This window comes from Pseudomonas helleri (assembly GCF_009600315.1).
GTDB lineage: Bacteria > Pseudomonadota > Gammaproteobacteria > Pseudomonadales > Pseudomonadaceae > Aquipseudomonas > Aquipseudomonas helleri_A.
Window position 1 is genome coordinate 56,586 of the sequence record NZ_WIWC01000001.1, and the last position, 56,017, is coordinate 112,602.

Annotated in this window: 56 protein-coding genes and 1 tRNA gene (2 of these 57 only partly in view); 37 read left to right on the forward strand and 20 right to left on the reverse strand. The window is 56.9% G+C overall.

All coding sequences use genetic code 11. The features are described 5' to 3' along the window. From dapA to GHN86_RS00280, 5 genes are all read left to right on the forward strand, one after another. Positions 1–211 carry the final stretch of a 4-hydroxy-tetrahydrodipicolinate synthase gene (gene dapA, locus GHN86_RS00260; RefSeq protein ID WP_153377084.1) on the forward strand. The gene continues 668 nt to the left of window position 1, outside the view, so only the last 211 of its 879 coding nucleotides appear in the window; its start codon lies beyond the left edge, outside the window; its stop codon occupies positions 209–211. Positions 212–228: 17 nt separating this feature from the next. Continuing rightward, positions 229–1,344, forward strand: a complete 1,116-nt coding sequence (bamC, locus tag GHN86_RS00265) for an outer membrane protein assembly factor BamC (protein ID WP_153377085.1) — start codon at positions 229–231, stop codon at positions 1,342–1,344. A 6-nt stretch (positions 1,345–1,350) separates the two neighbouring features. Next, positions 1,351–2,109 carry an MBL fold metallo-hydrolase gene (locus GHN86_RS00270; protein ID WP_153377086.1) on the forward strand — a complete coding sequence of 253 codons (759 nt, stop codon included), beginning with the start codon at positions 1,351–1,353 and terminating at the stop codon, positions 2,107–2,109. Positions 2,110–2,137: 28 nt separating this feature from the next. Beyond that, positions 2,138–2,851, forward strand: coding sequence for a phosphoribosylaminoimidazolesuccinocarboxamide synthase (purC, locus tag GHN86_RS00275; protein ID WP_122781968.1), 714 nt, complete (start codon positions 2,138–2,140; stop codon positions 2,849–2,851). Between the two features lie 92 nt (positions 2,852–2,943). Then, positions 2,944–3,033, forward strand: a tRNA-Ser gene (locus GHN86_RS00280). 278 nt (positions 3,034–3,311) lie between these two features. Here the strand turns inward: GHN86_RS00280 and GHN86_RS00285 are convergent. Beyond that, entirely contained in the window at positions 3,312–3,968 is a 657-nt protein-coding gene (locus tag GHN86_RS00285) for a recombinase family protein (RefSeq protein WP_153385927.1), read from the reverse strand. Positions 3,969–4,488: 520 nt separating this feature from the next. On the opposite strand from GHN86_RS00285, the gene GHN86_RS00290 reads away from it, so the two are divergent. Beyond that, entirely contained in the window at positions 4,489–5,007 is a 519-nt protein-coding gene (locus tag GHN86_RS00290) for a DUF3757 domain-containing protein (RefSeq protein WP_153385928.1), read from the forward strand. 208 nt (positions 5,008–5,215) lie between these two features. On the opposite strand, the gene GHN86_RS00295 is transcribed toward GHN86_RS00290, so the two are convergent. From GHN86_RS00295 to GHN86_RS00310, 4 genes are all read right to left on the reverse strand, one after another. After that, positions 5,216–5,698, reverse strand: coding sequence for a hypothetical protein (locus GHN86_RS00295; RefSeq protein ID WP_153385929.1), 483 nt, complete (start codon positions 5,696–5,698; stop codon positions 5,216–5,218). 181 nt (positions 5,699–5,879) lie between these two features. Continuing rightward, a complete protein-coding gene (locus GHN86_RS00300) occupies positions 5,880–6,047 on the reverse strand; it encodes a hypothetical protein (protein WP_153385930.1) in 168 nt (55 codons plus the stop codon). Positions 6,048–6,171: 124 nt separating this feature from the next. After that, positions 6,172–6,411 (reverse strand): hypothetical protein, encoded by a 240-nt coding sequence (locus GHN86_RS00305; RefSeq protein WP_153385932.1) that lies wholly within the window; start codon positions 6,409–6,411, stop codon positions 6,172–6,174. Next, positions 6,408–6,656: a hypothetical protein gene (locus GHN86_RS00310; protein ID WP_153385934.1), complete on the reverse strand. Its 249-nt coding sequence runs from the start codon at positions 6,654–6,656 to the stop codon at positions 6,408–6,410. Before GHN86_RS00310 ends, GHN86_RS00305 begins: the two co-directional genes overlap by 4 nt. A gap of 410 nt (positions 6,657–7,066) precedes the next feature. Here GHN86_RS00310 and GHN86_RS00315 point away from each other — a divergent pair, with 410 nt between their 5' ends. Continuing rightward, the gene (locus tag GHN86_RS00315) at positions 7,067–7,207 is read left to right on the forward strand and encodes a hypothetical protein (protein WP_153385936.1); all 141 of its coding nucleotides are present in this window, start codon (positions 7,067–7,069) and stop codon (positions 7,205–7,207) included. Positions 7,208–7,822: 615 nt separating this feature from the next. Here GHN86_RS00315 and GHN86_RS00320 read toward each other — a convergent pair. Continuing rightward, on the reverse strand, positions 7,823–9,346 hold the full coding sequence (locus GHN86_RS00320; RefSeq protein ID WP_153385938.1) for a tyrosine-type recombinase/integrase: 1,524 nt from the start codon (positions 9,344–9,346) through the stop codon (positions 7,823–7,825). 574 nt (positions 9,347–9,920) lie between these two features. On the opposite strand from GHN86_RS00320, the gene GHN86_RS00325 reads away from it, so the two are divergent. Further along, positions 9,921–10,733, forward strand: coding sequence for an alpha/beta fold hydrolase (locus GHN86_RS00325; protein ID WP_153385940.1), 813 nt, complete (start codon positions 9,921–9,923; stop codon positions 10,731–10,733). Between the two features lie 144 nt (positions 10,734–10,877). Here GHN86_RS00325 and GHN86_RS00330 read toward each other — a convergent pair whose 3' ends face one another. Beyond that, a complete protein-coding gene (locus GHN86_RS00330; RefSeq protein ID WP_153377163.1) occupies positions 10,878–11,600 on the reverse strand; it encodes a pirin family protein in 723 nt (240 codons plus the stop codon). 152 nt (positions 11,601–11,752) lie between these two features. Between GHN86_RS00330 and GHN86_RS00335 the strand changes: the two genes are divergently transcribed. Both GHN86_RS00335 and GHN86_RS00340 read left to right on the forward strand, forming a co-directional pair. Beyond that, the gene (locus GHN86_RS00335; protein ID WP_153377164.1) at positions 11,753–12,703 is read left to right on the forward strand and encodes a GlxA family transcriptional regulator; all 951 of its coding nucleotides are present in this window, start codon (positions 11,753–11,755) and stop codon (positions 12,701–12,703) included. 152 nt (positions 12,704–12,855) lie between these two features. Then, entirely contained in the window at positions 12,856–14,232 is a 1,377-nt protein-coding gene (locus GHN86_RS00340; protein ID WP_153377165.1) for an ATP-binding protein, read from the forward strand. Here the strand turns inward: GHN86_RS00340 and GHN86_RS00345 are convergent. Beyond that, positions 14,162–16,948: an ATP-binding protein gene (locus tag GHN86_RS00345; RefSeq protein WP_228384854.1), complete on the reverse strand. Its 2,787-nt coding sequence runs from the start codon at positions 16,946–16,948 to the stop codon at positions 14,162–14,164. The genes GHN86_RS00340 and GHN86_RS00345 overlap by 71 nt on opposite strands. A 121-nt stretch (positions 16,949–17,069) precedes the next feature. Between GHN86_RS00345 and GHN86_RS00350 the strand changes: the two genes are divergently transcribed. The 4 genes from GHN86_RS00350 to ycaC all read left to right on the forward strand — a co-directional run bounded on the left by GHN86_RS00350 (position 17,070) and on the right by ycaC (position 21,180). Continuing rightward, positions 17,070–17,894 (forward strand): alpha/beta fold hydrolase, encoded by an 825-nt coding sequence (locus tag GHN86_RS00350; RefSeq protein WP_153377167.1) that lies wholly within the window; start codon positions 17,070–17,072, stop codon positions 17,892–17,894. A gap of 199 nt (positions 17,895–18,093) precedes the next feature. Next, a complete protein-coding gene (locus GHN86_RS00355) occupies positions 18,094–18,681 on the forward strand; it encodes an antibiotic biosynthesis monooxygenase (RefSeq protein WP_153377168.1) in 588 nt (195 codons plus the stop codon). Then, on the forward strand, positions 18,678–20,516 hold the full coding sequence (locus tag GHN86_RS00360) for an amidohydrolase (protein WP_153377169.1): 1,839 nt from the start codon (positions 18,678–18,680) through the stop codon (positions 20,514–20,516). The genes GHN86_RS00355 and GHN86_RS00360 overlap by 4 nt, the downstream gene beginning before the upstream one ends. 37 nt (positions 20,517–20,553) lie before the next feature. Beyond that, a complete protein-coding gene (gene ycaC / locus GHN86_RS00365) occupies positions 20,554–21,180 on the forward strand; it encodes an isochorismate family cysteine hydrolase YcaC (protein WP_153377170.1) in 627 nt (208 codons plus the stop codon). Positions 21,181–21,224: 44 nt separating this feature from the next. Here ycaC and GHN86_RS00370 read toward each other — a convergent pair whose 3' ends face one another. Next, the gene (locus GHN86_RS00370; RefSeq protein WP_153377171.1) at positions 21,225–22,655 is read right to left on the reverse strand and encodes a mechanosensitive ion channel family protein; all 1,431 of its coding nucleotides are present in this window, start codon (positions 22,653–22,655) and stop codon (positions 21,225–21,227) included. A 106-nt stretch (positions 22,656–22,761) separates the two neighbouring features. Between GHN86_RS00370 and GHN86_RS00375 the strand changes: the two genes are divergently transcribed. From GHN86_RS00375 to GHN86_RS00385, 3 genes are all read left to right on the forward strand, one after another. Continuing rightward, entirely contained in the window at positions 22,762–23,646 is an 885-nt protein-coding gene (locus GHN86_RS00375; RefSeq protein WP_153377172.1) for a LysR family transcriptional regulator, read from the forward strand. A 241-nt stretch (positions 23,647–23,887) separates the two neighbouring features. Beyond that, the gene (locus tag GHN86_RS00380) at positions 23,888–25,264 is read left to right on the forward strand and encodes a pyridoxal-phosphate dependent enzyme (RefSeq protein ID WP_153385944.1); all 1,377 of its coding nucleotides are present in this window, start codon (positions 23,888–23,890) and stop codon (positions 25,262–25,264) included. After that, positions 25,261–26,439, forward strand: a complete 1,179-nt coding sequence (locus GHN86_RS00385; RefSeq protein WP_153377174.1) for a trans-sulfuration enzyme family protein — start codon at positions 25,261–25,263, stop codon at positions 26,437–26,439. Before GHN86_RS00380 ends, GHN86_RS00385 begins: the two co-directional genes overlap by 4 nt. Before the next feature lie 52 nt (positions 26,440–26,491). Here GHN86_RS00385 and map read toward each other — a convergent pair whose 3' ends face one another. From map to GHN86_RS00400, 3 genes are all read right to left on the reverse strand, one after another. Beyond that, complete coding sequence (map, locus tag GHN86_RS00390; protein WP_153377175.1) at positions 26,492–27,283, reverse strand: type I methionyl aminopeptidase; 792 nt, start codon at positions 27,281–27,283, stop codon at positions 26,492–26,494. Next, positions 27,280–27,522 carry a ParD-like family protein gene (locus GHN86_RS00395; RefSeq protein WP_153377176.1) on the reverse strand — a complete coding sequence of 81 codons (243 nt, stop codon included), beginning with the start codon at positions 27,520–27,522 and terminating at the stop codon, positions 27,280–27,282. Before GHN86_RS00395 ends, map begins: the two co-directional genes overlap by 4 nt. Before the next feature lie 65 nt (positions 27,523–27,587). Then, entirely contained in the window at positions 27,588–28,508 is a 921-nt protein-coding gene (locus tag GHN86_RS00400; RefSeq protein WP_153377177.1) for a LysR family transcriptional regulator, read from the reverse strand. Positions 28,509–28,716: 208 nt separating this feature from the next. Between GHN86_RS00400 and GHN86_RS00405 the strand changes: the two genes are divergently transcribed. Genes GHN86_RS00405 through GHN86_RS00415 form a run of 3 tightly spaced genes read left to right on the forward strand, consistent with a single transcriptional unit; the run spans position 28,717 to position 32,039 of the window. Further along, on the forward strand, positions 28,717–29,643 hold the full coding sequence (locus GHN86_RS00405; RefSeq protein ID WP_153377178.1) for a VOC family protein: 927 nt from the start codon (positions 28,717–28,719) through the stop codon (positions 29,641–29,643). 30 nt (positions 29,644–29,673) lie between these two features. Continuing rightward, on the forward strand, positions 29,674–31,128 hold the full coding sequence (locus GHN86_RS00410; RefSeq protein ID WP_153377179.1) for an aldehyde dehydrogenase family protein: 1,455 nt from the start codon (positions 29,674–29,676) through the stop codon (positions 31,126–31,128). Between the two features lie 41 nt (positions 31,129–31,169). Next, positions 31,170–32,039, forward strand: a complete 870-nt coding sequence (locus GHN86_RS00415; RefSeq protein WP_153377180.1) for an alpha/beta hydrolase — start codon at positions 31,170–31,172, stop codon at positions 32,037–32,039. 60 nt (positions 32,040–32,099) lie between these two features. Here GHN86_RS00415 and GHN86_RS00420 read toward each other — a convergent pair whose 3' ends face one another. Genes GHN86_RS00420 through GHN86_RS00440 form a run of 5 tightly spaced genes read right to left on the reverse strand, consistent with a single transcriptional unit; the run spans position 32,100 to position 36,303 of the window. Beyond that, entirely contained in the window at positions 32,100–32,951 is an 852-nt protein-coding gene (locus tag GHN86_RS00420; RefSeq protein WP_153377181.1) for a fumarylacetoacetate hydrolase family protein, read from the reverse strand. Between the two features lie 42 nt (positions 32,952–32,993). Continuing rightward, positions 32,994–33,413 carry a nuclear transport factor 2 family protein gene (locus tag GHN86_RS00425; RefSeq protein WP_194286162.1) on the reverse strand — a complete coding sequence of 140 codons (420 nt, stop codon included), beginning with the start codon at positions 33,411–33,413 and terminating at the stop codon, positions 32,994–32,996. Then, positions 33,397–34,179: an SDR family oxidoreductase gene (locus tag GHN86_RS00430; RefSeq protein ID WP_153377183.1), complete on the reverse strand. Its 783-nt coding sequence runs from the start codon at positions 34,177–34,179 to the stop codon at positions 33,397–33,399. The genes GHN86_RS00425 and GHN86_RS00430 overlap by 17 nt, the downstream gene beginning before the upstream one ends. A 32-nt stretch (positions 34,180–34,211) precedes the next feature. Beyond that, on the reverse strand, positions 34,212–35,555 hold the full coding sequence (locus GHN86_RS00435; protein WP_153377184.1) for a DUF3500 domain-containing protein: 1,344 nt from the start codon (positions 35,553–35,555) through the stop codon (positions 34,212–34,214). A 13-nt stretch (positions 35,556–35,568) separates the two neighbouring features. Continuing rightward, a complete protein-coding gene (locus GHN86_RS00440; protein ID WP_194286163.1) occupies positions 35,569–36,303 on the reverse strand; it encodes a dienelactone hydrolase family protein in 735 nt (244 codons plus the stop codon). Between the two features lie 153 nt (positions 36,304–36,456). On the opposite strand from GHN86_RS00440, the gene GHN86_RS00445 reads away from it, so the two are divergent. Beyond that, the gene (locus tag GHN86_RS00445) at positions 36,457–36,738 is read left to right on the forward strand and encodes a hypothetical protein (protein WP_153385946.1); all 282 of its coding nucleotides are present in this window, start codon (positions 36,457–36,459) and stop codon (positions 36,736–36,738) included. 66 nt (positions 36,739–36,804) lie between these two features. Here the strand turns inward: GHN86_RS00445 and poxB are convergent, their stop codons facing one another. Further along, complete coding sequence (poxB, locus tag GHN86_RS00450) at positions 36,805–38,526, reverse strand: ubiquinone-dependent pyruvate dehydrogenase (RefSeq protein WP_153377195.1); 1,722 nt, start codon at positions 38,524–38,526, stop codon at positions 36,805–36,807. Between the two features lie 270 nt (positions 38,527–38,796). On the opposite strand from poxB, the gene GHN86_RS00455 reads away from it, so the two are divergent. The 5 genes from GHN86_RS00455 (at position 38,797) to GHN86_RS00475 (ending at position 42,844) form a co-directional block, all read left to right on the forward strand. Then, entirely contained in the window at positions 38,797–39,282 is a 486-nt protein-coding gene (locus GHN86_RS00455; RefSeq protein WP_153377196.1) for an Hcp family type VI secretion system effector, read from the forward strand. Continuing rightward, entirely contained in the window at positions 39,279–39,998 is a 720-nt protein-coding gene (locus GHN86_RS00460; RefSeq protein WP_153377197.1) for a DUF4225 domain-containing protein, read from the forward strand. The genes GHN86_RS00455 and GHN86_RS00460 overlap by 4 nt, the downstream gene beginning before the upstream one ends. Continuing rightward, positions 39,995–40,297, forward strand: a complete 303-nt coding sequence (locus GHN86_RS00465) for a hypothetical protein (RefSeq protein WP_153385948.1) — start codon at positions 39,995–39,997, stop codon at positions 40,295–40,297. The genes GHN86_RS00460 and GHN86_RS00465 overlap by 4 nt, the downstream gene beginning before the upstream one ends. Positions 40,298–40,711: 414 nt before the next feature. Continuing rightward, positions 40,712–42,091 (forward strand): glutamine synthetase family protein, encoded by a 1,380-nt coding sequence (locus tag GHN86_RS00470; protein ID WP_153377198.1) that lies wholly within the window; start codon positions 40,712–40,714, stop codon positions 42,089–42,091. 105 nt (positions 42,092–42,196) lie between these two features. Next, positions 42,197–42,844: a class I SAM-dependent methyltransferase gene (locus tag GHN86_RS00475; RefSeq protein WP_153377199.1), complete on the forward strand. Its 648-nt coding sequence runs from the start codon at positions 42,197–42,199 to the stop codon at positions 42,842–42,844. Here GHN86_RS00475 and ampC read toward each other — a convergent pair. After that, positions 42,841–44,004 (reverse strand): class C beta-lactamase, encoded by a 1,164-nt coding sequence (gene ampC / locus GHN86_RS00480; RefSeq protein WP_153377200.1) that lies wholly within the window; start codon positions 44,002–44,004, stop codon positions 42,841–42,843. The genes GHN86_RS00475 and ampC overlap by 4 nt on opposite strands. A gap of 280 nt (positions 44,005–44,284) precedes the next feature. On the opposite strand from ampC, the gene rnd reads away from it, so the two are divergent. The 3 genes from rnd to GHN86_RS00495 all read left to right on the forward strand — a co-directional run bounded on the left by rnd (position 44,285) and on the right by GHN86_RS00495 (position 46,766). After that, positions 44,285–45,418, forward strand: coding sequence for a ribonuclease D (rnd, locus tag GHN86_RS00485; RefSeq protein WP_323369116.1), 1,134 nt, complete (start codon positions 44,285–44,287; stop codon positions 45,416–45,418). Next, positions 45,415–45,708 (forward strand): YcgL domain-containing protein, encoded by a 294-nt coding sequence (locus tag GHN86_RS00490; protein ID WP_122784453.1) that lies wholly within the window; start codon positions 45,415–45,417, stop codon positions 45,706–45,708. The genes rnd and GHN86_RS00490 overlap by 4 nt, the downstream gene beginning before the upstream one ends. 125 nt (positions 45,709–45,833) lie before the next feature. Then, a complete protein-coding gene (locus GHN86_RS00495; RefSeq protein ID WP_153385950.1) occupies positions 45,834–46,766 on the forward strand; it encodes a D-2-hydroxyacid dehydrogenase in 933 nt (310 codons plus the stop codon). 132 nt (positions 46,767–46,898) lie between these two features. Here GHN86_RS00495 and GHN86_RS00500 read toward each other — a convergent pair whose 3' ends face one another. After that, a complete protein-coding gene (locus GHN86_RS00500; RefSeq protein WP_153377203.1) occupies positions 46,899–47,492 on the reverse strand; it encodes a nitroreductase family protein in 594 nt (197 codons plus the stop codon). Positions 47,493–47,648: 156 nt separating this feature from the next. On the opposite strand from GHN86_RS00500, the gene GHN86_RS00505 reads away from it, so the two are divergent. The 8 genes from GHN86_RS00505 to GHN86_RS00540 form a co-directional block, all read left to right on the forward strand. Then, complete coding sequence (locus GHN86_RS00505) at positions 47,649–48,098, forward strand: YcgN family cysteine cluster protein (RefSeq protein ID WP_122784456.1); 450 nt, start codon at positions 47,649–47,651, stop codon at positions 48,096–48,098. 29 nt (positions 48,099–48,127) lie between these two features. Continuing rightward, entirely contained in the window at positions 48,128–49,360 is a 1,233-nt protein-coding gene (locus GHN86_RS00510) for a hypothetical protein (RefSeq protein ID WP_153377204.1), read from the forward strand. Positions 49,361–49,466: 106 nt separating this feature from the next. Continuing rightward, positions 49,467–50,471 (forward strand): RHS repeat-associated core domain-containing protein, encoded by a 1,005-nt coding sequence (locus tag GHN86_RS00515; RefSeq protein WP_153377205.1) that lies wholly within the window; start codon positions 49,467–49,469, stop codon positions 50,469–50,471. Between the two features lie 121 nt (positions 50,472–50,592). Continuing rightward, complete coding sequence (gene kdpF / locus GHN86_RS00520) at positions 50,593–50,682, forward strand: K(+)-transporting ATPase subunit F (protein WP_146383808.1); 90 nt, start codon at positions 50,593–50,595, stop codon at positions 50,680–50,682. An 8-nt stretch (positions 50,683–50,690) separates the two neighbouring features. Next, complete coding sequence (kdpA, locus tag GHN86_RS00525) at positions 50,691–52,385, forward strand: potassium-transporting ATPase subunit KdpA (RefSeq protein ID WP_153377206.1); 1,695 nt, start codon at positions 50,691–50,693, stop codon at positions 52,383–52,385. A 10-nt stretch (positions 52,386–52,395) separates the two neighbouring features. Then, a complete protein-coding gene (gene kdpB / locus GHN86_RS00530; protein WP_397462680.1) occupies positions 52,396–54,468 on the forward strand; it encodes a potassium-transporting ATPase subunit KdpB in 2,073 nt (690 codons plus the stop codon). 17 nt (positions 54,469–54,485) lie between these two features. After that, complete coding sequence (kdpC, locus tag GHN86_RS00535; RefSeq protein WP_153377207.1) at positions 54,486–55,043, forward strand: potassium-transporting ATPase subunit KdpC; 558 nt, start codon at positions 54,486–54,488, stop codon at positions 55,041–55,043. 207 nt (positions 55,044–55,250) lie between these two features. Continuing rightward, positions 55,251–56,017 carry the beginning of a sensor histidine kinase gene (locus GHN86_RS00540; protein WP_153377208.1) on the forward strand. Its footprint extends 1,900 nt past the window's final position, so only the first 767 of its 2,667 coding nucleotides appear in the window; its start codon is at positions 55,251–55,253; its stop codon lies off the right edge, out of view.

Sequence of the window (56,017 nt, forward strand, 5' to 3'; positions counted from 1 at the left end):
GGGTGATGCTGTCACGGCTCGCGCGATTCACGAAAAGCTGATGCCGCTCAATAAAACCCTGTTTATCGAATCCAACCCTATCCCCGTGAAATGGGCGCTGCACGAGATGGGCCTGATGCCGGACGGTATCCGTCTGCCGCTCACCTGGCTCAGCGAACCCTGCCACGAACCGCTGCGTCAGGCTCTGCGCCAGTCCGGTGTTTTGGTTTAATTGAGGAAGCACTACGCATGAAGCGATTGGCCGGACTTTCCGCACTAGCCGTGATTATTTCAAGCACCAGCGGCTGCGGTTGGCTGTGGGGTCCAGAAGGTTACTTCCGTGACCGTGGCAGCGATTACCTTGAAGCGCAACAAACCGCGCCGATGAAATTGCCGCCGGGTGTTCAGACAGACAAACGCCTGGTGCCGCTGTTGCCGATCCCGAGCAACGTGCCCGATGACAACATCAAGGGCGAGTTCCAGGTACCGCGTCCGCAGCCATTGGGCGCCATTGCCAGTGCCAGTGACTACACCCTGCAAAAAAGCGGTGACAACCGTTGGGTGATGGCGCAACACGTGCCGTCAGAAGTCTGGCCGGTGGCCATGCAGTTCTTCCAGGACAACGGTTTCCGTATCGACGAGCAGCGTCCGCAGACCGGTGAGTTCACCACGAGCTGGCAACGTGCCGACGAGCTGTCGCAGCCAATGGCTCGGCACATCGCCAGCAGCGGTCTGTCGGCAGACAGCGAAACCCGCGTGCGGGTTCGTATCGAGCCGGGCGTTCAGCGCAACACCAGCGAAATCTACATCGTCAGCGCCAATCGCCCAGCGGGTAGCACGGCCAATGTTGATTTTGGTCAGCGGTCGGTGAATACCGGTCTGGATGCGGCCCTGGTCGACGAAATGCTGATCAGCATGAGCCGTAACGCCGAGAAGGGCGGTTCGGTTTCGCTGGTAGCTGCACGTGATTTCGACACCCCGGCTCGCGTCAGCCTGAGCGAAGACGGTAACGGCAACCTGGTATTGAGCCTGAACGAAGACCTCGATCGCGCTTGGTCAAGTGTGGGCCGTGCGTTGGAACAGGGCGAGTGGCGTGTAGAAGACATCAACCGCACCTTGGGCCTCTACTACATCAACCTGGCCGAAAAAGCCGAGAAGAAGGATGACAAGCCTGGCTTTATCTCCGGCCTCTTCGGCAGCAAACCGGACAAGGAAGAAGTGGAAGCTCGCGCCCAGCGTTATCAGGTTCGTCTGAGCAAGGTGGGCGATACCGTGCAGGTCACTGTCGAGGAAAACATCAACACCGTTGCTTCGCCAGAAGTGGCCCGCAAAGTGTTAAGCGTTATCCAAGACAACCTGGGCTGATCCTCTATGCGTTTTGCCGTTCTCGGCAGTGGTAGCCAAGGGAATGGCACGCTGATAGCCAGCGATAGCACGTATGTACTGGTCGATTGCGGTTTCTCTTTACGAGAAACCGAGCGCCGTCTGGTTCGGTTGGGCGTCAGCCCGCACCAACTCAGCGCGATTCTGGTGACCCACGAACATGCCGATCATGTGCATGGCGTGGGTTTACTGTCTCGGCGTTACAATTTGCCGGTGTACATGAGCCGTGGCACACAGCGCGGGATGCGCAAACCGATTGAGCCAGCCGCCTACGTGGCGGGTGGCGAAACCTTGCAGATTGGCGCGCTGGAAATCAGCGTCACACGGGTTGCCCATGATGCTCAGGAGCCTACGCAATATGTGTTCAGTGATGGTCAGCGGCGTTTTGGCTTGTTGACCGATCTGGGTTCGTACTGCGCTGGCGTACTGGCCAGTTACAGCAATCTGGACGCGTTGATGATCGAATCCAACCACTGTCGCGATCTGCTTGCCCGTGGCCATTACCCCGCTTTTCTCAAACAGCGGGTCGGTGGTCAGGAAGGACATTTGAACAACCACCAGGCTGCAAATCTGGTGGCCGAGTTGGGCTGGCAAGACCTGCAACATCTGGTGTTGGCCCACCTGAGCAGCAAAAACAACCTGCCGCAGCTGGCCCGGCAATGTTTCGTTGACACCCTTGGGTGCGACCCGGACTGGCTGCAACTGGCCGATCAAGATTCAGGGCTCGACTGGCGCACAATCGCCTAGCCCACCTACTTAGCATGCGGAGCCCATCATGGAAAAACGTGAAGAACTCTATCGCGGTAAAGCGAAATCGGTATACACCACCGACGACGCAAACCGCTTGATCCTGTTGTTTCGTAACGACACTTCGGCGTTCGACGGCAAGCGCATCGAACAGCTCGACCGCAAAGGTATGGTGAACAACAAGTTCAACGCCTTCATCATGCAGAAACTCGAAGAAGCCGGCGTGCCGACTCAATTCGACAAACTGCTGGGCGACAACGAATGCCTGGTTAAAAAACTCGACATGATCCCTGTCGAGTGCGTAGTGCGTAACTACGCGGCCGGTAGCCTGGTCAAGCGCCTGGGTGTGGAAGAGGGCATGAAGCTCAACCCTTACACCTTTGAGTTGTTCCTGAAAGACGACGCCAAGGGCGACCCGTTCATCAACGAATCCCATGTTGTGGCTTTTGGTTGGGGCACGGCTGAGCAACTGGTTCGTATGAAAGAGCTGTCCCTGAAGGTCAACGACGTATTGAACAAACTGTTCGACGACGCGGGCCTGTTGCTGGTGGACTTCAAGCTGGAGTTCGGCGTATTCCACGATGGCAGCATCGTGTTGGGCGACGAATTCAGCCCGGACGGTTGCCGTCTGTGGGACAAAGCCACTGGCAAGAAAATGGACAAAGACCGTTTCCGTCAGGGTTTGGGCGACGTTATCGAAGCCTACGAAGAAGTTGCCCAACGCCTGGGCGTCCCGCTTTAAGCAGCAAAGGCGCGCAAGCAACTGATAGCACGCGGTTTTTTTGAAATAAGGCTTTGCCAGATTCGAAAACCGCTGTTATTATTCGCGCCGTTGGAGAGATGCCAGAGTGGCCGAATGGGACGGATTCGAAATCCGTTGTACTGGCGACAGTACCTAGGGTTCGAATCCCTATCTCTCCGCCATTATTTGAAAAGCCCCGCAGATTAACGTCTGCGGGGCTTTTTTGTTTCCGGCATTTGACCACTCAGTTTGACCACTCTAACCATCCATTTTTTCCAGCTAGACACTTCCAATCAACCTTGCCAATCAGGTGACGGTAAATCCGATTCGACAGGTAACATGCTCAACGTCTGCGGAGGATTAGAGGTATTGGGGTGTTGCATGATACACAAATCCCTATACAAGCCTCTGAGGGGCTGCTAGAGCAGCGTTATGTATCAGCCCTAGGCTCACCCCTTGCTTATATGCTTTCGCTGCTGTAATGGCGGTGCAGAGCTTTAGCCTCTTCTCTTTTGATCCTGTACACAGTGGCGACACCACAGTCTGCAAGCTTGGCAATGTTGTCAGCAGACATACTGGGATGGGAGGCTATCAAGGTTCTCACATTTGCCCATAGTTCTTCGTTCTTGCCCTTGCCTGAGGGTTTCCAGTCAGGGTCAGCGGCTTTCTTGTTAGCCAGACCTTGGTTGATACGCTCTACACGCTTCTCTTGGTCTAGGCGGGCCATTGTTGCCATTAGGTCAATAAGCATATTGTTGATTACGTCCATAATCTGACCTGTCATGCCTGTTGTCTCTACCAGCATGTGAGAGGTGGGAAGGTCAGCAACAACCAGACGCAACCCCTTGGCCTTGATCGTAGACTTAAGCGTGTCCCAGTCGGTTGTGGAGAGGCGACTCAGGCGGTCAACTGACTCAACCAATAACACGTCACCTTCTTTGGCAGAATCGAGCAATGCGATCAGCTCAGGGCGGTTGAGCTTGGTTCCTGAGATGTTCTCCGCATACACACCAGCAATGGTCAGCCCCTTCTCAGTAGCGAATGACTCCAAGGCTACCTTGGCACGATTGGCGTCCTGATCTTTGGTGGAGGCTCTGAGGTACAAATGGGCATTCATTGCTGGTTTCCTTTTTAGCTATTGATTTGATAGATCTATGATAATTCATCCATATAGCTATCTGCAATAGATATTTGATAGTAATAATGGACTATCTATTGCACTACCATTTAGGTCTAGTGCTTTGATAGCGATTACGGGCTGTTGCGCATGGTGCAGGAATTAAATGGGGATGGACTACCGGGCAGGACGCTCATTTGCTGGCGCTGGAATTCAGGGAGGGCTATTGGCTGATTGCCAATGTTGTAACTGGCGTATATGGGGAAGGGTGCTGTAGTGGGGATGGTGGGGGAACAAGAGCGAAGCGATTGTTCTTTTCGTTCTTATTAAAAGATTGATCTTATTATTGTACCTCTGAGGTACACAGTCGTGAGGGACTCTGAGGTACACAGTCAGAAATCGTCCAGTGCTGTGACCAGCAATTACGGGCTGTTGCGCATGGCGCAGGATTTAAATGGGGATTGTGTTGGGCTAGCGCGCTAGCGAGGTGGTAGCATTGTGCCTTTATTTGGAGGCGCGCATGTGGGACTGTGGATTGAAGGGCCTGAAAGTCAGCATTAAATGCCTGATGGTTACAGGGGTGGTGATTCTAGCTCCCAAAATGGTGCTTGCGGATCAGATAGATTCTTGCCCGCCAGCTTCGTCCATCATTATGGACCAAGACTTTCACCATGCCCCTGCAAGTCGGGAGGCAGCTCGCTGGGAAAGCCAGGATCCGGGAAGCAGATCTTTGTTATTGCAATTTGCTGGAGGTGTATTCAGACCTCTCAAAGAATCAAGCGCGCAGAGAGAGTTAGTAGGATATTTGGAGGGCTGCACATACAAGAGTGTTTATGATGGCAAAGGCACCGATGATGTCATCTTGATGTATAAAGTGGCACAAGACAGCCCAATAAAGGTCATGCTAAAGGATTCAATTTATTGGCATAACGCCCATAATGCGCTCGGCAGGCAGAGACTCATATGTACAAATATGGGGTTTCAAGCTTGTGCTTTTACCGTGCTGGGTGCAGAGGATAACAAGCTCACGAATTTCTAGAGACAGCCCTGACAATCTCAGCGTATGACTGAAAGAGTGTAACAACCCCTACCTCTGGATTTAGCGTTGGGCTTGCGTAACATCGCCACCACGACACCCAATGTTTATCGAGGTTTGACCACGCTCTGCGTTGAAATCTGAGAAGTTATCAAAGGGATAGCGCGTGCTTTTCAACCTGCTGCCGCACCTGTTACTGAGTTACATTGCATCAGTCTGGAATCACCAAAGGTGCATAACAACCCTCAACTTCAGCCTTCACTTTAGCCAATAACTTAGCTTGAGCATCTGCTTCAGCTTTATCTTTCTTTAATTGTTCTTTCTGGAGCAGTTGCTTTGTTAGTTGGTCTTTGTAAGAGTCATGCTCGGCTTGCAACTCCTGCACATATTTATCTTTAACTTCTAAATCGACTTTAGCTAAGTCGTCTTCTTGGAGGCGCTCAGGCTTCCTCATTAGAATACTATAATTCATTGGCTCGTTAGAACCCGGATAATCTGTTAGTGTATAGCCTAATGCACCATGATCAATTATACGCTGATAGAATTCTTTAGGGTGACTCCCTCTAACCGTGATGCATGACTTGGATGTTTGCTGATATGCATTTCGATATTGGCCTTGCCTCTTACTTAATTCAGCTTGGTCAAACTTTGACGGACTGCCTTTGATCACGATCTTATCTGTTTTAGTTGTCATATAATGATTCTCTCTTGATTTATTGGTTGTATGGTTGCTTGTAACAGTGCTTGCAAGCTCCTGGGGGGCTCTGCGGGAGCTTCTGCATTGAAATTGATATGCTGGGGTGGGTTAGGCTGTATCGCAGCTCTGAGAGCCTTGTAGATGGATACTGCTTTGTTGAGCGGATTTGTCAGATAACTTAATTGTCATTACATTGCTCCCTCTCTTTTAGTTTGGTTATAGCTAGATCAACGATTAATTTGCAGTATTCAAACTCTGTCATTCTGGCCTTTGTGTGCTTAGTAGCGGCAACAGCGGGTTGTTTATTGTGCTCACGAGCGTATGCCATCCTTTCTTTGAAAGTCATTATTTGTACTCCATTTTTGGTTGTTGGAAATGTAGGCCGAGCATTGCGCGAAATGCCATATTGGAAGGCTCTAAACCGGGCCTCTCAGAGCGATGGAAATGGCGCCTTGTAGGGTAGCCTCACTTCACTGTTTTTTGTCCGTTTCGACCAATGAATCAAGGAATGCGTGTGAGATTGTCGCAAGCTCGCCCACATCTACCAACAAGCCTTTCTTACGGGCCTTGCTCAATAATCTATAGTACTTATTGAGGGTCATTTCACCGACCTTAATGAATAAAGTCTTGGCTGTATCTGTTGGTTGAGCTGGTGCTGTTACCACTCCCGTTATTAGATTTGATTGTTTATCAACAACAACAAAATTCATTGCGCGCAACCAGACGCACTTGCCACTTTATTGATAATGAATTGATTGATCAGCAATCCCGACATATCAGCTTCATATTTAATCTTTAGGAATTCGCACTTAGGTACAGTCAGTTTGATTGATACCGCTCGATCTTGCTCTATTCTCCATTTAGCTGCTCTATGCGCCGGTGAACAGAATCGAGCATCGCGGCGTTTGTGTGTAAGTGATGCGCCACAGTACAGGCACAGTTTTTCGTTGCTCATAGCAATTCACCTCCTTGGAAGGTTAATGGTTTGGGGGATATGTACGTGTTTTATTTAAGACAAAATTAAAGCACCAGCAGCCGGGGAGCATGTGGTGCATTAAGTTTGGAGTGTCTTGAAAAAGAAGGTTGTTGTTCAGCAGCGAGAGTGTGAGCAACAACATGACCGCATGAGAATTGGGTCATAACTAATTCAGACCGCTCAGCACCAACTAGAAGGTCAGGAATGCGAGGGTCTAAAAAGAGTTCTTCTTTATATGTACCATTGTATATTAATTGATGGTAATTGTCAATAGGTCGAGCATATTTAATAGAACTAATCAATGATAAATCCGCCATCTTTTACTTGGGGCGTAGGATTCGTCTCATTGAAGGGGATGACCGTTAAAGAGTCATACTTAGGAGTAAAGTATGACCGTTAAAGAGTCATATATATGGGACAAAAAGCGTCATTATAGAGATAGATTGATTAATCTAGACAAAATCAATGAGATAGAACAGCAAGAGCAAGAGCAAGATCAAGATCAAGATCAGGAGCTGCCGGACACATGAATCAGGATGATTGAACACTGTATGTATGCTGTGCCGAGTGCACAGGAGAAGGTATGCTCTTGATCTTACGATCACAGCCCCACCACAAGGCTTTACGCCTTGCCACTCCACCAATCAATCTGCCATGCAGGCAGAAAGGCTTGTAAGCTTTTGATCTTGATTGTTAGTGTGTGTGGCATACCATGTGGTAACCACATGAATAGAGATCAAGATCTAAAGCAAGGCTTTGTCTGTGGTGACAAATGATTGGGTACAGCGTAAGGCGAAAGCCTTGTGGTGGGGCTGTGACCGTAAGGTCAAGGGCATAGTCTTACATGCTTTAGCATGTAATATACACCTATACGCATTCCATGATTAACGTCACACATTAGGCCAGGAATGCGAATTGCAAGCAATAAAAAAGCCCTCGGTTAAGAGGGCTTGATTGTCATATACAGATTGTGTTTATTGCTAACGCAATAGCGAAGCATATAAGAACCATTGGGAGCATAGGTAAGGGCGGATAAGAGCATTATACACATGTTTTTGCGGTTCTGTCAATAGTCTTAGATGGTTTTATAGAAATAAGTCATAATAAAATCAGGCCCGATGGTGATTGTTTTTGCTTGGGCGCTTTCACTGAAAGCTGTAAGAAAGCAGATTTATAGCATCTTGTTTCTGCTTGGGGCTGGCGCCTTCATCGTAAACATCGAATGTCACCAAGCCAGTTTCATGGCCCACGATGTTGGCAACGGTGGGGCCGGGTACTCCGGCACGAAGGAGGAGGGTGATTACCATTGCCCGAACGCTGTGGAATACATGACGACTGCCAAAGCCTTGTGCTGTTTTCAGCCTACTAAATGCCTTGCTGTGTGGGTCAGACCTAATCCCGTACTTGTTACCTGACGAGCTTGGAAGCAGAAAGCCGTCAGTGCTCTTGTCTATGAGTCGATCAACAACTTCTGCCAGTGACGGGTGGATGGGGATCTCTCGGATGCCAGCTACCGTCTTACTGTCAGTGATCTTGAAGGTTCTGATGCCTTCCACAGTGACTATCGAATCCTTGCGAAGCTGGGCAATTTCCTCAATGCGGCAGCCTGTGTAAGAGCCAAGCATTATTAGGTCGCACAGTGTGCCGTTCCCGCTCAATTTGGCGGCGGCGTAAAGGCTTTCAATCTCTTCTGCTGTGAATGCCTTTCGAGCTGACTCAGCTTTATCTTTAGCACGTACCTTCGGGAGTTCTTGCCCTGTGAAGGGGCTGTCTTTCTCTGAGTAGTCGCTCCGCCAGTGGGAATCGTGTTTGATTGCCCACTTCCAGAACGTGGAGCCTGCCAACAAGTATTGAGCCTTCGTCTTGCTGGATAGACTCATTGTGTCGAGCCAAGCAGCCACAGTTGCACGTGTCAGAGGTGAGCCTTGATCCCGTAGGTAATCAGACAGTTTTTTGAGCTTGCTTTCCTGTTGGTCGATGGTCTTGTCTGCCACCTCTGACTTCACTCTGTACGAGCGAAAGGCTTTTAGGCGAGGGGCAGTGATTGGCGACACTGGTTTGTATGAGGTTGGTGTATACATGATTTCAGTTGCTTCGATAGCCTCGGTCGGTGTGAGGCTAAAGAGTCGCTTTGTAACCTGTGACATTACGTCCCTTGTGATTTCCGCAGTTGCTTGGACTTCATCGAGCAGCGTCAGAGGTTTTTGGGACAGGAGGGTGCTCAAGCGCTCTACTAGGCCTTCAGCACCTGCGTCCTCTAAAGACTGGGCGTCCCTAATGATTTCGGCTCTGTCTCTTTCGAATTGTTCAAGACGAACTGCGGTCTCCTCTGGTGTCTCCTCGGGTGCTTTCACTTTACCCTTGGGTTGGCTCTTAACAGCCTCCAGAAGCCTGTCATCAATCTGACTATCAATCTCCAGACTTGCCTTTGCCAAGTTCGCTCGCCATTGTTCACGAGCTTCCATTCCCTGTTCTCGTGCTGCGCGAATGTCAGCTTTCCACTGAGCGAGGATAGGAAGTCGCTTGTCCATAGCCTCGGCCTTGTTGCTGGTGCCAGTAGTCTTGATCAGCTTTGCCTTTCCATCAAATGCCTTACGAACATCGGCAGGCACCGCCATGCGGACATACCAAGTGCTTTGTCCTGACTTTTGTACAAGGTGGGTGGCCATGCTGTAAATCTCTGATTTGACCACTCAGTTTGACCACTCTTGGCCTTAAAGGTCAATGTATTCAGTGTTTGTTGGCCCATATGGCTGTTTTCTGAGAGTCCCTATCTCTCCGCCATTATTTGAAAAGCCCCGCAGATTAACGTCTGCGGGGCTTTTTTGTTTCCGGGATTTGACCACTCCCATTCCATCTTCGACAAATATTCAGGTGTAAAAGTGGAACTGTCCGGCCAAGTACCGTCCTTGCAAATAATTGGATTCCTTCATAGGCAAGGGTGAGATTATCGCCCCTATCTGTCTTACAACAATAATTATGAGGAGTTTCAGGTTCGCGGTTATCTCAACCAAGGCAGGCGAGTTTTCAGGCCTGTAGGTGGCTACTGCGTTTCATCTCGATACGGCCCCGCGCTCACTCGAAAAATTCGTCTACATATCCCCCTCTTCTGGCCAGGGCGTTAAGCGACCTGTTCAAATGCAACGCTCTTAAGTACTGACACACATTACAACGATCAAAAATTGACTGGCGATCTATCACGACACAGTCTATCGGCTCCATTTTTTGCACAGAAGACAGGCTATGCCTTTCGTAATAGTTGATGGACAACCCCTTCACTACATAGATCAAGGTTCCGGTCCGACCGTACTGCTGGCCGGCAGCTATCTGTGGGACCAGGCCATGTGGGCACCGCAGATTAGCGCGCTCTCGCAACAGTATCGAGTGCTTGCCTTGGACCTCTGGGGCCATGGCCAATCCGGAAAACTTCCCGACAGCACCACGTCGTTGGATGATGTGGCGCGTCAGGCTCTAACACTGCTTGATCATCTGGGTATCGATCAGGTGACTCTGGTCGGGTTGTCGGTAGGTGGCATGTGGGGCGTGCGTTTGGCACTGTTGGCACCGCAGAGGCTCAACGGCCTGGTGCTGATGGATACCTACGTCGGCGTTGAACCCGAGCCGACTCGCCAATACTATTTCTCATTGTTAAAACAGATCGAAGACTCCGGTGAGGTCGCAGCGCATCTGCTGGACATCGTGGTGCCGATTTTCTTCCGTCCGGGCATCGATCCGCAGTCGGCGCTGTATCAGGATTTTCGCGCGTCATTGGCGGCGTTACCTGCTGGACGTCTGCGTGAAAGCATCGTCCCGATGGGACGAATGACATTCGGACGGGATGACCAGTTGGCACGCCTGGGCGAATTGAATTCTGAAACCACGCTGGTGATGTGTGGCGATCAGGACAAGCCACGGCCGCCGTCGGAAGCTCAGGAAATGGCCAAGTTGATCGGATGCCCTTGTGTGATAGTGCCGGAGGCGGGGCATATCTCCAATCTGGAGAATCCGGGGTTTGTGACGCAGACGTTACTGAAGTTTTTGGCAGAGAGAAATTAGTCTGTCTAGCAGGCGCATAGGCTGGAAATATCTATAGCCTTGGGGAAGTGGCCCCATCCTTCCTAAACATAAAAAAACCCCTGAAAGGATGTACCCTTCAGGGGTTTTTGTGTATCGCCGCTGTATGCCAATCGACACATACCTTCACGGCATTTGCGGCAGTTCTTGTGGCCGCAAGTCGAACACCAGCACTTCGGCGTTAACGCCATTGCTCAGCGTCAGCACCTGTTCTTCACGTACCCGAACCCCGTCGCCTTCTTGCAGCGGCACGCCGTTGAGCTCGACGCTGCCGCTGGCTACATGCACATAAGCGTAACGATTGGCCGCGAGTTCCAGGGTGGCGCTTTCATTACCATCGATCAGGGCCGCATACACACGGGCATCCTGGCGCACGCGCAGCGAACCGTTGTCGCCCTCAGGCGAGATGATCAGTTGCAGACGTCCGCGTTTCTTTTCGGCGCTGAAGTGCTCCTGTTGATAGCGCGGTTCGGCGCCGCTGACGTCAGGCACGATCCAGATTTGCAAAAAGTGCACAGGCTGAGTAGTCGAGTGGTTATATTCGCTGTGCGCCACGCCACTGCCTGCGCTCATCAACTGCACGTCACCCGGACGGATCACCGAGCCGGTGCCCAGTGTGTCCTTGTGTTCCAGAGCGCCTTCAAGGACGTAGGAAAATATTTCCATGTCGCGGTGCGGGTGTTGACCAAAACCTTTGCCTGCGGCTACACGGTCATCGTTGATCACCAGCAGGTCGGAAAATCCTTGTTCGTTCGAGTTGCGATAGTTGGCAAACGAGAACGTGTGGAAAGACTTCAACCAACCGTGATCGGCTGCGCCGCGATCCGAAGCTTTACGAAGAGTCAGCATGATGAAATCTCCTATGGGGACGTTGATTCGTCCGAGTAAGGAGAAGGTTAATGGTTATTCATGCGTGCAATAAGTAGGTGAAAATTGTAAGACTGTCGTTTTCAGGTTGACAATCAGTGGCGACGAATTTTTGGATAAAGGCGATCTACCCGATGAAAACCGTGGCAATGGTGTTGTTCCCCAATTTTCTTCTGCTCGATATGGCGGGCCCTATGGAAGTGTTTTCCATTGCCAATCGTTATTTACATCCCGATAAGCACTATGAACTGACCACCATTGGCACCGAACCTGGGCTGCTGCGTGCTTCCTGCGGCATCAACGTACAGGCGGATCTGCACATGGATCAGGCGGTCGAGTCCTATGATTTGTTACTGGTACCGGGCGGGCCGTGTGCCTATAACGAAAAACCGCCTTTGTTGCTGCACTGGCTCAGAGGCGCAGTCACTCGGGCCGGTCAGTACGGTTCGATTTGCACCGGGGCTTTTGTGTTGGGCTTTGCCGGTTTACTCGACGGCTTTCGTGTCACCACTCATTGGCATTACACCGAGCGGCTGATCAAGGCTTTTCCGGCAGCCAGTGTGGAGATCGATCAGATTTTCGTGCAGGACCGTCAATTGATTACATCAGGCGGCGTCACGGCCGGCATTGACCTCGCGCTGTCGGTGGTCAGTAACGACCACGGTAAAAAAGTCGCTCAGGATGTCGCCAAGGTGTTGCTGGTAGTGATGAAACGCCAGGGCGGACAGGCGCAGTTCAGTCCATTGATGGCGGCAATTGGGCCACATGAAACGACAATCACCCGGGTTCAGCAGCAGGTACTGGAGCAGCTCGATCAGACGTTCACTGTCGAATCGCTGGCACGGATGGCCAGTATGAGCCCGCGTCATTTCGCCAGAGTGTTCGCACAAGAGGTCGGCATGACCCCAATGGCGTTTATCCAGAGCGTGCGTATCGATTACGCCCGACAGTTGCTGGAGACCAGTGATTTGCCTTTAAAAACAGTGGCTTTTAAAAGCGGTTTCGGCAGCGTACGGCATATGCGGTTTCTGTTGAATGAACGGCTTGGTCTGACTCCGGCCCAATACCGGGAGCAGTTCAGCTAGCGCGATATGTCCGTAAGGCGCACCGAGATGGCAGTTTTACTCCCATCGTGGCCGTTGTGCTGTTGCAGATGCCTGCCAAGATAGATGAGAACTATTTGCAATGGAGGTGCGGGTCGCTGCGGCTGTTATTCAGTGACTCGCCAGCGACAAGAATGGGCAGTCTTTCGAACATTAACAGCGATGGGGTGCTGCTCTTTGGCTCGTACACCTTCCACGTCCGGCAGCGACTGATCCTTGACGGTGATCGGCCACTCAATTTGGGCGGGCGCGCACTGGACATCTTGCAGTTGCTGGTCGAGCGGGCAGGCGAGGTGGTCAGCAAGGATGAGTTGATCGCTCGGGTGTGGCCTGGCACGGTGGTCGAGGCGATCAACCTTCGAGTGCATATTGCGGCCTTGCGTCGGGCTTTGGGCGAAGGGCGCGCCGAACTGCGTTACATCACCCACGTTCCTCGACAGGGCTACCGTTTTATCGCGCCCGTAAAGGGCCTGGCAACCTTGGGCGAGCCGGTGCTCAAGCCGTTACAAAACCTGCCTGGACGGCTCACAACCCTTGTTGGTCGGGATTCTTACGTCGCCAGTCTGGTCAGGCATATGCTCGGTAAACGCCTTATCACTCTGGTGGGCCCGGGCGGCGTCGGCAAGTCCACGGTGGCCTTACGCACCGCCGAGTTGCTGATGCAGCACTACCAAGACGGCGTTTGGCACGTTGATGCAGGCGCTACCGAGGATCCTGTCGAGGCGTTCGAGCAGATGCCCCTCAGGCTGGAACACGCGCAGTGCCATGCCTTGCTGGTGCTGGATAACGCGGAACATCGGCTGCAACGTTGCTGCGAGCTGGTCGAACATGTGCTGCGGGTCGCCCCCCGCGTGTCAATTCTGATCACCAGCCGTGAACCTTTGCAGGTCGCAGGGGAAACTGTGTTGGCTGTGCCGACGCTGACTGTACCGCCGAGCGAAAATTCGCTTACGGTTGACCAAGCTGTTGGCTATTCAGCCGTGCAACTGTTCGTCATGCGTGCGCGAGCCCGTCAGCAAGACTGGGTCCTGCGCGAGCAAGACCTCGACGCCGTGGGTGAACTCTGCCGAAGGCTGGATGGCCTGCCCCTGGCCATTGAACTGGCCGCATGCCACATCGATACGCTGGGGTTGATCGGCTTGCTCGCACAACCGGAGCACGGTTTACAGGGGCTGGCTCAAGGGCGACGAACGGCCGTTGAGCGGCATCAAAGCCTCAAGGCCACGCTGGACTGGAGCTATCAACACCTCAGCCCGATGGAGAAATTGGTTTTGCAGCGTTTGTCGGTATTCAGGCAGCCTTTCACATTGGCCGCACTGACCCGAGTGGCTGTTTGCTCAAGCGTGTTGCCGACGCTGTTGGCCACAACCGTGGAACGCTTGGTGCTCAAGTCGTTTTTGACGATGGAGCAGGGCGACCGCGCGCCCCGTTACTGTTTGTTCAATACGAGCCGGGCTTACGCCCGTGCGATGCGTGAAGCACCTGACGAGCCCAGACCAGGTCCGGCGTAGCCAACCCTTCTGTGAAACGGTTATAAATCGGCGCCAACAGCGTATGGGCTTGCGCGTTACGGCCTTGCTGCTGCCAGAGCTGAGCCAGAGATGTAGCAGTGCGTAGCTCCCAGGCCAGCGCGCTCTGAGTTCGCGCCACCGTCAAGGCATTGAGCAAGAGTGCTTGGGCCGCATTGGCGTTGCGCGCTGGATCGTCGACCAGCAGCGCTTGGGCTTTAGCCCGCAGAATTTCCGCAGTGCACCAGCCAGCCGCCCCCGTTTTGGCGTTGAGCAACAGTTGATCGTCGACCTTGCTGGCGTCCAGCGTGAGCACAATGTCCTTGATCAATCCTGTGCCCGGTTGTGCGGGTGCTGGGGCTGCTGAACTGTCGATCACCTGCGCGTAATGCCGCGCCCAGGTGTAAAACAGCAGCACCGAATGTTTCTGCGCCTGCTCCAGCAGCAACCGCAAGAGCTTTCGCGCTGTCAAAGTGTCGCCATTGTAGTGGGCGATCAGGCAACTGCCGAGCGCCAGGGTGTAGCAGATCGAGTTGCCATGGTTGATCTGCAGCGCAATATCCAGCGCCTGACGAGCTGTGCGCCAGGCTTGTTCGGGTTGACCTTGCAACCACAGGATGCGCGCCAGAATCGTCAAAGCCGCCACACTCTGGTCGTACTGCACCCCAAAGCCGTGGGTAAAACGGTTGCGGTGCCCGCTGTGGGCCATCCGCTGGATCACCCCTTCGGCATTCACCCGCGCCAGCCCCTGATCTCCGCTAAAGTGCAGTGCCAAGCCGCGCAAGCGATCCGTGCTGAGGGCCAGCACAGCGTCATTGTTTAGTCCCAGAAGGTCGAACTCCCGGCTTTGCTCCAAGGCCCTTTGATAATTGCCACAACTGAGATTGACCGCCATATGCCCCGACACGGCACGCAGCTGCCCGGACACATGGTTGCACTGTTGGCCCAGGATCAGGGCGCTGACAAAGGCGTCAATGGTTTCTGCCGTGCCGCCTTGGGTGTGATAACACGCGCTGCCCAAGGCCAGTTTGAGGGTCATTTCCAGTTCAGGTTGTGGCTGCGGCGCGACGTTCAGCAGCAAGAGGGCTTTGCGCACATAGTGGCCGTGCTCCTTGAGCAGCGACAGTTCCTGCCACAATGGTGCGGAGTGTGCGGCCAAACGGATGGCCAGCGCCTGGGGGCCATCACCGTTCAAGCCCCAGTCCAGCACCCCACGCACATCATCCAGGCCGCGAGCGTAACGCTCGATCCAGCGGCTTGTGGTCACTAATTCCCAGTCATGCCCGGCATATTGCATCAGCTCAAGACAACGCTCGGCATGGCGCATACGGGTGGCAGTCAACTCCTCGCACTCGTCGAGTTTTTCCAGCGCATAGCTGCGGGTCGTGTCCAGCAGACGGTAGAACACATCTTCGTCACCGATTTCGACATTGAGCAGCGATTTGGCCACCAATTGCGTGATGGCCCCCAGCACTTCGCCCCCGATCACCGCCGCGGCTGATTTAACCGTGAAGCCACTGCGAAACACGCTCAGTCGACGCAGACAGGTTTGTTCGAAGGCGGTGAGCAGGTCGAAGCTCCAGTCGAGGGTCGCACGCAGGGTTTGATGCCGGTGCAGGGGGCTGTGCGAACTTTGGGCCAGTAAGCTGAAGCTGCTTTGCAACTGACTGAGTAAACCCGCCAACCCCAATTGAGCGACGTGCCCGGCGGCCAGTTCAATGGCCAGCGGAATGCCGTCCAGTCGCTGACATATGTCGATGGCCAGCGGCAGCTGAGCGTCGTTGAGTTCAAAGCTGTCCTGACAGGTCATGGCTCGCTCAATAAACAGCTGCAACGCCGAAAAACTCAGGGCATGCGCACGGTTGAAGGCCGCGCTGGGCGGCGGGCAGTCCAGTGAACCCAGACGCTGCACGAATTCACCCTCGGCCCGCAGGCTTTCGCGGCTGGTGGCCAGAATATGTACCTGCGGCGCACCGCGCAGAATGTCTTCGCAGAGCACAGCGATGGCATCCACCACGTGTTCGCAGTTATCGATCACCAGCAGCATCTGCCGGTCACTCAAAAATGCCACCAGTTCCTTTATGGGGTCGCCGTCGTGCAGCGACAGTTCGAGCAGCGTCGCCAGATGCGCGGTGATCAACTGTGGGTCAGTGAGCGCCGCCAAGTCCAGAAAACCAATACCGTCGCGATAGCGTCCGATCAGGTGCTCCGCCACGCGCAAGGCCACGGTGGTTTTGCCGATACCGCCGGGCCCGACCAACGAGATAAAGCGCTGGCGCGGCAATGCTTGTACCAAGCGCTCGACCAGCGGCTGACGCCCGAGCATACGGGTATGACGCACGGGTAAGTTATGGGCTTCGGCCACAACGTGAGCGTCAACGCCCTCGATGGCTTCGAGCGAGTACGGGGCGACAAAGCTGTAGCCGCGCTGGGCCACGGTAATGATGAAGCGCTGGCCGTTCTGACCGTCGCCCAGCGCCTTGCGCAACGCAGCCATGTGCACGCGCAGGTTGATGTCCTCGACTACACTTTTGGGCCACACCCCGGCAATCAGGGTCTGCTTGCTGACCACTTGACCGGCGTGCGCCAACAGGATCAACAAAATGTCCAGCGCCGGGCGGCCAAGGCGCACGGGTTGTTCGGTGTCCATCACCCGACGTTGTTCGGGGTAGACCCGGTAGGGGCCGAAGTGAATGGCCTGAGCCGCGGGAAAAGTCAAAGGAGCACTCCGGCAAAAATTAACAACGTTTAACTCGTTCAGTACCCGTCTACGCCTGACACTCTGAAACCTCAAGCCAAGCAGAAGGCATCGGCCTTCCCAGCACAAGGATGAACAGCTCATGAGCACTTTCACCACCCGCGACGGCACCGAAATTTACTACAAAGACTGGGGTTCTGGTCAGCCCATCGTTTTCAGCCACGGTTGGCCGCTGAATGCGGATAGCTGGGAATCGCAGATGCTGCTCCTGGCGTCCAAAGGCTATCGGGTGATTGCCCACGACCGCCGTGGGCATGGCCGCTCCAGTCAGCCGTGGACGGGCAACGACATGGACACCTACGCCGAAGATCTGGGGGAGTTGATCGCGCTGCTGGATTTGCAGCGCGTGGTGCTGATCGGCTTCTCTACGGGGGGCGGTGAAGTGGCGCGCTATATCGGTCGTCATGGCACGGCCAGGGTGGCCAAGGCGGGGCTGATTTCGTCAGTCCCGCCTTTGATGTTGAAGACTGAAGCCAACCCCAAAGGCTTGCCGATTGAAGTGTTTGACGGTATTCGCCAAGCCTCGCTGGCTGACCGTTCGCAGTTGTACCTCGATTTGGCCAGCGGCCCGTTCTTTGGCTTCAACAAGCCGGGTGCCAAAGCTTCGCAGGGCATGATCGACTGGTTCTGGATGCAGGGCATGACCAGCGGTCACAAAAACGCCTACGACTGCATCAAGGCGTTTTCCGAAACCGACTTCACCGAAGACCTGAAGAAATTCGACATTCCGACGCTGGTGGTTCATGGCGACGCGGATCAGGTGGTGCCCATCGAAGCGGCCGGGATTGCTTCAGCGGCGCTGATCAAGGGTTCGACGCTAAAGATTTACCCCGGCGCGCCCCACGGTTTGACCGACACACACAAGGACCAACTGAACGCCGACCTGCTGGAGTTTCTCAAGGCTTGAGTCACAGTTTTCGCTAAAACGGTGTAGTCGCTGACGAGGTACGAGGCTGCGATCGGCGACGAAGTCGTCGTAGAACGGGTTAACGCGGCGCCATAGATTGACCGCGTTCAAAGGTTTTGCGAGCGCTTCGCACTCGATCGCAGCCTTCGTTCCTCGACAGCGGCTACAGAGCGTGCTCAGAGTGATGGAGCCTTGCGCAATGCCTGAATCCAACGTGATGGAGGTCGTGACTCTGGTGATCAAACATCGGGTCAAGGCCGGTTTTGAAGTGCCTTACTCAACCTGGTTGCGCAACATCGTGCGCATCGCCGGGCAATGGGAAGGTCACTTGGGCGTAGACGTGATACCCGGTAAACATGCCGGTCTTGATACCTACACCTGCATCCTGCGGTTTTGTTCCACCGATGCCATGCAGCGCTGGCTCGATTCGCCCCAGCGCCGTGAGTTGGTCAATGAAGCCATCCCCATGCTGGCGGACGGCGACCAGACCGAAGTCAATCCAGCTAACGAGTTCTGGTTTTCGCCGCCAAACGAAACCCGTTCACCGCCGCCTCGCTGGAAGCAAGCGGCGCTGACATTACTGGTGATCTTCCCGCACACCTTGCTGGTGCCGCTGATCTGGAAGCCGTTACTGGGCGTTAGCCCGGTGCTGTCCAACTACGTGGTCGCCACTTTTGTAATCACGCTGACCATCGTGTTGTCGGTGGTTTATCTGTTTATGCCGATGGCGACGCGAGTGTTCGCGTCCTGGCTGACGTCATCCACTGAGCCCAAGGAAACGCGATGAGTGCCGATCTGATTTTGTTCAATGGTCAATTTCACACCGTTGACCGCGAAAACCCGCGTGCCAGTGCTGTGGCCATCAGCGATGGCCGTTTTGTTGCGGTGGGCACCGATGCGCAGGCCATGGCCTTTCGAGGCGCAGGCACACAACTCATTGACCTCAAGGGCGGCTGCGTCATTCCCGGCCTCAATGACTCGCACCTGCACCTGATTCGTGGCGGCTTGAACTACAACCTTGAACTGCGCTGGGAGGGCGTGCCGTCTCTGGCCGATGCGCTTCGCCTGTTAAAAGAGCAGGCGGATCGCACCCCGACCCCGCAATGGGTGCGCGTGGTGGGCGGCTGGAATGAATTCCAGTTCGCCGAAAAACGCATGCCGACCCTCGAAGAACTCAATCTGGCGGCGCCGGATACCCCGGTGTTTGTGTTGCACCTGTACGACCGTGCGTTGCTCAACCGGGCCGCGCTGCGGGTGGCGGGTTATACCCGCGACACGCCGAACCCGCCGGGCGGCGAGATCGTGCGCGACGCCAATGGCAACCCGACCGGCATGCTGGTGGCGCGGCCCAACGCGATGATTCTGTATTCAACGCTGGCCAAGGGGCCGAAGCTGCCGCTGGAGTATCAGGTCAACTCGACCCGCCAATTTATGCGCGAACTCAATCGTCTCGGTCTCACCAGTGCGATTGATGCGGGGGGCGGCTTTCAGAACTACCCCGATGATTATCAGGTCATCGAACAGTTGGCCAAGGATCAACAGCTGACGATTCGTATCGCCTACAACCTGTTCACGCAAAAGCCCAAAGAAGAGTTGAGCGACTTCAAGCATTGGACGAGCAGCGTGACCCTGCATCAGGGCGATGACTTCTTGCGGCACAACGGTGCCGGGGAAATGCTGGTGTTCTCGGCGGCAGACTTTGAAGACTTCCTCGAACCGCGTCCGGATTTGCCCCAGAGCATGGAGGACGAGCTGGAGCCGGTGGTGCGCCATTTGGTCGAGCAGCGCTGGCCGTTCCGTTTGCACGCCACCTACAACGAATCCATCAGCCGAATGCTCGACGTGTTCGAGAAGGTCAATCGCGATATTCCCTTCAATGGCCTGCCGTGGTTCTTCGATCACGCCGAAACCATTACCCCGCAAAACATCGAGCGGGTGAGGGCGCTGGGCGGCGGGATTGCCATTCAAGACCGTATGGCGTTTCAGGGTGAATATTTCGTCGAGCGTTACGGCGCCAAAGCCGCTGAAGCGACGCCGCCGATCAAGCGCATGCTGGCCGAAGGCGTGCCGGTGGGCGCGGGCACCGATGCGACGCGGGTGTCCAGCTATAACCCGTGGACCTCGCTGTACTGGATGGTCAGCGGACGCACCGTAGGCGGTCTGGAACTGCACGCCGAGGGCCTTTCCCGGCTCACTGCACTTGAACTGTTTACCCACGGCAGCGCCTGGTTTTCCTCCGAACAGGGCAAGAAAGGTCAGATCAAAGTCGGTCAATTGGCCGATCTGGCCGCCCTGAGTGCGGACTTTTTCAGCGTCGACGAAGAAGCCATCAAGTGGATTGAATCCGTCCTCACTGTGGTCGGCGGCAAGGTGGTGTACGCCGCCGGCGACTTCGAAACCTTCGGCCCGCCCAGCGTGCCGGTGCTGCCCGACTGGTCGCCGGTGGTCAAGGTCCCCGGGCATTGGCGGCCCACTTCAGCGTTGCAAGCGCAGGTGCATCACTGCAGCGGACCGTGCGGCGTGCATGCCCACCGTCACGAAACAGCCCGTTTATCCAACGCCCCGGTCAGCGACTTCGCCGGTTTTTGGGGTGCCTTTGGCTGCTCCTGTTTTGCCTTTTGATCCTTACCCGAAACACTCAATCTTCAAGGAGTTTTAGATGAGCACTGTTCCTTACAAGCGCCTGAACAAAGATGACGCCGTGGTGTTGCTGGTCGATCATCAGACCGGTTTGATTTCGCTGGTGCAGGATTTTTCGCCCAACGAATTCAAAAACAACGTGCTGGCGTTAGCCGACGTGGCCAAGTTTTTCAACCTGCCAACCATTCTGACCACCAGCTTTGAAAGCGGCCCCAACGGCCCGATGGTGCCCGAATTGAAGGAGCTGTTCCCGGACGCGCCGTACATTCCGCGCCCCGGCCAAATTAACGCGTGGGACAACGAAGATTTCGTTAAAGCGATCAAGGCGACCGGCCGCAAGCAATTGATCATCGCCGGTGTCGTGACCGACGTGTGCGTGGCGTTCCCGACGCTGTCGGCGCTGGCGGAAGGGTTTGACGTGTTTGTCGTGACGGACGCTTCGGGCACCTTCAACCAGACCGTGCAACAAGCGTCCTGGGCGCGCATGACCGCGGCGGGTGCGCAATTGATGAACTGGTTTTCGGTGGCGTGCGAGCTGCAAGGTGACTGGCGCAATGACATGGAAGGTTTGGCCAACTTGCTGTCCCAGCGTATTCCCAACTACCGCAACCTGATTAATAGCTACACCGTGCTGACCGCTAAATAAATCGTTCGTTGTCGCTGTCGCACACTGTCGGCAGTGACAACGGGCTATTGGCGTGTCTGCAACCAACTTAAAAAACCGCCTTTTTTGATCGGTGCCGGGGCGGCCATCAAGGCCGAGCGGCTGCTTTGCTCGCGCACCGCCTTCAACGTATTCAACGCCCGTCCTACTTCTGACCGCTGGGCCATGCACTCTCGGGTCAGGGATTTGTCGATCCGGTAGATGATGCTTGAGGTCAGGGTGGTGAACGTCGCCTGTGACGGCGAGTCTGCCAGCACGCTCTCTTCGCCCATGATTTCCCCTGGTCCCATGCGGCCTGCTTCGACCGGCCCGGTTGCACCTGTCACGCTGACGCTGATTACGCCGGTGGCGATGATCATCAGGCTTTCCGGCACGTCGTTCAGGGCCAGCACCACCTGGCCTGCGGCGTAGGGCTGGGCAATCATCGACTGGGCGATGCGGTCGCGTTCCTCTTCACTCAGAGAGCGGAAAACTTTCACTTCATCGAGCAAGGCGCGGGCGCGTCCGGCAGGTTCGATCACGGCGTCGAGCTGGCGTGAAATTCCCGCAGCTTCCAGATGACGGTGCGCCAGGTCGAAGAGTTGATTGCGCACTGAACCCTTGTCGCCCAGCTCGCTGATAAACCCGCTGATCACGTATTCGGACAGGCTTTCACCGGCTTCCTTGAGCAGCACTTTGGGCGCAGGCGTGGGCAGCAACCGGCTGCTGCCTTGTAGCGTACGCTCCAACGCATCCAGTACGCGGCGTGGACGAATGTGGTTGGGCACTTGCAGGCTGATCGAGACCCCGTGCAGGTTGACGGGGCGGCTCAGGTTGACAATCTTGGCCTTGGCCGCCACCGAGTTGGGCACCACGGCGGTGCTGCCGGTGCTGGTCAGCAGGTGAGTAGCGCGCCAGTCGATGTCCAGCACCTTGCCCTCAACGCCGTCAATCAAGACCCAGTCGTCAACTTGATAGGGTTTGGTGGTGTTGAGCACGATGCCGGAAAACACGTCGCTCAGGGTGCTCTGCAAGGCCAGACCGATGACGATGGCCACCACGCCCGAGGTCGCCAGCAACCCTTTGACTGGCAGCTCCAGAATGTAGGCGGCAGCGGCTACGATGGCGGCCAGAAACACCAGTGCGCCGATCACATCCTGCAACAAGCGCCCGCTGTGACCGATGCGACGCATCAGCACCAGGCCGATCAACTCGGTCAGCACCCGCGCCGCGTACAGCCACCACAGAATCCCCAGCGCCGTAGCGCCCAATTGCATCACCGGGTCATCGGTAAATAACGGAGCCTGCAACGGGCTGACCCCGGCGTTGATGATGAGCGCACTGAACACCATAAACAGCGCCAGTCGCACACCGACCCGCAGCACACGCTGCTTGAACGGCTGAACGTGCCAGAGCACGGCGTCGATCAGCAGCAATAAGGCGCCAAAGGACAGCGGATGAGCGAGGACAAAGGGCATGGATACACTCCAGTTGCTGATGGCGGGGCCGTGAATACAGACTAGTCGGGTGTTGAAATGCGAGAAAGCGGCTATAAAGGGTTTAACTGTCCACCAGGCTGTGACAATGAACCCTTTTGAAGATATGCGTATTTTTTGCCAGGTCATCGACTCGGGCAGTTTTACCGCGGCGGCCGACCAGTTGGGCCTGTCCAAGCAGTTTGTCAGTCGCCGTGTGATGCAACTGGAAGAGCGCTTGGGCGTGCGCTTGCTCAATCGCTCGACTCGGCGACTGGACGTGACGCCCTTGGGTCAGAGCTACTACGACTCGGCCATGCGCTTGCTCAACGACGTCGAGCAGATGGAGCAGGGCATCGCCGGGCAAACCACTGAGCCGCGCGGCACCTTGCGGCTCAGTGCACCGTTGTCCTTTGCCATGGCGCATCTGGGCTGTTTGCTGCCGTTGTTTTTGCAGCGCTACAGTGAAATAGCGGTGGAGGTGGACCTCACCGACCGTCCAGTGGATTTGCTCAGCGAAGGGTACGATCTTGCATTGCGCATTGGCGTGCTTGAAGACTCCACACTGATTGCCCGCCGTATCGCCCTCATTGACCGTGTGTACTGCGCCAGTCCGGCTTATTTGGCTGAGCGCGGTACGCCACTCAAACCTGAAGACTTGCACACCCATGAGTGCCTGCCTTACGGGCACGGTCGGCAGGTGCAGTGGCGCTTTGAAGGGCAGGGCAAGCCTTTGACCCTCAACGTCAGCGGGCGTATGCGGGTCAATAATGGTGAGTTGCTCAGGGATGCGGCCATCGCCGGCATCGGGATTACCTACCTGCCGACGTTTATTGTGGGCGCGGCGCTGGAGGATGGGCGGCTGGTGCGGGTGCTGGACGAATTTCGCAGCGCGCCACTGGCCCTCTCGGCGGTGTACCCGCAGCACCGCCAGCGCTCGCCAGCGGTGCAGGCCTTGATTGAGTTTCTGCGGGAAAGACTTGATCAGACTTAGGGATGGCGAACAGATGTTGTAGTCGCTGTCGAGGAACGAAGGCTGCGATCGGCGCCAAAGCCGTCGTAAAACTTGACACACCGAGGCGCCCCATTGTGCGACCGCTTCGCGTTCGATCGCAGCCTTCGTTCCTCGTCAGCGGCTACACGGCATAGACAGTTGCAGTCCCACGTTGCGGCAAATGAATGGCGGCCTATGGTTACTACATGGATGTTTGCCGTAAACCACACGAGGTGACGACATGTCCCACAACGCCCGCCCCGCCGTGCTCGAATTGATCGGTAATACGCCGATGGTGCGTGTCAGCCGTTTTGACACCGGCCTGTGCACTCTGTTTCTCAAACTAGAATCACAGAACCCCGGAGGTTCGATCAAGGATCGCATCGGCTTGGCCATGATCGACGCCGCCGAGCGCGACGGGCGCTTGGTGCCCGGCGGCACCATTGTCGAGGCCACCGCTGGAAACACTGGCCTTGGTCTGGCGCTGGTGGGACGGGCCAAAGGCTATCGGGTGGTGCTGGTGGTGCCCGACAAAATGTCCACCGAAAAGGTCTTGCACCTCAAGGCCATGGGCGCCGAAGTGCACATCACCCGCTCCGATGTGGGCAAGGGCCATCCCGAGTATTACCAGGATGTAGCCGCGAGGTTGGCCGCAGGCATTCCCGATGCGTTTTTCGCCGACCAGTTCAACAACCCGGCCAACCCGCTGGCCCATGAGTGCAGCACGGCGCCGGAAATCTGGGCACAAACCCAGCATGACCTGGACGCGATAGTGGTCGGTGTCGGTTCGGCGGGCACGCTGACGGGACTGACCCGCTTTTTTAAACGGGTGCAGCCCGATCTTGAAATGGTGTTGGCTGACCCGGTGGGTTCGGTCATGGCTGAATACAGTCGCAGCGGCCTCATTGGCCAGGCCGGTTCCTGGGCAGTGGAAGGCATCGGCGAAGACTTCATTCCCTCGATTGCCGACCTGTCGAGCGTTCGCCATGCGTATTCCATCAGCGACGAGGAAAGTTTTGATCACGCCCGTCAATTGCTTCGCGCCGAAGGCATTCCGGGCGGCTCTTCCACGGGCACCTTACTGGCCGCCGCGCTGCGTTATTGCCGTGAGCAAACCGTGCCGAAACGGGTTGTCAGTTTTGTCTGCGACACCGGCACCCGCTACTTGTCCAAGGTCTACAACGACCAATGGATGAAAGATCAGGGCCTGCTCCAATACAAACATTACGATGACCTGCGTGACCTGATCGCCCGGCGCTTTGAAGATGGCCGGGTGATCAGCGTCGGCCCGGATGACACCTTGCTGACCGCGTTTCAACGCATGCGTCTGGCGGATGTATCGCAGCTGCCGGTGCTGGAAGACGGCAAGCGTCTGATCGGCGTGATCGACGAATCCGACATTCTGCTGGGCATGCAGGAAGACCCTTCACATTTTAGTTCGACGGTTGCCAGCGCCATGTCCCGCACCTTGCAAACCCTGCCGCCGAGCGCCAGTCTGGCGCAGCTGCAGGCTGAACTCGACCGCGGGCTGGTGGCCATCATCGCCGACGCTTCGGGCTTTCACGGCCTGATAACCCGCGTTGACCTCCTCAATCACTTACGCAGATCCCTTGTATGAGCCTTGACGATAAAACCGGCGCGCCCCGCGCGTTTGCCACCCGCGTGATTCACGCAGGCCAAGTGCCAGACCCTTCAACCGGCGCGCTGATGCCGCCGATTTACGCCAACTCCACCTACTTGCAGCAAAGCCCCGGCGTGCACAAAGGATTGGATTACGGGCGCTCGCACAACCCGACGCGGTTTGCCCTGGAACGTTGTGTGGCCGACCTTGAAGGGGGCACTCAGGCCTTCGCCTTCGCATCTGGGCTGGCGGCCATTTCCACGGTGCTGGAGTTGCTCGACGCCGGTTCCCATGTGGTCTCGGGCAATGACCTGTACGGCGGCACCTTTCGCCTGTTCGACAAGGTGCGCCAGCGCAGCGCCGGGCACCGTTTCACTTTCGTCGACCTCAGTGACCTCGCAGCCTTCGAGGCCTCATTGCAGGACGACACGCGAATGGTGTGGGTCGAGACGCCGAGCAATCCCTTGCTGACCCTTACCGATCTGGCTGCCATCGCGGGTATCTGTCGTGCCCGCGGCATCCTGTGCGTGGCTGACAACACCTTTGCCAGCCCATGGATCCAGCGGCCACTGGAGTCGGATTTTGACGTGGTGGTGCACTCGACCACCAAGTATTTGAATGGCCACTCCGATGTCATCGGCGGCATCGCCGTGGTCGGGCAGAACCCTGATCTGGCTGAGCGCTTGGGCTTTTTGCAAAACTCGGTGGGCGCCATTGCCGGGCCGTTCGATGCCTTCCTCACCCTGCGCGGGGTGAAAACGCTAGCCCTGCGCATGGAGCGCCATTGCAGCAATGCGCTGGAGCTGGCGCAGTGGCTGGAACGCCAGCCGCAGGTGGCACGGGTTTACTATCCGGGGTTAGCGTCGCACCCACAGCACGCGTTGGCGTGCAGGCAGATGCACGGCTTTGGCGGAATGATCAGCATCGACCTGAACACCGATCTGGCCGGTGCCCGACGCTTTCTTGAGAACGTGCGTATTTTCGCTCTGGCCGAGAGTTTGGGCGGGGTTGAAAGCTTGATCGAGCATCCCGCGATCATGACCCATGCCAGCATTCCGGCTCACACCCGTGCGCAACTGGGCATTGGCGATGGACTGGTACGGTTGTCGGTGGGGGTTGAGGCGGTGGAGGATTTACGCGCGGACCTGGCCCAAGCGTTGGCCAGAATCTAGCGTCGGCCCAATACCTGCGCCAGCCAATCAGCAGGCGCAGGTTTTGATCCGCTTAGACGATGGCGGGGTAGTCGGCCATCGAGTCCGGCCACGGGCTGAGCACTTCAAAGCCGTCATCGGTCACGGCAACCATATGTTCCCATTGAGCCGACAAAGATAAATCCTTGGTGACCACGGTCCATTGGTCGGCCAACGTTTTCACATGGCGTTTACCGGCATTGAGCATCGGCTCGATGGTGAAAATCATCCCGGTCTTGAGCTTCATGCCCTGGCCCGGATAGCCGTAATGCAGTACTTGCGGCTCATCGTGGTAGACCTTGCCGATACCGTGTCCGCAATACTCGCGCACCACGCTAAAGCCTTCTTTTTCGGCCAGGGTCTGGATGGCATGGCCAATGTCGCCCAGCGTAGCGCCGGGACGCACCACACGAATGCCTGCACACATGGCGTCATAGGTGGTTTTCACCAGATGCCGGGCTTCGGGGGAGGGCTCGCCGACGAAGTACATGCGGCTGGTGTCGCCGTACCAACCGTCCTTGACCACGGCGATGTCGATATTGACGATGTCGCCGTCCTTGAGCGGTATGTCCGAAGGGATGCCGTGGCACACCACTTCATTGACCGAGGTGCAGACGGTTTTCGGAAAGCCGTGATAGCCGACGTTACCGGGGATCGCCTTCTGCACATTGACGATGTAGTCATGGCAGATTTTGTCCAACTGGTTAGTGGTCACGCCCGCCTTGACGTGCTCGCCGATCATCGCCAACACCTCGGCGGCCAGCTTGCCCGCCACTTTTGACTGGGCAATCTGTGCCGGGCTGTTGATAACGACGTTGGCCTTCATGAATGCGCTCCAGTAATAACAGGTAAGTCTTGCAAGGCGACGTTCAGATCAAGGCCGCCCGCCTGCTCGGCACGCACGAGTAAGCGGCAGATCTGTTGGTGATCAAGGTTGGGGTGCAGCTCGGTGAGCATGCCGATACGCATCCAGTGTTCGGCTTGCGCATTGATGGAGCGGCTCAGCGCGTTGCTGGCGACTCGCAGGTTTTCATGCATTTGCTCGGATATTTTGACGATGCCCATCAGGCGGTCCATATGAAATGTATATGGAACGTATATTAGGCGAGGGTTGGGCGTAGCCGCAACCCTCAATCGTTTTCGCAGTGCTGGGCCTGCGCCCACCGCCGCAGCTCTTTGAGAAACGCGTTTATCAGGGGCGACAGTGCCGTGTCGGCCCGATACGCCACCCCAATAGGGCGCAGCGCATAGGCGTTGTCCAGCTTGATCCGGCTCAGGTGCCCGCGTGTGACCCGCGACGAGGCCAGCGGTGAGGGCAGCATGCTGAGAAAGTCAGTGTGCTCCAGCACTTGGCTGACCAATTCCATTGAGGCGGTTTCCAGAGCGATAGCGTCGCGCATCAGTCCCAGTGAGGCCATGCCGGCGTCTACATCGCGGCGCAAGGGGTCTTGTTCAAGGCAGGCGACCCAGCGGTAACTGCGCAACTGCGCCAGGGTCACCGACTCCAGCCGTGCCAGGGGATGGTCGACGCGGGCGACGATGTCCAGCGTGTTGCTGAGCAAGGGCTCAAAGCTCAAGCCGTGATCCGGGGCCAGCATCTGGGTGCCGCCGATCACCAGATCAAACTGGCCATTGTCCAGAGCCTCCAGTAGATGCGGGGTAGCGCCGGGCGTGATGCGGATCGAGGCTTTGTCGCGGGTGGCGAGAAAACGGCTGACCGGTTCGGCCAGCAGTTCGTTGGCCAGATAAAACGCCGCACCGATGCGCAGCTCCCCCACGTCGCCTTTTTGCAACGCCGTTCCCGTCGCCGCCGCCTGAAGACTCATTTCGTAGAGCTTGCGACCGTAGGACGCCAGTGTCTTGCCTTCATGGGTGGCGAAGGAGCCGTGCTTGCCTCTGACCAGCAACTGCACGCCCAAACGTGATTCCAGCAGGCGGATTGTGCGGCTCAGGCCGGGCTGGGTCAGGTTCAGAGATTCGGCGGCAGCATGGAAAGAGCCCAGCTCGACAATCAGGTGCAACTGAATGAGATGACGCGGATCGATTATCACGGGGTGGCCTTTTTGTTTCGCTCGATTCTAGCAACCTGTGTCCGCGCTTCCCATGCCTGAATGGTGGCATGTGGGGCATCAATGCCAGGTGTTATCGATCGCCCCGGCGCGTTGATTCTTGTGATTGGACGCTGATTTTGCCCTGCCGTAATTTGCCCTCGCACCCCCTCCGATACGATCCACCCCCATCGCAAGAGGCAGACGGTCAATGACCATACGTAACCTTCAGCACTTTTCCATGACCGTCCCGGATCTGGAAATCGCTCGCGTGTTTTATCAGGACTTCGGCCTGCATACCTTTTACCGCGACGGCACCTTGGTGTGCCGCTGTTTTGGTCGCGATCAAGACCAGATCATCCTCACCCAAGGGCAACGCAAACGCTTGAGCTACGTCAGCTACGGGACGGACAGCGAGTCACTGGCTGGCGTCAGACAGCGCCTGGAGCAAAACGGCATCGCGCTGCTCGATGCCCCGGCCAATGTGCCCGGTGACGGTCTTTGGTTCCGCGACTTCGATGGCATGCTGACCAATATCAAGGTGGCGGCAGAAGCCCCCTGGGACACGGCACCACGGGTGACTTTCAATACCCTGACCCAGCGCACGGCCCGCAGCGGTCGCAGCGAGCTGCTCGATGAGCGGCCGACCCGGCCGAGGCGCATGGGCCATGTTGTGCTGTTCTCCACAGACCCGGCCCGCAAAGTGGCTTTCTATAACGAGCTGTTCGACATGCGCCTGTCTGACCGTGTCGCCTCGTTTCTCAATTTTCTGCACGCCTCCCACGGCAGCGATCATCACATCGTGGCGTTTGGTAAATCGTCCACCTACGGCCTGCACCATGTCGGTTTCGATGTGGGCACCAGTGATGAGGTTGGCGCGGGCGCCCGGCAAATGGTCAACAAGGGCTACATCCCCGGTTGGGGGCCGGGCCGGCATTTTGTCGGTTCCAACACCTTCGCCTATCTGCGCGATCCGTGGAACAGCATGCACGAGTACTTCGCCGACATGGACTACATCAGCGCCGACGCGGGCTGGGAAGCCAAAGACTGGGTCGAGGTCGGCACGCGCAGCATCTGGGGCGAATCCGAACCGCTGGACTTCCCGAAAAACTTCGAGACACCGGAGCTGGAAGGTTGATCACCGTCGGTAAACCACAGGAGAGGGCATATGGCTGCGACATCGGAGTTTGAAAACAGGCTGTTTATCGACAACCAATGGGTGGACGCCGCCAACGGTGCCACCTTGGCGACTATCAATCCTTCCACCGGGCAGGTGCTGACCGAAGTGGCGGCCGCTGGCAGTGAGGATGTGGATCGCGCAGTGTGTGCAGCCCAGCGTGCCTTCGAGGGGCATTGGGGCGCCACTGACGGGGCTGAACGTGGGCGTTTGCTTTACCGACTGGCTGATTTGGTAGAGCGCGACGCGGCCTGGATCGCCCGGCTGGAAAGTATCGACAACGGCAAGCTCCTGGGCATGGCCCGGCAGGCCGACGTGCCGAATCTGGTGCGCACCCTGCGTTATTTTGCCGGCCACGCCGACAAGCTCGACGGGCGCAGCATCGCGGTGCCGGACATGTTTGGCCGTCCCGTGCTGGCGTACACCGTGCGTGAGCCGCTGGGGGTGATCGGCGCCATCGCGGCTTACAACGCACCGACCCTGTATGTCGGCTGGAAGGCCGCCGCCGCCTTGGCGGCGGGTAATACCCTGGTGTTCAAACCCGCCGAAGAGGCGCCGCTGTCGACTTTGCACATCGCCAGTCTGGTGGCCGAAGCCGGTTTTCCTGCCGGAGTATTCAATGTCGTGCCGGGCGCAGGGCCGATTGCCGGTAGCGCGCTGGCGCAGCATCGGCACGTGGCCAAACTGAGTTTTACCGGCAGCGGTGCCGTGGGGCGGGTGCTCGCGGCTCAGGCCGCAGAAAGCCTTAAACCACTGACGCTGGAACTGGGCGGCAAGGCGGCTCAACTGGTGCTGGACAGTGCGGATCTGGCGCTGTCGGCTGAGACGTTGGCGATGGGTTTTTTGGCCAATCAGGGGCAAATCTGCGCAGCCGGCACCCGGCTTCTGGTGCATCGCAGCCGGGTTGATGAGCTGGTGGAACGCCTGCTGGCGATTATTGAAGCTCAAGTGCTGGGGGATGCGTTGGAACCGCTGTCGACGCTGGGGCCGGTCATCAGTGAGCGCGCGCGGGAGCGGATTCTCCAGCATTGCCGCGCAGGTGAAGCGCAAGGCGCGCACAAAGTGTGCGGCGGCCAGGCCGTGGATCGCCCCGGTTTCTTTGTAGAGCCGACGTTATTTGTGGCGGATAACCAGATGTCGATTGCCCGTCAGGAGATCTTTGGACCTGTGGCCTGCGTGATTCCTTTTGATGACATCGACCACGCAGTGGCGATGGCCAACGACAGCCCGTTTGGCCTGAGTGCCGGGATTTTCACCCGCGAACTCAGCGAAGGTCATCGCATTGCCCGGCAATTACGCACCGGTGCGGTGTGGCTCAACGGGTTCGGCCTGATTGATCCGGCCCTGCCCTGGGGCGGCATTAAAGGCAGCGGTTACGGGCGCGAAAATGGCCCTAATGCGCTGGATGACGTGACCCATGAAAAGGTCGTGACCGCCTTGCTCTGAGCAGTTGCTCAATCCCACTCTTGAACATCGAGGAAAGTGAAATGCAGACCCACGTCTCAATTCCATCGGACGGCCTTGAGCTGGCCGCCGTGCTGCACGTACCCGACGGCGCGCAAGGCGGGTTGCCTGCCATCGTCGTCATGCACGGATTTGGCGGTAACAAGGACGGCGAAACCCACCTGATAGAAGCACTAATGTATGAAAACCTCGGCTATGTCGTGTTGCGTTTTGACATGCGTGGCTGCGGTGAAAGCGGTGGCGTGCCGGGCAGGATCATCTGTCAGGATCAAGTGGCCGATGTGCGTAACGTCGTCACCTGGTTGCGGGCCTGCCCGTACGTGGCACAGGGCCGGGTATTGCTCAGCGGTCAGAGTTTCGGGGCGGCAGTGGGACTCTTTGCCGGTGCCGTTGATGACCGCGTGGCTGGGGTCATTGCCATTGGCGGGTGGGGCGACGGGTTGCAAAAGTCCCGCGATCAACATGCGACACCTCAGGCGTGGGCGCGCTTCAGCGAACTGATGGCGCAGGGCCAACGCCACCGCGAACAGACAGGCCAGTCATTGTGGGTTGAACGCTGGGACATTGTGCCGGTGCCCGAGTCGCTGCGCAGTCACCTGCCGCCGGGTTCGGTGATGACGTTCAGCGCTGAGACGATGGCCAGCATTTGCAGTTTCCGACCACGGGACGTGATCGACCAATTGGCGCCACGGCCGTTGTTGTTGGTGCATTCGGCGAGCGACAGCGTGACCCCGACCGCTCAGGCCATTGGGGTGTTCGAAGCCGCAGGGAAAGGCGCGGAACTGGTGTTGTTGACGGACGTTGATCACTTCCCGTTTGCCGACGGCGGCACCCGGTTGCGGTCAATTGTCGAAGGCTGGCTGGCGAGGTATTTCCCACTGCAAAGCTGCTAATCCAAGGGGCAACAAGGGGGCCAAGTCTCCTTGTTGCCCTGCGGGTCATGGATTGTTCACTCAGACCTGCTCGGCCATCACGCGGTTTTCGATGTGCCCCAACTGGTCGATCTCTGCACGTACCACATCCCCCACCTCTAACAATTTGCCCAGTGCGACGCCCACCCCCGACGGGGTGCCGGTGGCGAGAATGTCACCCGGTTCCAGGGTCATCACGGTAGAGAGGTATTCAATCTGCTGGTATATGTCGTAAATCATGTCGCCAGTGGTCATTTTCTGCCGCGTCTGGCCATTGACCGACAGGCGCATTTCCAGTTTCAGCGGATCGGCGATTTCGTCGGCGGTGGTCAACCAGGGGCCAATCGGGCCGTGACTGTCGAAGGACTTGCCCAAGGTAAAGGTGGGTGATCGTTTCTGCCAGTCGCGGGCACTGACATCGTTGGTCACCAGATAGCCGGCAATCACCGCCCGCGCATCTTGCGCTTTGACGTTACGGCAGCGTTGACCAATGACCACACCGAGTTCGATCTCGTAGTCCAGTTGTTCGACCACGTTCGGGTAGATGATGGGGTCGTAAGGGCCGGTGAGGCACGACACCTGTTTGTTGAACCACAGTTGGCTGGTGGGGATGGGAATACCCGCCGCCCGTGCTTCCTCTGAGTGCGCTTTGTAGTTCAGGCCGATGGCCAGGTACTTTTGCGGATCGTTGATCGGGGTTTCGAGGCGCACTTGGTCGAGCGGGTAAGCGGGGGCTGAAACGGCTTCCAGTGCCGGACGCAGGGTGTTCAGTACGCTGAGCATGTGGCGCATGGAGTCGGTGACCCCGGCCACCCCAGACAGGTCAATCACGCGGTCGCCACTGAGTTTGCCAATGCGGGTGCGCCCGCTCTCTGTAAATCGAACGATTTTCATGGGTATGTACCATTTTTTTAGGGGGTTGATTGAAGCGTGCAGTCAGGATTCGCGGGTGACCGTGAGTTGGAAATGGAGGAACTTCCAGCCTTCCTGCGTGAGGTATACGACTTGGGTGACAAAACCGTGCATCTGCTCTTCTCCACCGTCGGCGCCGCGCAGGTGATTGATGATCGGGCCACTGAGCACCGCCAGAGCAGCTGTACCCTGAACGTGCAACGGGCCGCGTTCGATGGCGAGAAAGCCGCGCTTGCGGGCGATGTGGGCCAGTAACTGCGACTTGTCGTGAACTAGGCCTGTGCTGTGAACATGGATCAGCTCGTCGTCGAACAGGCTGTGCAGGGTGTCGAGATCCACGTCTACCAAGGCCTTTTGGCGCCGCCGTTCCAGCTCGAAAATGGCCTGAATCATCTCGGGGTTGCACAGACTCGCGTGGGTGCCGTTTTCAGATAAGGCCTTCATAGGAACCGCCGTCCAGTTGCAGGTTTTGTCCTGAGATGTAGCTGGCTTGATGGCTGCACAGGAAGGCGCAGGCATCGCCAAACTCTTCGGGGCGGCCAAGGCGTTTGGCGGCGATGGAGGAGGCGATTTGCTGGCGCGCTTGCTCGCGGCTGATGCCGTGTTCATGGATCAGGCGCTGGGCCATGAATTCCTGACGCGGCGTGTCGATTCGCTCCGGCAGCAGGTTGTTGAGGGTCACGTTGTCGGCGACCACTTCAAGGCTGATCGCTTTGCTGATGGCGGTCAGTGCCGTGCGCGCCGAAGTCGACAGGCCCATGATGTAGTGCGGGGATTTGACCATCGCCGAGGTGATATTGATGATGCGGCCGAAACCTCTGGCCCGCATGCCCGGAATATAGGCTCGCATCAATTGCACGGCCGCAATCATGTTCGCTTGCAGGGCGCCCAGCAGTGCATTTTCGTCCCAATCTTCGAGGCCACCGGGCGCGGGGCCGGCATTGTTGTTGACCAGAATATCCAGCTCGGGCAGGGCCGAGATAATACGCTGGCGGCCCTGCGTGGTGTTCAGGTCGGCCGCCAGTGTGGACACACGTGCGCCCGGCACTTCGTTGCGCAGTTGATCCGCCGCATGCGCCAACTTTTCGGCGTCGCGGCCGTTGAGCGTCACCGCCACGCCTTCGCGGGCGAGTGAGCGGGCGCAGGCAAAGCCCAGCCCTTGCGATGAGGCCGATACAAAGGCTTTTCGCCCCTTGATGCCTAAGTCCATACCGTATTCCTTCAATTCAGGGTGGGTGACGCTCAGTGCGTGTGGTCGTGGTCGTGGGGATGGCTGTGATCATGGTCTTGCGGGTGGTCGTGGCTGTGGCCATGACCGCCTGCCGCGTGCGCGGCCATGTGGGTCGAACCCTGGCGGTGTTCCTTGAGGTAATGCTGGCGCAGCAAATCCTTGCCGTAGTCATTGCCGTTGGGTGTGCGCACCACCGTGTGGATGTGGTACTTGGCCGGGGTGTCGTTGCTCAGCCAGACCCCGCAGTGGTGATCGAACTCGACCATCAGCAGCGGGCTGTGGACGCGGTAATAGAACGCATCGTCATCGCCGTGACCGCCGATCCAGCTGAACCAGGTACGTTCCAGCATCGACTCGACCTGACGCAGACGCGTGTCCCGCGGGCCTTGGGGCAAGTAGTCGATAAAGGCGTCAACAATCTTGAGCAATTGCGCCTGCTGGCCGGACGAGAATTGCGCAGCACACACCCCTTCATGCGGGATCACCCGGTTGTCTCTGTAGGCGGCGCCTTGCTGGCGCTCATCGGCAAAATGCCAGCGGCCTTCGGGCATTGCCGGGTCTTTGAGGTGCTTGAAGGTGGTGGCATGCGCTTGCAAGTGGGGGGGCAGGGACTGCATCAGTTGCAGGCCGAAACTCTCTTCGTTGTCGAATAACGAAAAGGCTCCGTGGGGGCCACGGTCAATGATGGTCGGCTCGGCCCCCATAAAGGTGGGTGAAATCACCATTTGCCCACCGATCATCATGCAGTTCAGGGCCAGATGATGGCCGTACAGGTTCCACCCCCAAGGCTCGGTGGCGGACGGGGTGCCGAACAGCAAAAAATGATAGCTCCACTCGTTCATGATGTTGCGCAGATCGTACAGCTCGCCCAAGTACAGGTTGGCAATGCGACAGCGCTCGGTCTTGAGATAACCCTCGGCGCTCATACTGGCGCGTACCAGGTTCATGACGGCTTCTCGGGCCTGGCTTGAGAGGTAATCGAGGCGCACGCCGTTGGCGTTCATCGGGAACTCGGGGTTGTACCAGTCGCGCCATTGATGCGCGTCGATCGGGTATTGCAGGGCCCGCCGTTCGCCTTCATTGAGCAGGGTCAACAACCTCTGTGCGGCGCTGATCGCAGGCACGGGATTGAAGCCTTCATCGGCGAGGTGAAACAGCCCCGGTTCGACCTCGCCATTTGAGGTAATGCCTGTATAGGGGTGCTGGTAAAGCGCCTGCCACGTATCAATCAGGGCGCGTGCCTTGTCCGAGGCGATAATCGGTTTGGCGTATTCGAACGGGTCCAGTCCCCGGGCATTGACCAGCCGGGGTGAGTCCAGTGCCAGCAGGTTGTCGCGAAAATTCTTGCTGCTCATGGCGTACCAGACCTCACTGCGGGTGCGGGATGACTTCGTTGAGAAAACGCTCTAGGGCGGCCCAGGCACGCTGGTCGCTTTGCGGGTGATACGCGATGACTTCAGGCCGGTTGGCGCGGTCAGAGTCGGGTCGGGTGAACCCGTGTTTGGTATGCCCGTACAGGTCGGTTTCCCAGTCAATGCCCGCGTCGTTCAGGCTGTTTTGCAGGGCCAGCAGGCGTGGCATGGCGGCCATGGGGTCTTCGAAGCCGGTCAGGATCAGGGCTTTGCTCGCAACCGGGGTGTGCGTCCAGGGTTCGCCCACCAGATCCAGGCCGCCATGAATGCTCACAGCGCCTTTTACGTCGCCGACCAGGCGAAGGTATTCAAGGGCGGATGCGCCACCGAAGCAGTAGCCGATGATGACCAGCCGCGAAGGGTCGACGCCCGGTTGCGCGGCCAGGGTTTCACGCGCGGCGTGCAGGCGATTCATCCAGGTTTTTCGGTCGCTGGCAAAGCGCCCGATCATCGGCCCGATCTCACTGTCGTCGCGCAGTTGCAGACCGTCGCCCCAGACATCGGCAGCCAGCGTGGCATAGCCGGCCTTGGCCAGACGTTCGGCAATGCCCTTGAAAAAATCACTGAGCCCAAACGCATCATGGATCAGCAAGACGCCGGGGCAATGACCTTGTGCGGGTTGGCAGAAATAGCCGACCAGTCGCGCCGTTTCGTCACCGTATTCAAGGGGGGTGCTGAGGATGTGTGTCACACGCAGTCTCCACTTTTTATTGTTGAAGGAACCTGTTTGCGTGCCAGAGGCATGCAGTGGCCACGATAGCGTGCGTATCAGAGCGCCCGAAGGCGCTTTCCGTCTGGTGGACATGAGTTGAGAGCGGGGGTGGGGCGGGGTTAAAAATGTTCGATGATGACCCGACGCGAGGCGCTCAAGCACTACGACACCCAGCGCCGCGAGACGGCTAACCGTGTAGTGCTGGCCAACCGTGGTGATGGCCCGGAAGTGGTGCGCCGTATTGTTGAAGAGCGCACCGCCGGGCAGCGCTTTGACGACATTGAGCAGGTGTTGCCTTATGCCGAAGCCGACGCCATTTTCAGTGAGTACCACCGACTGGCCGGCATGCAGCGGCCTCAACATGACGCGACACAAACCAGCCCGTTTGCGTCTGTGTTTATCCAGAGCGCGTAGTTCCGGGAAGGGAGGCGAGGCTGCCCAAGCGGGCAGCCTCGCTGTAGTTGCCTAAGCCCATGCCGATCAACGCCACAGATTGACCTTGGCCAAATCAATCAACTCCCGTGCCCGGCCATCCATGACGGTTTTAAGCATAAACAGACTGAAACCTTTGGCCTGCTCAAAGGTTTTGGTGGGCGGCATCACCAACTCCTGTCGGGCACTCACGACATCCACCAGCACCGGGCCGTCATGGCTGAAGGCCTCGCGCAACGCCCCTTCAAGCTGTGCCGGATGTTCGACCCGAATCCCCTTGACCCCCATCGCCTCAGCCATCGCTGCAAAGTTGGGGTTCTTAAGGTCGCAGCCCACATCGGGGAAGCCTGCTGCTTTCATTTCCATTTCAACAAACCCCAGTGTGCCGTTATTGAGCACGATCACCTTGACCGGCAAGCCGACCTGACTGAGGGTCAGAAAATCGCCCATCATCATGGTAAAACCGCCATCACCCGACATGGAAATGACTTGGCGGTACGGGAACGCCGCCTGTGCGCCAATCGCCTGCAACATCGCGTTGGCCATCGAGCCGTGGTTGAACGAACCGACCAGTCGCCGTTTGCCATTCATCTTCAAATAGCGGGCAGCCCAGGCGGTGGGCGTGCCGACATCACAGGTGAAAATCGCATCTTCGGTGGCCAGTTCGTTGACCAGCCGATTGAGGTATTGCGGGTGGATGATCGAACTGTCCGGGCCGCTCTCGGCCAGCGCGTCAAGGTCTTCGCGGGCGACTTTGTAGTCGTCGAGTGCTTTGTCCAAATGCTCGCGGTCGGGGTTCTGATTGACCTTGGGCAGCACGGCTTGCAGCGTCAGCTTGACGTCGCCAATCAGTCCCAGCTCCAGCGGGCAGCGGTTGCCCAGTGCTTCGGGGCGCAGGTCGATTTGCGCGATATAGCCGTGCTCCGGGTAAAACTGCCGATAGGGAAAATTGGTGCCGAGCATCAGCAACGTGTCACAGCTCATCATCGCTTTGTAACCCGAGGCGAAACCGATCAGCCCGGTCATGCCGACGTCGTAGGGGTTGTCGTACTCGACATGCTCTTTACCGCGTAAGGCATGCACGATGGGCGCGTTGAGGCGATCAGCCAGTGCCAGAATTTCAGTATGCGCACCTGCGCAACCTGCGCCGCAAAGCAGCGTGACCTTTTTGCCGTTGTTGAGAAACGACGCCAACTTGTCGATATCACTCAGGGTGGGGCAAATCAGCGGTTGAGTCGGGGTAATCCAGTTCGGCACTTTGGCTTCGGTGGCTTGCAGCGCAACGTCGCCGGGAATCACCACCACCGCCACGCCGCGCTTGGCGATGGCCACGCGCATGGCGCGTTCCAGAATTTGCGGTAACTGCTCGGCATGGGACACCAACTCGACGTAATGGCTGCACTCCTTGAACAGGCTTTCTGGGTGGGTGGCCTGAAAGTAATCGATGCCGATTTCGCTGCTGGGAATGTGCGCGGCCAAGGCCAGCACGGGTACGCCACTGCGGTGAGCGTCGAACAGGCCATTGATGAGGTGCAGGTTGCCCGGCCCGCAACTGCCGGCGCAGACCGCCAGCTCGCCAGTCAGATGCGCTTCGGCACCGGCGGCAAATGCTGCTGACTCTTCATTGCGCATATGAATCCATTCAATCTGCTGCTGGCGGCGCAGCGAATCTGTAAAGGCATTCAATGAATCGCCCACGACGCCAAATACGCGCTTTACCCCGGCTTGCTGCAAGGTTTCGGTGATGAAATCGGCAACCGTTCTGCTCATGGGGGAGGCTCCTTGAAGGTAGAAATCGGGTGGCTTGAGTCAGGTTAAAAACCGTTGCCAAGCAGGATAGACACTGCATGCGACCACGCCGGTTTTTAAAACGTTCGATGAAGATGTGTTCATGTCGAACCCACCATATCTGGAGCATGCGCCGAAGGGATCTGACAGAGCATTGGAAAAAGAGGGACGATTTATAAACAGAGAATTCCTACATAAAAGTAGTGAGTTATCCGCTAGCTTGCGCTCTTAAATCAGAGGGGGGAACAGCGAATGGCAAGTCACGGTTACATGAGTATTTCGGGTAAAAGCCAAGGTCTGATTTCGGCAGGTTGTTCAACTGCCGAGTCCATTGGCAATAAATGCCAAGCCGGGCATCGAGATGAAGTCATGGTGCTCTCCTTCAATCACACCCTGTTAAATCTGAGCAATATTGACCGAGCGACTCATCAACCCATCGCGATTGTTAAAAACATAGACAAGTCGACACCCTTGCTGGCGCAAGCCCTGACCAATAGAGAGATATTGGAGTGCAAGATCAACTTCTATCGAACCTCACCGATGGGCGTTCAGGAGCGTTTTTTTACCGTTGATATATCGGGGTGCATTTTGACGGAGCTGACGCTGGTCATGCCCCATGCCACGCTGGAAAACGATGCCGACATTCAAGAGGTCATGGCCCTGAGTTATCGCGAAATTTGCTGGATGCATCATATCGCCGGCACCAGTGGCTATAGCAGTTGGGATGAGGACAAATGAGGCCAGATAAAACGCAGCATTCATTGGCAGAAGATGAAGTCAGGGCGTTAGATCAGGCGGTGATTCTACTCAAGAATCAGGCCTGTACGGTAGGTATACAACGTATTAAAAATATATCCGTTCGCTTGCAATTCAATCGAGAAATAACCGAGTACACACGGGGTATTGTTCAGGACGTTTACAACGGAAAGAAAAGTACCGACCAGGGGCTTGACGCCATTAACAAACAACGCAATGCACTGGTGAAGCACACCTTAATGGACCAAACTTTTTTAGGTTTGGGCGTTGCGGCGGGAGGAATGCAAGTTGCCATGGGGGGAGGCATTTGTTATTTCTCGGCAGGTGCTTTGTGTTTAGGCATAGGGGCGCCACTGATGCTTCAGGGCGGGAATAATATTTATGAAAACGGTCGTAATCTTTTATCGGGCCGCTCCGATACACAAGGCCCCATCCGAAAGGTCTATCACTCCGTAGCCAAAGCAGTAGGAGGGACAGAACGCGAAGGTAATATTGCCTATGGCGTCGTTGACTTGGCAGGGTCTGTTTATGGTGCGGGAAGGTTGGTGTTAAAGCCTGATTCGTGGAGGTTGTTCAGGCATATTCGCACTGATTATCTTTATGGCTTTCAGAGATATACGGTTGGCGGTGCCGCAATTGGAAAGACCTCAGATGTAAATACATTGCAGACATTATTCGACTATTGGAGGGACGAATGAACAGCTATTTGTTTTATGTAGTCTTTGTTTTTTTTAGTTTGGTATGTTACTTCCCATCCTTTTGGGCAAGTTTTGCATGGTCCGGAGAGAATAATGGTGCGCTGAAGTTTTACGGGGTTGCGATGCTAAATATATTTTTTATATTTATACATGTCCTTCATGCGAAGAGCGGATATCTACCTATAATCGATAAAAATACAAGCTATGGGGCGCAGTGGTTCTCTTTATTTGTAGCGGTGGCGTATGTTTTTTCAATGCCTGGAGCAAAGAAAAAACACATGTGGTTCACACGCAGATAGCTTTGATTAGGCTGCTCACGTGAAAGTGGTTAAAAAGAATCATTGGTTATGTTTACCCAGAATGAACCTGAAGGTCGTAAATCCTGCATTTGATAAACCCTACAAATCGTGTGAGGCTGAGCGTCCCCAGTGCGGTGCGGTTGTGAGCATGGTTGTCATAAAGGCTGAGTATCCCAGTCCAGAATTGCCGCAGCCCCATGCGCTGTCCGTTGCAAGCTGCCTGCGTTTTCTTCTACCTGCCCATAATCTTTGCCCCCTCCCTTCGAAACTGGCCTTTTGGGCTCTGTTTCACTGTCGCCATGCCCGCCCGCCGGATACCCATCCATTGCGTTAGCTCTTGAACGTCTGCTGCCTCTGAGGTTGCAGTCACGGCGCGCCTTTGCGCCTTTCAGATACGAATTGATGAGTATTGCCATGAGTACCACCCCTGCGTTTGCTGCCCTGCAAGAAGCCCAGAATTTTCTGTCGGATAACCCTGATGTCGAAATGTTCGAACTGTTTATCCTCGACAACAACGGCGTGCCGCGTGGCAAGTTGTTGCACCGTGATGAATTGCTGGAAATCTATAAAAGCGGGCGGCCTTTGCCGAGCACGATTCTGGGGCTGAACATTAATGGCGATGATGTCGAAAACACCGGGTTGGTCTGGGACGTGGGCGATATTGACTGTCGCGCTTACCCCATCAGTGGCAGCTTGCAGCGCATGCCTTGGCGTTTGATTCCAACCGCAGCGGTGCAAGTCAGCATGCACCCGCAAGAAGGCATGCCGGCCACCGTCGCCGACCCTCGGCATCTATTGTCCAAAGTTATCGAGGGATTGCAGGCCGACGGCTATTACCCGGTGATGGCGGCTGAGCTGGAGTTTTATCTGCTGGATCGTCAGCGCGACAGCAATGGACGTCCGCAACCGGCACGCGATGTAGACGGTCAGCGGCCACGCGCCACTCAGGTGTATGGGCTGCGTGAACTGGAACAAATCGAACCGTTTTTGGCGGATCTGTACAGCGCCTGCAAGCTGCAAGGGATTCCAGCCCGCACGGCCATTTCTGAATACGCGCCGGGGCAGGTGGAAATCACCCTGGAACACCGCAACGACGCCCTGCAAGCGATGGATGAAGCCGTGCGTTACAAGCGTTTGGTTAAAGGCGTGGCGCATAAGCACGGCATGGTGGCTTGCTTCATGGCCAAGCCCTTTGATGATTTGGCGGGTACAGGCATGCACATGCACGTGAGTCTGGCCGATAAAGATGGCAATAACCTGTTCGCCAGTGAAGCGCCTGACGGCACGCCATTGTTGCGCCACGCGGTGGGCGGGATGCTCAGCACGCTGCTCGATTCATTGCTGATGTTTTGCCCGAATGCCAATTCCTATCGCCGTTTTCAGAGCAACAGCTATGCGCCGTTAGCCGCAACCTGGGGTGTCGATAACCGCACTGTGAGTTTACGTGTACCGGGTGGCCCAGCGTTTTCCAGGCATATCGAACACCGCATTTGTGGCGCGGATGCCAACCCTTATTTAGCAGCTGCTGCGATTTTGGCGGGTATCCATCGCGGTATCCGTGAAGAGCGGGATCCGGGTGCGCCGGTAGAAGGCAACGGGTATGCGCAGGCCAGCGAAAGGCTGCCAACCGACTGGTTGACGACCTTGCGGGCATTGGAAGCGTCGCAATGGGCAAAAGACGCTTTTGGCCCTGAGTTTCTGAAGGTTTATCTGGCGGTAAAAAATGCCGAGTATCGACAGTTCATGGGTCAAGTGGGGGAGCAGGATTGGCGTTGGTATTTGCATCAGGCGTAGGGGCTTGCAGCTGGATGTCGTGATCCCGTTCTTTGCTGACATTTTTTTCACTGGCCCATGTTTAACCTACTTGCAGAAGATCAATAAACCTACGAGTCAGCGGGCATGTCCACTCAGCCACCGTCCACCTTTGAGCTTGAATTCGCCGAGCGCTATGATCGCGAACATGCGCTGGTCTGCCGTGAAGTGCACCCGCAAGGGTTCGCCCGACGGTGGACCGCGTGGCGCGAAAATCAATTGGTACGTCGAGCCCTCAAGGTCGCCGGTGAGCCAGGTCTGGTATTGGATATTGCGTGCGGCGCGGGGCGCTTCTGGCCTGTTCTGGCGGAGCACGGCAATCGAGTGATTCTGGCTGCCGACTCTTCCCAGAGTATGCTCGACCATGCACAAACGCATCACCCCGCGAGTTTGCTGGCGCGTATCAAGCTGTTTAAAAGTGCGGTGTTTTCCATTGATATGCCCGCTAATGCTGTAGACAGCATTTTCTGCATGCAGCTGTTTCACCACGTACACAACGCTGAGCATCGTCTTGCAATCCTGCGCGAATTACACCGCGTGAGCCGCGATAGTCTCATCGTGTCGCTGTGCGTGGGGCGTGCGTTGGAACTGCCCAATGATCCGCCACGGATTGTTGTGCGCAAGGACGATGTGGAAATGCAATTTGCCACAGCAGGCTTCAGCATCCTCAAACAGTACGATGTGCTGCCCGGCCGCAAGCTGGGCAGCATTTATGTTCTGCGCAAGGGCGCTTAGTTCATGGCGTTGAAGATTTTGTACGCCAGTTCGATGCGTTCACTGTTGGGGTAGTTTTTGTTGGCCAGAATCACCACGGCCTGCTTTTTTACCGGGATCAAGGCGATGTAGCCACCAAAGCCCGCGGTTGAACCGGTTTTATTCATCCAAACAGCCTTTTGTGGCGCCAACGGTGGGGTTAAGGCCAGCGCGCCATTATTCTCGTAGGCCATTTTGTTGGAGTTGCCCGTCAGCAGGTTTTTCAGCGTGACCGGGACTGGGTATTGCTCCCAAATCAAATCCTGAGTCATTGGCCCTACCTGAAAGTAGCCGGTATGGGTCTGCGCAATAGCACGCTGGATCCGGGTCTGGGGTTTGTCCGGCCCGATGTTCAGCTCGGCAAAATGAATCAAGTCGCGCACGCTGGTTTTTACGCCATAAGCTTCATTGGCCAGTACGCCGGGGTTGACCCTTACCGGTTGGTTTTCGGCGTTGTAGCCCTGTGCATACAGCGACATTTTGTCCGCGGGAACCTGCAAGTAACTACTGTTCAGACCCAATGCCGGAAACAGGGTGTTCTCCATCACCGACACAAATGGCTGGCTCATGCTTTTGGCTGCAATCATGCCCAGCATGCCAATGCTGGGGTTGGCATAGCTGCGTTGTGTGCCGGAAGGGTAAATGGGCTTCCAGGCTTTGAGGTAATCCATCAATTGCTGCTCGTTTTGCACGCTCTCGGGTACTTGCAAAGGGAACCCGCCCGCCGTGTGAGTGGCCAAGTGCATGAGGGGGATTTTGCCGAAGGCAGTGCCTTGTAGTTCAGGCAGGTATTTATCGACGGGGTCCGTCAGGGAAAGCTGGCCACCAGCCTGTGCAAAGGTGGCCAAAGTGGCCGTTAACAACTTGCTGATCGAGCCGACTTCAAACAATGTGTCGGGCGAAACGGGTGCTTGGGTGGCTTTGGAGGCCACACCGAAACTGTAGAATTGCTGCGTGCCGTTATGGCTGACCGCAATGGCAAGACCGCTAATGTCGTGAGCTTTCATGACCTCGGTGGCGGCTTGTTGCACGACGCTGTCCAACGTTGCCGGAATAGCGCTTTTAGCCATGGCTGCACCGGTGAATACGCTGAGGCCAATCAGTGAGAGGGCGGCAAGAGACATTTTTTTGGGTGAAAACATTCAGTTCATCCTCTTGTTTGTCGTTCAGTCGTGCTGCGCTTCCAGTACGAGCTGATGGATATAGTCCCGTCATTAGTCAACGCGTGAAGTATGTAAGCCGTTTACTCTTGCGCCGACTCGCGATGACTCAGGTTCGGGAAACTGACCTATAAAAATAAAAAAAGCACGCAGGTCATTACTTTTAATTCTGTAGGTGTTTTCGTCGTTTAGATTGCCAGTCATTACCCGATAAGGTCTGGCGGCGATATATACTGCGCGCCATTCTTCAAGGGAGAGCCGTGTGGGCATCGATATTCACTGGATTCGCGACAACGATAGCCTCGGCCAGCATTGCGCCAAATGGCAACATTTGCCATATGTAGCCCTCGACACCGAATTTATGCGGGTCGATACCTTTTATCCGATTGCCGGTCTTATCCAGATTGGTGACGGCGAGCGGGCTTACCTGATCGACCCCCTGACCATCGACAATTGGCAGCCTCTGGCCGCCCTGTTGGAGAACACGTCAGTGGTCAAAGTGCTGCACGCTTGCAGCGAAGACCTCGAAGTGCTCTTGCGCCTCACGGGCAGTTTGCCGGTGCCGTTATTCGACACCCAGTTGGCAGCGGCTTACCTCAATCTCGGTTTTTCCATGGGGTATTCGCGTCTGGTCAAAGAGGTTCTGGATCTCGACCTGCCCAAAGGTGAAACCCGATCTGACTGGCTGCAACGCCCGCTGTCGGACACCCAGATCAGCTACGCCGCCGAAGATGCCCTGCATCTGGCCGAAGTGTATGTGCTGTTACGTCCGCGTCTGTCGGATGAAAAGTACGCCTGGGTGCTTGAGGATGGTGCAGAGCTGGTGGCCAATCTGCGCCGCGAAGTAGACCCTTATGAGGTTTACCGTGAGGCCAAGCTGGCCTGGAAACTGTCACGGGATCAGTTGGCGGTGTTGCGTGAGCTTTGTGCCTGGCGCGAAAAAGAAGCCCGTGCCCGCGACCTGCCTCGTAATCGAGTGGTACGCGAACATGCCTTGTGGCCTTTAGCCAAAACCCAACCCGATAATCTGGTGTCGCTGGCGCGTATTGAAGACATGCACCCGCGTACCGTGCGTCAGGATGGCGAGTTTTTATTGGACTTGATCAAGCGTGCTGGCAGTCTACCGCCCGAGCAATGGCCTCCCGCTGTACCTGAACCGTTGCCGGTTGAGGCTGCACTGTTGATCAAACGCTTGCGCGCTGTTGGCCAGGAATTGGCCGAGCGTCTCAATATTGCGCCAGAGCTGATGCTGCGCAAAAAAACCCTGGAAGCACTGGTAAAAAGTGGCTTTCCCAATGGGCCTTATCAATTGCCGGACTCACTGCGTGGATGGCGCCGTGAGCTGATGGGGCAGGCATTGCTAGATTGCCTGTCCTGCGCTGGAGAACCGTCTTGAAACGTATCTGTTCGATTTATCGCAGCACCAAACGCAACGAAATGTATTTGTACGTGCTCAAGGCCGATGCCCTGGAGCGCGTCCCTGAAACGCTGATGCTGGCCTTTGGCAAACCGGTCCACGCGTTTGATCTGGTATTGACGCCTGAGCGCAAACTGTCGCGTGAGGACATTACCAAGGTTCTCGACAATTTGGAGACTCAGGGTTACCACCTGCAAATGCCCCCTGCCGAAGATGAATACATCGAGCACCTGCCCGAAGAACTGTTGCGTCGCAACGACCCGATGTAATGACGGCATCAGGTGCCCGGACCCGGGTGCCTGTCTCCAACAGACTGGATTGATTGGCGGTGGCCAAACGTAACGGGGCAAACCCGGGCGATGGGCGCTGACAGTGTTTTATTAAGGTTAGAAACATGCGCGTTCTGATTGCCGAGCACGATTACTCCCTCTACGCCCAACTCCTCCAGCAAGCCGCTCCACACCTGGATATACAGACCAGTGGCGATTCGGCTCAATTGGCTCAACTGGCCGCTGATTGCCCGGTGTGGCTCGGACAACCCGATTTATTGGCGACCCTGTTGCGCCAAGGGCATACGCCGCAATGGCTGCAATCGACCTGGGCCGGGATCACGCCCTTGCTGGCACCAGGCTTGGTGCGTGACTATCGTCTGAGCCGGGCGGTGGGTATTTTCGGCCAGGTCATGGCCGAGTATGTGTTGACCTACATGCTGGGGCACGAACGCGAAGTGATGGCGCGTTTGGTCAGTCAAGTCGAGCGAAAGTGGGACAATCGAACGGGACAAAGTCTGGTGGGCCGCAAGGTGCTGATTGTCGGTGCAGGTGACATCGGTCAGACCGTAGCGCAGTTCCTGCTGCCGTTCGGGGTTGAGTTGTATGCCGTCGCCAGCAGCGTGCGTGAACAGGCGCCGTTTAAAGAGGTGACGACCCTGAGTGAATTGCCACGACTGGTCGGGCAGATGGACTACGTCATCAATCTGTTGCCTAACACGCCGGACACCCATGACTTGTACGATGCCGAGCTCTTTGCGTTGTTCAACCCCAACGGCGTGTTTATGAACGTTGGGCGGGGTGTAGCGGTGGTGGATGCCGACCTGGTTGAAGCGTTACGTCAGGGCCATCTGGCCGGTGCAATCATTGATGTGTGCCGTCAGGAACCGTTACCGGCCAAGCATCCCTTCTGGACCGCCTGGGGCTTGCTGTTGACCGGGCACAGCTCGGCGCCGACATCGCCGCAGATGATGGTGCAACTGTTTGTCGACAACTTGCGGGCGTTTCAAGCCGGTGAAACCACCTACGGCGAAGTGGATTTCGAACGCGGTTATTGAGCGCAAACCTGTAGGAGCTGACGAGGAACGAGGCTGCGATCGGCTGCGCAGCGGCCGCTTTACGACAGCTTCGCTGCCGATCGCAGCCTCGTTCCTCGTCAGCTACTACCCAAATTAGGCTCAGTCAGGGGTTTACAAGCTGAAATCACCCTCAGCGACCAATGTGCTTAACGGTTCGCGCTGGCTGGGCACTTCCTTGGCTTGCAGGTAATCCACCAAGCTTGCCTTGTCACCCCGTTTGCCAATGGCAACCATGGCCTGGACCGCATAACCTTCAGGAATTTTCAGCTCCTGGCGGGCACGTTCATAATCCAGGCCGCTCATGCCGTGGGTGTGCCAGCCGCTCAAGTGTGCTTGCAGCGCCAGATGACCCCAGGCAGCGCCTGTGTCGAAGGCATGGGTCGGCGCCGGTTTTTCCTCGGTCGTACCCGGTGCCGCAAACGTGGTTTTCGACACAATGACCACCAGCGCGGCAGCCTGTTTGGCCCACCCCTGATTGAATTCAACCAGCAAACTCAAGTAACGGTCGAACTCGGGTGTGCCGCGCAGCGCGTACAAAAAGCGCCAGGGCTGGGCGTTGTAGGCAGAAGGTGCCCAGCGGGCGGCCTCGAAAAAGCTCATTAAAGTGGCTTTATCAATGGTTTCGTCGGTAAAGGCGCGGGGCGACCAACGTTGAGTAAATTGCTCATCAATCTGGTGTTCGGCAATGCGGTTGGACGCTGGCATTCGTGTTTCCCGAGTGTGTAAGTGAGGGTACAAAGCTACTGTCAGGCCCCCATTGTGACAAGTGCTGTTACACCGTCAGTCACTAGCGCTTGGCCCGCGAGGCCTTGGGCACTAGACTGGCGGCCTTTTCCACTCCCTGATGTTGATGTTTGAGCCATGGCCGCAAAAGTTGAACCGTTCTGGATCCGCAAAACCCTCGATCAACTCGATCAAGAGGAATGGGAGTCGCTGTGCGACGGCTGCGGGCTGTGCTGCTTGCAAAAACTCGAAGATGAGGAAGACAACAGCGTCTACTACACGCGCATCGCCTGCAAACTGCTCGACCTGAAAACCTGCCAGTGCACCGATTACCCCAAGCGTCGGGATACGGTCCCCGATTGCATTCAGTTGTCGCCGGGCAAGGCCGAATCGTTCAAGTGGCTACCACCTACGTGTGGTTACCGATTGGTCAGCGAGCGCAAAGATCTGCCGCTGTGGCACCACCTGGTTTGCGGCGACCCTGATGCCGTGCATCACGAGCGTATTTCTCAATCAGGGCGCATGCTCGCCGAAGGCAGCGTGGCGGAAGAGGACTGGGAAGATCATCTGATTTTCCGCGCCGGTTAAGTGCCGGAGCGGTAGCCGAAGGAGTGTGTATGCCGCTGCGTTACCAATTACCCCTGGGCTTGGCACTGGTGATGGTCAGCAGTCTGTTGTGGGCCGCCAAAAAGGTTGATCTGGACTATCACGTGCGCCTGTTGCCGCAAAGCAATCAGGCGCAGGTGCGTTTGACGTTGGCCGACGGCACTGCGGTGCGCAGTCTGGATTTCGATTTGGGCGCACCCGGCAGCTATAGCGACTTTAAAGCGGACGGCCAATGGCAACTGAGCCCGGACGCTACCCATAGCCGTGGCCTCTGGCACCCGACACCGGGCAAGGCCAGTCTTTCCTACCGTGTGCGCTTGAATCAGTTACGTAAAAACGGCAGCTTCGAGACGCTGATTACGCCGCAGTGGGCATTGTTTCGGGGCGAACAACTGGTGCCGCCAGCTGCGCTGGATCAGCAGGACGGCACAGAGTTGGTGTCGCGTCTGGAGTTTGAGTTGCCGGACGGCTGGAAGAGTGTCGAAACTGCGTGGCCGCGCATCGGCAAAAACCGCTTTCGCATCGATGACGTGTCGCGTTTATTCGACAGGCCCACGGGCTGGATGTTGGCTGGCACGCTGGGCAGCCGCCGCACCACGCTGGGTGAAACCGAAGTCACGGTGGCCGCTCCAAAAGGACAAGGCATGCGCCGTATGGATGTGTTGACCTTGTTGACGTTCGTCTGGCCACAGCTTCAAGCCGTGTTCCCGCGCAATCCCGCCAAGTTATTGATTGTGGGGGCCGCGAGCCCGATGTCGAAAGGCAGTTTGGCGGCAAACAACTCGATCTATCTGTACAGTGGCCTGCCATTGGTCAGTGAGAGCGGCAGCAGTCCATTATTGCGTGAAGTGGTTCAGGTGTTCAGCGCCATCAATGACGAGCCGGGGCACGCATGGATTGGCGAAGGCTTGAGCGAGTACTACGCCATAGAACTGATGCGCCGTGCCGGTGGTATGAGCGATGAGCGTTATCAGGCGTTGCAAGTCAGGCTTAATACCGTCGGCAAGGGTGTGACCCGTCTTCGTGGCCAGCAGGTAAGCCCGGCAATGGTGGCGAGAGCGGTCACATTAATGCAGGCCCTGGACCGCGAAATTCGTTTGCAAACCCACAATAAACGTTCGCTTGATGACGTCAGTCAGGCGCTGATGCGCATGGACAAGGTCAACACAGCATCCTTTATCCAGTTGAGCGAAAGTGTCTTGGGTGCGGAATCTGAAGTACTGGATACGCCGCTTTTGCATTAATCCTGAGAGGGCGGGTGGCAACAGAAAAAGCTGCCCGTCAACTTTGTCAGCTAGGAGGGCAGCACGTATTTACCCAGACTGAGGGGCCTATACCGGAGCTTCTTCTATGTCTGCGTCAAAAAATACAGAGCTGTATGAATACCGATTTGATCCGCTGGATCGATGGGTCGGCTCATCCTCGGTCGATCGAGGGACAACGAAGCGCTTTAATCAGCGCAATCAGGTCGCCACTGAAATGAATGACCGTGGTCAAACCTGTGTTGTGCGGTGCGTTCACCAGTTATTGGCCCAACATTGTCCTGATGGCTCAACCTTGTTACTGGCCACCGATCGGCAAGGCTCAGTCATGAGTGATTGGAGCATCCACTTATACGTCTCCAAGGGTTATACCCCGTATGGGTATCTTCATGACTCAAACGTCCAGAGCAGTCTGCTGGGCTATAACAGCGAGTGGCGAGACGCGTTAACCGGGTACTACTTGTTGGGCAATGGTTCGCGTGTCTATAACCCTGTATTAATGCGCTTTTGTAGTCCCGACATCTTGAGTCCGTTCGGCGCGGGAGGGGTCAATGCTTACGCCTACTGCTCAGGAGACCCGCTCAATTGGCAAGACCCCAGCGGCCATGTTCGCCTGCCTGTGAAACTGACTTCTCTGCTGGCTTTATTTTCTGCGGCAAATCCAGAGCAGATGCCAAAGGCTGTCGCCAAAGCGAAAGAGACCGTTACTCTGGCGTCTCAAGCGCTTGTCGGGAGTAATAATGTTCCGGATTACACGTCGCCAGGGCGGCAGATCATTCGCAATGCAACTTCAAAACAGCCATTGACTCAGACTTTTTCGCGCGCCTTGTCTCTGGTCAACCACAATCTGGCCAGTCATGGCATCCCTCTGGATCGCGCTGCTGGTTCGCATTACGGCGCTCTTGTGAAGTCAGTTGAGCGTGGAGAAATTCACAATTCGACTGCTCACTTCAAAGCGGCCCATCATTGGATGACGAAAACGTTTGGCCCTGAAAGGGTCGTCGGCGTCACCTTCAATGTAGGCGGTGGGTTCCTGGCGGGTGCCCACGATGCCAAAGCGGTAAAGACAGGTAATGCCATACGCGGACTCTGACGTCCCTGGAGTGTTTTTACGCTTTCTTTACGGCCCTGTTCCTGCACGATCTCGATTCTTTACACCCTCACTCCTCACACTCTCCCTACACGCGGCGCATGCCGTTCCGGGGAGAGTTGTCATGGGTGTATTGGATGGAGTGTCACTGCTGCTGGCCCTCGGGCTGTTCGTTTATCTGCTGGTTGCGCTGTTGCGCGCAGATCGGAACTAGGAGCGGGTATGCACAGTTATGACTATGCGTTGGTGCTGGCCTTTTTGGCGCTGGTACTGGTGCCCGCACCCTGGTTGGGCCGTTTTTATTACAAGGTTATGGAAGGTCAGCGGACATGGCTCACGCCTGTCGTGGGGCCTGTCGAGAAGCTCTGTTATCGGGTAGCGGGCGTTGACCCGAGCAATGAGCAAAGCTGGCGCACTTATGCCCTGGCATTGCTGATGTTCAATCTAGTGGGTTTTTTGCTGTTGTTCTCGGTGCTGGTATTTCAGCAATACCTGCCGCTCAACCCTCAGCAATTACCAGGGCAGGAATGGACTCAAGCCTTCAACACGGCGGTGAGTTTTGTCACCAACACGAACTGGCAAAGTTACAGCGGCGAAGCCTCGCTGAGTTACCTCAGCCAGATGATCGGCCTGACGGTGCAAAATTTTGTCAGTGCCGCCACCGGTCTGGCGGTGCTGGTCGCCCTGTGTCGCGGTATCAGCCGTCGCTCGGCCAGCACGCTGGGCAACTTCTGGGCTGACATGACCCGCGCGACGTTGTATGGCCTGCTGCCGCTGTGTCTGCTGTTGGCCCTGTTTCTGGTGTGGCAGGGGGTACCACAAACCTTCGCCCATTACGTCAATGCCGTGACGATGCAGGGCGCCGATCAGGTGATCCCGCTAGGGCCAGCGGCCAGTCAAATTGCCATCAAGCAATTGGGCACCAATGGTGGTGGTTTCTTTGGCGTCAACTCGGCCCACCCCTTTGAGAACCCGACTGCGTGGAGCAACTTGTTCGAGCTGGCGTCAATCATTCTGATCCCGGTTGCGCTGGTGTTTACCTTCGGCCATTACGTCAAGGATCTGCGTCAGAGCCGGGCCATTATCGCCTGTATGTTGGCGCTGTTTCTGATCGGTGGCGGCACCGCGTTGTATGCCGAATATCAACCCAATCCCGCGCTCAACAGCCCGCAGGTGGAACAAAGCGCACCGCTGGAAGGCAAGGAAGTACGCTTTGGCACCACCGGGACGGTGTTGTGGACTGAAACCACTACCGCGGCGTCCAACGGTTCGGTGAACGGCATGCACGACAGCCTTAACCCGCTGAGCGGGATGGTTGCGCTGGTCAATATGATGGTCGGTGAAGTGATCTTCGGGGGGGTGGGTGCGGGGCTTTACGGGATGTTGCTGAACGTCCTTATTGCCGTCTTTCTGGCCGGTTTGATGATTGGTCGAACCCCGCAATACCTCGGAAAAAAACTTCAGGCCAAGGAGGTCCAGTGGCTGGTGATCACGCTGCTGGTGATGCCGGTCGGGGTATTGGTTCTGGGTGCAGTGGCGGCTGTTTTGCCCGGTGCTGTGGCCTCGGTCAGTAACCCCGGCCCTCATGGCTTTAGCCAGATTCTTTACGCCTTTACCTCGGCCAGTGCCAACAACGGTTCAGCCTTTGCCGGGCTCAATGCGAATACGCCGTTTTATAACCTGATGTTGGGTGTGGGCATGCTGATTGGGCGCTTCGGCTACATCCTTCCCGTGCTGGCGTTAGCGGGCAGCCTGGCGCTGAAGAAAACAGCCCCCATTGACCAGAACAGTTTTCCGACCCATGGCCCGCTGTTTGTGGCGCTGTTAACCATGACCATTCTGCTGGTGGGCGGCCTGACGTTCTTGCCGACTCTGGCCCTTGGCCCCATCGCTGAACAACTGACTCAGGGTTTCTAAGGACACGATGATGAATATGCCTGCTCATGGTTCAAAGATTTCGCCCGTGCCTGAAGCCCATCCTCATGAGTCACCCAAGACAGCGTTTGCTGACCTGTGGCGACCGGCCTTGTGGCAAGCGTTCGTCAAGCTCGACCCGCGCCAGCTGAAGCGATCGCCGGTGATGCTGGTGGTGGAGTTGACGGCCATTTTCACCACCATACTGTGCCTGCTGCCTGATCCGGCGGTGCCCACTGCGGTGGCGGTGCAAATCGCTCTGTGGCTGTGGTTTACCGTGTTGTTCGCCAACTTTGCCGAAGCCTTGGCGGAAGGCCGTGGCAAGGCTCGCGCTGATAGCCTCAAGGCCGGCAGCGTCGGCTTGAGCGCAAGGCGCAGGACCAGCACCGGCAGTTTTGAGGTTGTCCCCGCCACGCGTCTGCGCAAAGGCGATGTGGTGCGCGTCGAAGCGGGCGAAATGATCCCCGGCGATGGCGAAGTGATAGAAGGGATCGCGGCCGTCAACGAAGCTGCCATTACCGGCGAGTCGGCGCCGGTGATTCGAGAGTCGGGTGGGGACCGCTCGGCGGTCACCGGCAACACCCGGCTGGTGTCGGACTGGTTGCTGGTGCGGATTAGCGCCAATCCCGGCGAGTCGACCCTGGATCGCATGATTGCACTGGTCGAAGGCGCCAAGCGGCAGAAAACCCCCAACGAAGTAGCGCTGGATATTCTGCTGATCGGTCTGACCCTGATCTTTCTGATTGTTGTCGTGACCTTGCAGCCCTTTGCCTACTTTGCCGGTGGCAGCTTGCCGCTGGTGTTTCTGGTGGCGCTGTTGGTGACACTGATTCCAACCACCATTGGCGGTTTACTGTCAGCCATCGGCATCGCGGGCATGGACCGACTGGTGCGACTGAATGTGATTGCCAAATCCGGCCGTGCGGTTGAGGCAGCAGGCGATGTGCATGTGCTGATGCTGGATAAAACCGGCACTATCACGTTTGGTAATCGCCGTTGTACGGCGTTGTATGCCTCTCCCGGCGTGACCGCCAAAGAGCTGGCAGAAGGGGCTTTACTGGCGTCGTTGGCGGATGAAACGGCTGAAGGCAAGTCTATCGTCGAGTTTGTTCGCGGCCTGCACACCTTGCCGGAACCTGACGCAGCAGATTTTAGTGCCGTGCCTTTTACCGCTGAAACTCGCTTGTCGGGTATCGACTGCCAGGGGCGGGTGTACCGCAAGGGCGCAGTGGACTCAGTGTTGGCCTTCGTAGGCTTGGCCCGCAACGAAGTACTGCCCGCCCTGTCGCGCGAAATCGACACCATCGCTCAAAGTGGCGGTACGCCTTTGCTGGTATGCGCGCAGGGCAAGTTGCTGGGGGCGATCCATCTCAAGGACGTGGTCAAGCCGGGGATACGTCAGCGCTTTGCCGAACTGCGCACTCTGGGCATTCGCACGGTGATGGTGACGGGCGACAACCCGCTGACGGCCGCAGCCATTGCGGCCGAGGCGGGGGTCGATGACGTATTGGCTGAGGCGACACCAGAGAAAAAGCTGGCGCGTATTCGCCACGAGCAACATGACGGGCGACTGGTGGCGATGTGCGGTGATGGCGCCAACGACGCACCGGCTCTGGCTCAAGCGGACGTCGGCATGGCGATGAACGACGGCACGCAAGCAGCACGCGAAGCCGCCAACATGGTCGACCTCGACAGTGACCCGACCAAACTGCTGGACGTGGTGCAGATCGGTAAAGAGCTGTTGGTGACACGCGGCGCGCTGACCACGTTCTCCATCGCCAATGACGTGGCCAAATACTTCGCGATTCTGCCGGCGCTGTTCGCTTCTATCTACCCACAACTGGGCGTGCTTAACGTGATGCACCTGCACAGCCCGCAGAGCGCCATCCTGTCGGCCATTGTGTTTAACGCGCTGATCATTGTGGTGCTGATACCGCTGGCGCTGCGAGGGGTGAGGGTGCAGGCGGCCAATGCGGCGCAACTGCTGCGACGCAACCTGTTGATCTATGGCGTGGGCGGACTGGTGGTGCCTTTTATTGGCATCAAACTGATCGACATGCTGCTCACTGCACTGCATTTGGTTTAGGTTCAGGAGAAACAATCATGACTTCATTATTACGTCCGGCCCTGAGCCTGATGCTGTTGATGACCGCCATTACCGGGGTGGTGTACCCGCTGGCCGTCACCGGGATTGCCCAGTTGGCCTTCCCCGAGCAGGCCAATGGCAGCCTGATCTATGGCCGCGAGGGTCAGGTGCAAGGTTCGGCCCTGATAGCGCAAGATTTCAGCGGTGATACCTGGTTCCACCCTCGGCCGTCTGCGGGAGCGTTTGCCACCGTCGCGAGTGCGGCCAGTAACCTTGCGCCCAGCAATCCGGCGCTGGCGAAACGGGTCAAGGCCAGTGCCAGCGAGTTGGCGGTTGCCGGTCAGGGGCCTGTGCCACTGGCACTGTTGACCACCTCGGGCAGCGGGCTTGATCCGCACTTGCCACCAGAGGCCATTCGCTATCAACTGGCCCGCGTTGCGGCGGCACGGGGCGTGTCTGAGAAGACAGTCGAACAACTCGTGACGCAGCATATCGAACAGCCGCTGGTAGGCCCGCCCGTGGTCAACGTATTGCTGCTTAATCAGGCGCTGGCACAGCTGAATGCGGGTCAATAAGGTGAGCGGAAATCTCGTAGCAGTTGACGAGTAGTACGAGGCTACGTCCGGCTGCGCAGCAGTCGTAAAACACTTAGCCTGGGCGTTTCAGATAAATCGCGCTGATGGAGCTTGCGACGATTGCATCGTCGAACGTAGCCTCGCACCACTCGTCAACTGCTACGGGGATAAGCGCTGCAACTACCTAAAAATAACGGGGCCAATCTCATGCCAAACACCACCCGCGCCGATGCGCTGTTAGCCGATTTACCCCGCGCGGGTCGTGGCCGACTCAAGGTGTTTCTCGGCGCGGCGCCTGGTGTGGGCAAAACCTACGCCATGCTGCAAGCCGCGCACACGCAATTGCGCCAAGGGGTAAAGCTGCTCGCCGGTGTAGTCGAAACCCACGGCCGGGCCGAAACCGAGGCGCTGCTCAACGGCTTGCCTCAACAGCCATTGTTGCGCTCCGAATACCGAGGGGTTCAGCTTGAAGAGATGGACCTCGACGGTTTGCTCAGCGCTCCAGTGCAGTTGGTGCTGGTGGACGAACTGGCCCACAGCAATGCCCCAGGCAGTCGGCACGCCAAGCGCTGGCAAGATGTTCAGGAGTTGTTGGCGGCGGGCATCGACGTCTACACCACGATCAATGTCCAGCATCTGGAAAGCCTGAACGATCAGGTGCGGGGCATTACCGGGGTGCAGGTGCGCGAGACCGTGCCGGACTGGATCGTGCAGGAAGCCTACGAGTTGTTGCTGATCGACCTGCCACCCCGTGAGCTGCTTGAACGCTTGCGCGAAGGCAAGGTGTACGTGCCGGAGCAGGCCCGGGCGGCTATTGATGCTTTTTTTTCCCAGACCAATCTCAATGCCCTGCGCGAACTGGCCATGCAGACAGCCGCCGTGTACGTCGACGATGAGCTGGACAAAGGCTATCGCCAGCTCGGTCAGAGTGCCCCGGCGTTACGTGGCCGGTTAGTGGTCGGCATTGACGGTGA

Excerpts from the sequence above, each read along its gene's own strand:
- bamC (WP_153377085.1), top strand. The coding sequence starts at position 229 with ATGAAGCGATTGGCCGGACTTTCCGCACTAGCCGTGATTATTTCAAGC.
- GHN86_RS00270 (WP_153377086.1), top strand. The coding sequence starts at position 1,351 with ATGCGTTTTGCCGTTCTCGGCAGTGGTAGCCAAGGGAATGGCACGCTG.
- purC (WP_122781968.1), top strand. The coding sequence starts at position 2,138 with ATGGAAAAACGTGAAGAACTCTATCGCGGTAAAGCGAAATCGGTATAC.
- GHN86_RS00285 (WP_153385927.1), bottom strand. The coding sequence starts at position 3,968 with ATGAATGCCCATTTGTACCTCAGAGCCTCCACCAAAGATCAGGACGCC.
- GHN86_RS00290 (WP_153385928.1), top strand. The coding sequence starts at position 4,489 with ATGTGGGACTGTGGATTGAAGGGCCTGAAAGTCAGCATTAAATGCCTG.
- GHN86_RS00295 (WP_153385929.1), bottom strand. The coding sequence starts at position 5,698 with ATGACAACTAAAACAGATAAGATCGTGATCAAAGGCAGTCCGTCAAAG.
- GHN86_RS00300 (WP_153385930.1), bottom strand. The coding sequence starts at position 6,047 with ATGACTTTCAAAGAAAGGATGGCATACGCTCGTGAGCACAATAAACAA.
- GHN86_RS00305 (WP_153385932.1), bottom strand. The coding sequence starts at position 6,411 with ATGAATTTTGTTGTTGTTGATAAACAATCAAATCTAATAACGGGAGTG.
- GHN86_RS00310 (WP_153385934.1), bottom strand. The coding sequence starts at position 6,656 with ATGAGCAACGAAAAACTGTGCCTGTACTGTGGCGCATCACTTACACAC.
- GHN86_RS00315 (WP_153385936.1), top strand. The coding sequence starts at position 7,067 with ATGACCGTTAAAGAGTCATATATATGGGACAAAAAGCGTCATTATAGA.
- GHN86_RS00320 (WP_153385938.1), bottom strand. The coding sequence starts at position 9,346 with ATGGCCACCCACCTTGTACAAAAGTCAGGACAAAGCACTTGGTATGTC.
- GHN86_RS00325 (WP_153385940.1), top strand. The coding sequence starts at position 9,921 with ATGCCTTTCGTAATAGTTGATGGACAACCCCTTCACTACATAGATCAA.
- GHN86_RS00330 (WP_153377163.1), bottom strand. The coding sequence starts at position 11,600 with ATGCTGACTCTTCGTAAAGCTTCGGATCGCGGCGCAGCCGATCACGGT.
- GHN86_RS00335 (WP_153377164.1), top strand. The coding sequence starts at position 11,753 with ATGAAAACCGTGGCAATGGTGTTGTTCCCCAATTTTCTTCTGCTCGAT.
- GHN86_RS00340 (WP_153377165.1), top strand. The coding sequence starts at position 12,856 with ATGGGCAGTCTTTCGAACATTAACAGCGATGGGGTGCTGCTCTTTGGC.
- GHN86_RS00350 (WP_153377167.1), top strand. The coding sequence starts at position 17,070 with ATGAGCACTTTCACCACCCGCGACGGCACCGAAATTTACTACAAAGAC.
- GHN86_RS00355 (WP_153377168.1), top strand. The coding sequence starts at position 18,094 with ATGCCTGAATCCAACGTGATGGAGGTCGTGACTCTGGTGATCAAACAT.
- GHN86_RS00360 (WP_153377169.1), top strand. The coding sequence starts at position 18,678 with ATGAGTGCCGATCTGATTTTGTTCAATGGTCAATTTCACACCGTTGAC.
- ycaC (WP_153377170.1), top strand. The coding sequence starts at position 20,554 with ATGAGCACTGTTCCTTACAAGCGCCTGAACAAAGATGACGCCGTGGTG.
- GHN86_RS00370 (WP_153377171.1), bottom strand. The coding sequence starts at position 22,655 with ATGCCCTTTGTCCTCGCTCATCCGCTGTCCTTTGGCGCCTTATTGCTG.
- GHN86_RS00375 (WP_153377172.1), top strand. The coding sequence starts at position 22,762 with ATGAACCCTTTTGAAGATATGCGTATTTTTTGCCAGGTCATCGACTCG.
- GHN86_RS00380 (WP_153385944.1), top strand. The coding sequence starts at position 23,888 with ATGTCCCACAACGCCCGCCCCGCCGTGCTCGAATTGATCGGTAATACG.
- GHN86_RS00385 (WP_153377174.1), top strand. The coding sequence starts at position 25,261 with ATGAGCCTTGACGATAAAACCGGCGCGCCCCGCGCGTTTGCCACCCGC.
- map (WP_153377175.1), bottom strand. The coding sequence starts at position 27,283 with ATGAAGGCCAACGTCGTTATCAACAGCCCGGCACAGATTGCCCAGTCA.
- GHN86_RS00395 (WP_153377176.1), bottom strand. The coding sequence starts at position 27,522 with ATGGGCATCGTCAAAATATCCGAGCAAATGCATGAAAACCTGCGAGTC.
- GHN86_RS00405 (WP_153377178.1), top strand. The coding sequence starts at position 28,717 with ATGACCATACGTAACCTTCAGCACTTTTCCATGACCGTCCCGGATCTG.
- GHN86_RS00410 (WP_153377179.1), top strand. The coding sequence starts at position 29,674 with ATGGCTGCGACATCGGAGTTTGAAAACAGGCTGTTTATCGACAACCAA.
- GHN86_RS00415 (WP_153377180.1), top strand. The coding sequence starts at position 31,170 with ATGCAGACCCACGTCTCAATTCCATCGGACGGCCTTGAGCTGGCCGCC.
- GHN86_RS00420 (WP_153377181.1), bottom strand. The coding sequence starts at position 32,951 with ATGAAAATCGTTCGATTTACAGAGAGCGGGCGCACCCGCATTGGCAAA.
- GHN86_RS00425 (WP_194286162.1), bottom strand. The coding sequence starts at position 33,413 with ATGAAGGCCTTATCTGAAAACGGCACCCACGCGAGTCTGTGCAACCCC.
- GHN86_RS00430 (WP_153377183.1), bottom strand. The coding sequence starts at position 34,179 with ATGGACTTAGGCATCAAGGGGCGAAAAGCCTTTGTATCGGCCTCATCG.
- GHN86_RS00435 (WP_153377184.1), bottom strand. The coding sequence starts at position 35,555 with ATGAGCAGCAAGAATTTTCGCGACAACCTGCTGGCACTGGACTCACCC.
- GHN86_RS00445 (WP_153385946.1), top strand. The coding sequence starts at position 36,457 with ATGATGACCCGACGCGAGGCGCTCAAGCACTACGACACCCAGCGCCGC.
- poxB (WP_153377195.1), bottom strand. The coding sequence starts at position 38,526 with ATGAGCAGAACGGTTGCCGATTTCATCACCGAAACCTTGCAGCAAGCC.
- GHN86_RS00455 (WP_153377196.1), top strand. The coding sequence starts at position 38,797 with ATGGCAAGTCACGGTTACATGAGTATTTCGGGTAAAAGCCAAGGTCTG.
- GHN86_RS00460 (WP_153377197.1), top strand. The coding sequence starts at position 39,279 with ATGAGGCCAGATAAAACGCAGCATTCATTGGCAGAAGATGAAGTCAGG.
- GHN86_RS00465 (WP_153385948.1), top strand. The coding sequence starts at position 39,995 with ATGAACAGCTATTTGTTTTATGTAGTCTTTGTTTTTTTTAGTTTGGTA.
- GHN86_RS00470 (WP_153377198.1), top strand. The coding sequence starts at position 40,712 with ATGAGTACCACCCCTGCGTTTGCTGCCCTGCAAGAAGCCCAGAATTTT.
- GHN86_RS00475 (WP_153377199.1), top strand. The coding sequence starts at position 42,197 with ATGTCCACTCAGCCACCGTCCACCTTTGAGCTTGAATTCGCCGAGCGC.
- ampC (WP_153377200.1), bottom strand. The coding sequence starts at position 44,004 with ATGTTTTCACCCAAAAAAATGTCTCTTGCCGCCCTCTCACTGATTGGC.
- GHN86_RS00495 (WP_153385950.1), top strand. The coding sequence starts at position 45,834 with ATGCGCGTTCTGATTGCCGAGCACGATTACTCCCTCTACGCCCAACTC.
- GHN86_RS00500 (WP_153377203.1), bottom strand. The coding sequence starts at position 47,492 with ATGCCAGCGTCCAACCGCATTGCCGAACACCAGATTGATGAGCAATTT.
- GHN86_RS00505 (WP_122784456.1), top strand. The coding sequence starts at position 47,649 with ATGGCCGCAAAAGTTGAACCGTTCTGGATCCGCAAAACCCTCGATCAA.
- GHN86_RS00510 (WP_153377204.1), top strand. The coding sequence starts at position 48,128 with ATGCCGCTGCGTTACCAATTACCCCTGGGCTTGGCACTGGTGATGGTC.
- GHN86_RS00515 (WP_153377205.1), top strand. The coding sequence starts at position 49,467 with ATGTCTGCGTCAAAAAATACAGAGCTGTATGAATACCGATTTGATCCG.
- kdpF (WP_146383808.1), top strand. The coding sequence starts at position 50,593 with ATGGGTGTATTGGATGGAGTGTCACTGCTGCTGGCCCTCGGGCTGTTC.
- kdpA (WP_153377206.1), top strand. The coding sequence starts at position 50,691 with ATGCACAGTTATGACTATGCGTTGGTGCTGGCCTTTTTGGCGCTGGTA.
- kdpB (WP_397462680.1), top strand. The coding sequence starts at position 52,396 with ATGAATATGCCTGCTCATGGTTCAAAGATTTCGCCCGTGCCTGAAGCC.
- kdpC (WP_153377207.1), top strand. The coding sequence starts at position 54,486 with ATGACTTCATTATTACGTCCGGCCCTGAGCCTGATGCTGTTGATGACC.